This window comes from Bradyrhizobium sp. UBA2491 (genome assembly GCF_002341725.1).
Classification (GTDB): Bacteria; Pseudomonadota; Alphaproteobacteria; order Rhizobiales; family Xanthobacteraceae; genus Bradyrhizobium.
The window spans coordinates 56,378-114,048 of sequence record NZ_DDOP01000001.1 but is presented as its reverse complement, the minus strand read 5'-3'; the positions used below and the strand labels follow the sequence as shown (position 1 = coordinate 114,048).

Here is a 57,671-nt window from a genome sequence, read left to right as displayed (position 1 = left end):
CGTGCCGGTGTTCGACGCAGTCAACATGGGCGACGCCGGTTCGGTCTACGATGTCTTCTCCCATCTTGGCTATCTTGCCGGAGTGACGAGGAACGTCGCGCTCGGTACCGCCGCGGTGGTGCTGCCGATCCGCCATCCGCTGATGACGGCGAAGGCGGCTGCCTCGGTGGACGTGCTCTCGGACGGCCGACTGATCCTCGGCGTCGCCTCGGGAGACCGGCCGGTGGAATATCCGTTGCTCGGTCTCGACTATGAGACGCGCGGCGAAGCCTTTCGTGACGCGGTGACCTATCTGCGAGCGGCGTGGCAGCCGGGCGGCCTGCCGGTGAACGACAAGCGCGTGCCGAGCCTCGACCTGCTGCCGCGCCCGGCGCAGCCGGCCATTCCGATCGTGGTGGCCGGGCAGGCAGGCCAGGATGACCGCTGGCTTGCCGCCAATATGGACGGGCGCTTCGTCTATCCCGGCGCTGTCGAGCGGATCGCGACCCAAGTCCAACACTGGTGTGAAGCGACCTCCGGCCGTGGCGCCTTCATCAGCGCCTTCCATCTCGACCTGCTGGATGATGCCGATGCGCCGGCCGAGCCGATCCGGTTCGGCGCACGGGTCGGGCGAAACGGCCTGATCGCGCATCTCAATGCCCTCGCTGGCGTCGGCGTCGATCACCTCGCGATCAACCTGCGGCGGTCGGGGCGCCCGCCGGGCGAGATCATCGAAGAACTGGCGTCGGACGTCTTGCCGGCGCTCGCGACCAACCCCGAGACCACCTCCGAGGCGCACGCCGCCTGAACATCAAGGATTGAAACCATGGACATCGTAAGGGCGCATGAGGCGTCGATCCCGGCACTCGGCTTCGGCCTGTTCCGCATGTCGGATGCAGAGATCGAGGCCGTGGTACCGGCGGCGCTGGAGGCGGGCTTCCGTCATTTCGACACCGCGCAGATCTACCAGAATGAAGCGGCGCTCGGTCGCGCGCTCGCCGCGGCCGGCGTACGCCGCGAGGAGCTCTTCCTCACCACCAAGGTTTGGGTCGACAACTACAGCGAAGGCAGGTTCGCCGCGTCGGTCGACGAGAGCCTCGACCGCCTGAAGGTCGACCAGGTCGATCTGCTTCTGCTGCACTGGCCAGCGGACAAGGTATCGATCGCCGACCAGGTGGCGATGCTGAATGCAGTTCAGGCTGCGGGCAGGACGCGTTTCATCGGCGTCAGCAATCAGAACATTGCGCAGATGAAGCAAGCGATCGCGCTCAGCAGGGCGCCGATCGTCACCAATCAAATCGAGGTCCACCCGTATCTCGACCAGGCCGCCGTAGCGGCTGCCGCGAGGGCGGCAGGCGTCGCCATCGCAGCCTATTTCGGGATGGCCGATGGCGCGGTCCCGCGCGATCCGGTTCTTCAGAAGATCGGCGCACAGTACGGCAAGAGTGCCGCACAGGTGGCGCTGCGCTGGCTGATCCAGCAGGGCTACATCGCGCTGTCGAAGACCGCCAGGCCGGAGCGCGTCGCCGAGAACTTCGCGATCTTCGATTTTGCGCTGAGCGACCATGACATGGCCGCGATCGCCAAGCTCGCTCGCCCTGACGGACGCCTGGTGAGCCCGCCCGGCCTTGCGCCGGCCTGGGATTGAGGAGGATCGTGCAATGAACGGGTCTATCTCGCAAACTTCCCCAGTGGCCGACGCGAAGCGGTTCAACTGGCCGCTGCTTGCCCTTGCCATCGGCGCCTTCGGCATCGGCACCACCGAATTCACGCCGATGGGGCTGCTTCCGGTGATCGCGGAGGGGGTGCACGTCTCCATCCCGTCCGCGGGCCTCCTCATCAGCGCCTACGCCATCGGCGTCATGGTCGGTGCGCCCGTCATGACGCTCGCCTTCAGCCGGTTCGGAAAGCGCAGCGCGCTGATGATGCTGATGGCGATCTTCACCGTCGGCAACCTGCTCTCGGCGGTGGCGCCTGGCTACACGACGCTGCTGTTGGCGCGTCTCGTCACCAGCCTCAATCACGGCGCATTCTTCGGCCTCGGCTCCATCGTCGCGGCCAGCGTGGTGCTCAGGGAGAAGCAGGCGAGCGCTGTCGCGACCATGTTCATGGGGCTTACCATCGCCAATATCGGCGGCGTTCCCGCCGCCACATGGATCGGTCAGCAGATCGGCTGGCGCATGGCGTTCGCCGGAACCGCGGTTCTCGGCGTCATCGCGATCGCGTCGCTGTGGCTGGCTTTGCCGAGAGGCGAAGCAGGCAAGCTTCCCGACGTGCGTCGCGAGCTCCGCGTCCTGATGCATCCCACCGTCCTGCTGGCTCTGGCCACGACGGTGATGGGGGCGGGCGCCATGTTCACGCTCTACACCTACGTCGCTCCGGTGCTTGCGGAGCTGACAGGCGCCTCCGGCACGTTCGTGACCCTTGGTCTGGTGCTGATTGGTGTCGGCTTCACGATTGGTAACGGTCTCGGCGGTCGGCTTGCCGACTGGTCCCTCGATGGCGCAACGAAGATCTTCCTGGCCGCGCTCGCCGTCATCATGGTGGCACTGCCGCTGGTGCTGACAAGCCATGTCGGTGCCGCTATCGGCTTGCTGGTCTGGGGGGCAGCGACCTTCGCCATCGTCCCGCCGATCCAGATGCGGGTGATGCAGGCCGCGGCGGAAGCGCCCGGGCTGGCGTCGTCGATCAATGTCGGCGCGTTCAATCTTGGCAATGCGCTGGGTGCGGCGGTAGGCGGCGCCGTCATCAGCCTCGGTCTTGGTTACGCGGCGGTCCCCGTGGCTGGCGGCGTCCTTGCCGCGGCCGGGTTGCTGCTCGCCTTGCTCGGTCAGAAGCGCGTCGCCTTGCAGTCATGTGAAGCCTGAAACTCAAGTCAAGCGCACATCAGCTACACAACGTTCCCCATGAGTGAAATTTAGGAGACAAACGCATGGACCTGCAACTGAATGGCAAGATCGCACTCGTGACCGGCTCGACCGCCGGGATCGGCCTTGCGATCGCCAAACGGCTGGTTGCGGAGGGAGCTACGGTCGTGATCTGCGGCCGCAACCAGCAAAAACTCGACGCTGCAATCGGCGAGACCGGGGCGCGCGGTGTGCTTGCCGATCCGGCGACCGCAGACGGGGCGGCGGCGCTGGTCGCGGCGGTGCCGGACGTTGACATATTGATCAACAATCTCGGCATCTATGAATCGAAGCCCTTCGAAGAGATCTCCGACGAGGACTGGCGGCGCTTCTTCGAGGTCAACGTGCTCTCCGGCGCCCGTCTCGCCCGCAGCTATTTCCCCGGCATGATCGCCCGCGACTGGGGGCGTGTCATTTTCGTCGCCAGCGAAAGTGGTCTGCTCGTGCCGCCCGACATGGTTCATTACGGCATGACCAAGACGGCGCAGCTTGCGATTGCGCGCGGCCTTGCCGCCAACACCAGGGGGACGCGGGTGACAGTCAACTCGGTGCTGCCGGGAACCACCCGTTCCGAAGGTATCGTCGATTTCCTGAGGAGCGTTGCGGACGATCCGAACGCGCCCGAGGCAGAGCTTGAGCGCGGCTTCTTTGCCCGGGAGCGGCCGACCTCGCTGATCCAACGCATGATCGAGCCGGTGGAGGTCGCATCGCTTGTCGCCTATGTCGCAAGCCCGCTGTCCGCCGCCACCAATGGCGCAGCCCTGCGCGTCGACGGCGGCATCACGCCGACGATCGTGTAACGGGGGGGGGCGCAATACAGTAGTATGGCCCGGATCCGGCCCCACGAAAGGGGCCGAGATCGCTCTGTTCAGTATGCGCCCAGAATAACGGAGACTGTCCATGTCCAATCATGCGACTGCCGATCGATGCGGCGACGTGCGTGCGGAGGCCCCGCCGCGCACGCGCTACATCAAGACCAGGACCGGCTTCCTGATGGTGCTGCGCCATCGCGATGACGTGCTGGCGCGGCTCGCCGAGCTCGCTGAGACCGAGCAGCTGGCGTCGGCGAGCTTCGTCGGCATGGGTTTCGTGCATCGCGCGACCTTCGGCTTCTACGATTTCGCCAGGAAGGCGTACGATCCGAAGACCTTCTACGACACCGAACTCGCCAGCATGACCGGCACGATAGCCTGGCAGAACGGCAAGCCCTCGATCCATGCCCATGGCGTTGTCTGCGACGCCAGCTTTGCCGCCGCCGGTGGCCATGTGCTTGAACTCGAGGTTGGCACCGGATCGTTGGAGATCACGGTGACCGTGCATGATCAGCGGCTCGGGCGCGAGATTGATCCGGACATCCAGGCCAACATTCTGGGCCTCTGACCATAGGCAAGGATGGCCGAGCCGGATGCGGCTCGGCCATCGAAAGGTCACCTGATCGCAACCGGGTTGACGTTGACTTGGGTCGTTCCCTTGTAGAGCGGTTGCCCCAGGACGAAGAGGAATTCATACGCGTTGTCGCGGACCAGGGCTCGCGTATCGATCAGCTCCAGATTGTAGATGCCGTTCTTCGCCAGCATGAACTGATTGATCGGAAACTCCTGACCGTCCTTGGCCGGATAGATCTCGGATGCCCAGGTGTCGCCGCCGAAGGCCACGATTTGCTGTTCGGCAAGCCATTTGGCCGCTTCCATGCCGATCCCGGGCTCGACTTCGAGGAACGTCTTGTTGTCCTTGCCGATCAGCTCGAGCCATCCGGTATTGAAGAGCACCACGTCACCCTTGCGCAGCGTGATGCCTTCCTTCTGCAACACCGCCTTGATGTCGGCGACGGTGAACTCGGTGCCGGCCGGAACGATCGGTTGACCGTAATATCCGACCATGTCGAGCACGACACCTCGCGTCACCATGGGCGGCACCTTCTCAAGTCCCAGTTTGGTGACGCCCTCGACGGTGACGAAATCAGCGGCTTTGTTGCCGTTGTAGTAGGTGTAGTCGATGCCGATGTGGCCGATACCATTGAGCTGCGTGCCGACTCCCGTCCATCCGTTGACCAACTCGTCGTTGAACGTGAATTTGTTCGGTCCCTTGGTCGTGCCGCCGGCTTCGCCGGGCTGAACATTGTAGAGATGAAAGCTGCGGTGACGAAACGCCGGGAGGTTCTTGTCGATCGGAACGCCCAACGGGTAGGTCTTTCCGGTCTTGACCAGCCTGATGGCTTCAAGCGTCACGTCTGACGTCAGGAGGTTTGCGGCACCGATCTCGTCGGACGCTCCGTACTTTGAGGGATACCAGTCCGCACTTTTTTCCTGTGCCGCGGCTGATGCGGCCAGCGCGATGCCGGCGATCGATCCCATGATTGTCAGGCGCTTCATCGAAGAGTTCTCCTTCCAGGTCTCAGCGGCCGCACCCAGCGAACGCCTGCCATCGGTGTAACCGCACGGACCGGCGCGCATCAGACCCGCCGTCTTCTCAGCATTTGGGAAGCTGCTTCACAAATGAATCGGATCGAGGCCGGCGTATCGGCCCAGCGCGCAGGAAGGTGGTGGAAGCAGCCGGACCAGCCGCCGTAGGCGACGCCGCCCAATGCGGCGCCGGAGACGACGATCCCGGCCGGGGTACTGCTTTGCATGGGGTTGTTTTCGATATTTGGGTTGGGGCAGGTGGGCAGGCGATCAAAAGCATCGGGTTGCATTGCATCGATGTTGCGGGTAAGCAGCTGAGATGACATGGAAATTTTCCGTTGCGCCGATGATGGACTGGACCGACCGGCATTGCCGCGTGTTCCATCGCCTGATGTCGCGCAGGGCGCGGCTCTATACGGAGATGCTGACCACCGGTGCCGTGATCCATGGCGACCGGGCGCGGCTGCTCGGCTTCGATGCCAGCGAGCATCCGGTGGCGCTGCAACTCGGCGGTTCCAATCCGGGCGATCTCGCGACCGCCGCACAGATCGGCGAGCAGTTCGGTTACGACGAGGTCAACCTCAATGTTGGTTGTCCTTCCGATCGGGTGAAGGATGGCCGCTTCGGCGCCTGCCTGATGGCCGAGCCGGCGCTGGTCGCCGAAGGTGTTGCGGCGATGAAGCGCGCGGTGAGGGTGCCTGTCACGGTGAAGTGTCGGATCGGGATCGACGACCAGGATCCGGAAGTCGCGCTCGACGCGCTGGCCCGTAGCGTGATTGCAGCCGGCGCCGATGCGCTGGTCGTGCACGCGCGCAAGGCCTGGCTCAACGGGCTGTCGCCGAAGGAGAACCGCGACATCCCGCCGCTCGACTATGATCGCGTCTATCGCCTCAAGGCGGCGCTGCCGGATGTGCCCGTCATCATCAATGGCGGCATCACGAGCATTGCCGAGGCCAAGCAGCATCTCGTCCATGTCGATGGCGTGATGCTGGGGCGGGCGGCCTATCAGGAGCCGTGGCGGCTGCTGTCAGTCGATTCCGAGCTGTTCGGTGAAACGCCGCCGCTTGCGACGATGAAGGACGTGTTCGCGGCGATGCTGCCCTATATCGAGCGGCAGCTTGCTGAAGGCACGCGGCTGCATTCGATCACGCGCCATTTCGTCGGCGCCTTCCACGGCGTCCCCGGCGCGCGTGCGTTCCGCAGGCACCTCGCCGAGAACGGCGTGCGGACTGGTGCCGGGATCGACGTGCTGCGCGATGCGATCGCGCTGGTCGACGATCGGGCACACGCGGCGGTGGCGGCCTGACGGCGCGGGCTATTGCTTGCGCTGACGCCGCATGACGTCCTGCGCGACCTTCAGGAAATTGAAGAGGTGCGGCATCCGGTTGTCGCGCCGGTAGTTCAGCGACAGCGCGGTACCCGGATTGTGCCCCTCATAGGCGCGGTAGGCGACGCCGGGGCGTTCCGACTGCGAGACCGATTTCGGCACCAGCGCGATCCCGACGCCGACCGACACCAGGCTGATCGCGGTCTGATAGTCCTGCGCCAGCACCTGGGATTTCGGAATGAAGCCCTCTTCGAGGCAGATGTTGAGAATGTGGTCGGCGAAGCTCGGGCGCGGCTTGCGCGGGTAGAGCACGAAAGTCTCGGCCTTCAGCGCCGCAAGCCGCGGCACCTGCTGCTCGAGCAGGGGCGAGGTATCGGACAGCGCGAGGATCAATGGTTCTTGCAGCAGCGGCTCCGACTTCAGTTCCTCGTCGTCGAGCGAGGGACGCGCAACGGCGATATCGATCTCGCGCTGGATCACCGCGCGTTTCTGCTCGGCATTGTTCATCGCCGAGAGCGCGAGCTCGACATCCGGATAGGCCGAGCGGAACGCCTTGATCACGTTGGGCAGCACGCCATAGGTCGCCGATCCGACAAAGGCGACGCGCAGATGGCCCGAAAAGCCTTCTCCGATCCGCTTGATCTCGCGATGGGTCCGGTCGAGCCGCTCCAGCACGTCGCGCGCACGCTCCAGCAGCACGTTGCCGGCCTGGGTCAGCCGGATCTGGCTGCGGCTGCGGTCGATCAGCATGACGCCGAGATCGCTCTCCAGCTGCGCGATCTGCCGGCTGAGCGGCGGCTGGGCGATCGCGAGCCGCGATGCGGCACGGCCGAAGTGCAATTCCTCGGCGACTGCGACGAAATAGACCAGTCGCCTGAGATCCATGACGTCGTCGCGATCGGTCACGGGCTAACCGGACGTTGGTTCGCGCGCTTCCGAAGAAGCCGCCGGGAAGGCTGGCCGGGATTGGTGCCGCGTGCTCATCAGCGCAGGATCGAGACGATGGTTTCGGCGCGAAGACTGGGCGTGGGGTTGTGGTTTGTCAATTGTCCGCCGGCATGATGCCATTTGCCTAATCCTTCCGGGCGAAGGCGCGGATCTTGTCCTCGTCGACCTGGACGCCGAGACCGGGACCGTCAGGAACGCAGATCTCGAACTCGTCGAATTTGATCGGGTTGACGACGAGGTCCTCCACGAGGATGCGCGGCCCGAAATGCTCGGTGCCCCATTCGAGCTTGGGCAGGGTGGCGAATGCGGCGAGATGCGCGGCCGCGCCGATGCTGCTCTCCAGCAGGCAACCGCCATAAAGCTCGAGGCCGTGAGCGTTCGCGACCGCGGCGGCGCGCTTCATCTCGAACAGGCCACCGCTCTTCACGAGCTTCAGCGAATAGACGCTGCCGCAGCCCATCGCAGCGGCGCGAGCGATGTCCTCCTTGGTGAAGGCCGCTTCGTCGACCAGCAACGGGATCGAGCTGCGCGCCGCAACCCGCGCCATGGCTTCCAGTTGCAGTGCCGAGACCGGTTGCTCCACCAGCGCAACATCCAGCTCTTCGAGCGCCGGCATGAAGCGGATGCATTCGGCCTCGGTCCAGCCCTGGTTGACGTCAACGATCAGGCGCACCTCGTCGCCGAGACCAGTACGCAGCGCCTCGAGCCGCTTCAGATCGGCCTGTGGCCGGTTGAAGCCGAACTTGATCTTGAACTGGCGATGCTCGCGGCGCCGCAGCTTCTCTTTGGCTTCCTCCAGTTCCTGGCCGCTGTCGCCCGAAGCCAGCGCCCAGATCACCTCCATGCGCTCGCGCACCGCGCCGCCGAGCAGTGCGCTGGCCGAAAGGCCGAGCGTCTTGCCGGCGGCATCGAGCAGCGCGGATTCGATCGCGGCTTTGGCGGCGAAATTGCGGGTGGCGGCCTTGCTCATGCGCAAGCCGTTGGCTTCGAAGGCGAGGGCAGGCTGGCCCAGCAGCGCCGGTGCCAGATAGTTGGTGACCGCGGCCTGGATCGATTCCACGCTCTCCTCGGCCCAGCGCGGGCCGCCGAGCGTCGAGGCCTCGCCGATGCCCGCCACGCCATTGTCGAGCAGCACGCGCACCAGCACGTAGCCCTGATGCGTGACTTCCGTGTTCGACAGCTTGTGCCGCCGGCGGGTCGGCGCCTCCACGATGGTGGCGCGGATACTGCGGATCGCAGTGTCCCCAGCGGGCGCCCGCACGTGCTCCACGGGCTCGGCGATTTCAATCACGGCACGGCTCATAGGTCCTCGCAGGTCGGATCAAAATGAACCCTGCCAGGCGGTTCAAAGCCTGGCAGGGGCGTAAGGCGTATCACTCGGCCGCGACGAGCCGCTCGACGGCCGCCTTCTTGAGCTTGAAGTCGAAGTTGAGCACGAGATCGGTATCGGCGCCGGCCGGGGCCTTGTTAAACTTGCCGATCAGGCTCTGCTTCACGGCGAACACCGAGTCGTTGTCGAGATATTTGGTCTCGGAATCGTAGATCTGCGAGATCAGCGACTGATAGCCGTCCTTGGACAGCATGAAGTGGATGTGGCCCGGACGCCAGGGATGATGGCCCATGTACTTCAGAAGCTCGCCGCCGGCGCCATCATAAGGGATCGGGTAGGGTTCGGGGCGAAGCGCCACGAAGGCATATTCGCCGTTGGTATCGGTCGTGAAGCGTCCGCGCAGATTATAGGCCGGCTGCTCCGGGTCTTGCAGGTCGTAGAGCCCATTCGGCGCGTCTTCCCAGACGTCGATGGTGACGCCATCGATCGGCCGTCCCGCGGTGTCGACGATGCGCCCCGAGACCCTGACGGTCTGCGCGTTGTCGAACGTCTTCTTGATGATCGAGGCACCTTTCGGCAGCACCGGCGGGTTCTCGCGGTAGAACGGCCCGAGCACGGTGGATTCGCTCTCGCCGTCGGTGATCCGGTGGTCGAGCATGTCGACCAGCACCTCGACGCCGAGAATGTCTGATATCAGGATGAACTCGTTGCGCTTCTCGTCCGAGATGTCGCCGGCGCGGCGCAGGAATTCGCAGGCTGCGAACCATTCGGGGAAGGTCAGGTCGACCTCCTTGCAGAAGGCGTGCATGTGCCGGATCAGGCTGGTCATGATCTGGCGATTGCGATCCGGGATGTCCGGCGAGAGTGCCGCGATCACGTGGTCGGTGATGGTGTCCTTGTTGACGTTCAGCATGGTCGTTTCCTCCTTTTCTTGCAGTTTGATCAAAATTGCATTCCCGTTTTCGGGAATTTCCGCTGGTCGTTTCACCAGACGAATTCGTACGCGGCATTCTCCAACATCGCGGGGGCGGGGTGCGGGTCGGCAAGGCTGCCGAAGCGGCCGCGGAAGAACAGCAGCGGCCGCGTGCTCGGTTGCAGCGACATCTCGCGGACATGGCCGAGGAAGATGGTGTGATCCCCGGCGATGATCTCGTCGGCGAGATCGGTCACGAAATACGCTGCCGCGTTGGCGATGACCGGCAGGTCGTTGTGCCGCTCGAACACGTCGCGGAGGTCGAGCTTCGGCTTGCCGGCGAAATGCCAGGCGAGATCCTCCATGCCCTCGGCAAGCACGCTGACCGCGAAGCGGCCGCTGCTCTGGATGTTGCGAAGCATCCTCGCGCTCTTGGCGATCGAGATCGCGACCAGCGGCGGTTCGAGCGAAACCGACATGAAGGCGTTCGCCGTCATGCCGTGATCGCGCCCCTCGCAATGCGTGGTGATGATGGTGACGCCGGTGCCGAACTGGCCGCAGGCATTGCGCAGCTCGCGCTGGTCGATGGCGGTCATTGGTTTGCGACCTCGAATTGGGTCAATCGGGATCGGTTGGCGGGTGGCGCGGTCACGATATCCTTCCAGTTTTCCAGCGCCGCGGCGGCGGCCGCAAGGCCGGATCGTCGCAGGCTCCGGATCCGGCTGCTCGAGACGATCTCGCCGTTGCCGCAGCGCACCGGCGGCAGGATGCTGGTGTTGAAATGTTGGCGCAGCAGCAGCGCGGTGCCACCCTTGCACGACCCGAAGCGGAAATCCTCGCCGACGATCACTTCGCACGGTTGCAGGAGCTGCAACTCGGCGAGGAAATCGGCCGCGCTGCGCCGGAGGTAGAGCTGGTTGAACTCGGCGACGACGATGTGATCGGGCCCGAATGTTGCGATGCGCTCGAGTTTCTCGCCAAGCGATGTCAGCGGCTCGGCCTGGCCGAAATACACCTTTGGCGGCGGATCGAAGGTATAGACCACGGCGGGAACGCCGCGGCGCTGCGCTGCCGCAATGGTCTGCCTGAGCAGTTCCTGATGGCCGCGGTGGACACCGTCAAACGCGCCGATGGTGACGACGCTGGCGTCGAGGGCCAATTCCCCATCGCGACGGAAAGAGACAGTGCTGCTGTCAAAACCCTTGCCCATGGTTCGCTCCCTTCCGTGCCGCGCTGTGTGCGTCGGCTGCGGCGTTGCGTCGGCCGGACGATCATCGCCGTCTGGTCCGCGCATCCAAGTCATAGCCCGGCCCGGTGCGGTTCGCGCGGTATGGTGTGATACCTTTCACCGGCTCCGGGTGAGCGCGTAGCGTTTCCTCCGATGTCACGCCGACCAAGAGCGTGACGAATTGGTCTCGGACCGGCGTGGCTGCATCCAGCCGTCCGACGACGCCAGCGAGGAGGAACGTCCATGACCACTGCAACTGCCCTGCGGGCCGACGCGCCTGCGTCGTCCACCAGCGTCTATACCGGCGCCGAATTCCTGGACAGCATCCAGGACGGCCGCGAGATCTACATCTACGGCGAGCGCGTCAAGAACGTCACCGAGCATCCCGCGTTCCGCAACTCGGCGCGGATGGTGGCGCGCTGGTACGATCGCTTCCACGAGAAGAAGGATCAGATCGGTGTTCTCACCGACACCGGCTCGGGACAGATCACCCATCCGTTCTTCCTCGGCTCGAAAACCGCCGACGACCTTGTGCGGGGCCGCGATGCGATCGCCGAATTGCAGAAGGTCGCGTATGGCTGGATGGGCCGTTCGCCGGACTACAAGGCCGCGTTCCTCGGCACCTTGGGCGCGAATTCGGGCTTCTATGGCGAATACGCCGGCAACGCAAGGAAGTGGTATGCCCGGACCCAGGAGCGGCTCGACTTCTGGAATCACGCCATCGTCAATCCGCCGATCGACCGTGATCGCGCCATCGAGGAGGTGCGCGACGTCTTCATGCATGTCGAGAAGGAGACCGACGCGGGCCTGATCGTTTCGGGCGCGAAGGTGGTCGCGACCGGCTCGGCGCTGACGCACTACAATTTCATCGCCCATTACGGCATCCCGATCAAAGACAAGTCGTTCGCGCTGATCTTCACGGCGCCGATGGACGCCAAGGGCATCAAGCTGATCGCCCGCTCGTCCTACGAATTCACGGCGGCCGCGACCGGCTCGCCGTTCGACTATCCGCTGTCGAGCCGCTTCGACGAGAACGACTCCATCCTCGTGTTCGACAAGGTGCTGGTGCCGTGGGAGAACGTCTTCATCTATGGCGACGTCGACAAGATCAACCAGTTCTTCCCGGCATCGGGCTTCATTCCGCGCTTCACGCTGCATGGTGTGACGCGGCTTGCCGTCAAGCTCGACTTCATCGCCGGCCTGTTCTCGATGGCGGTGGAGGCGACCGGCTCGAAGGATTTCCGCGGCGTGCAGACGGCGGTCGGCGAGGTGATCGCCTGGCGCAATCTGTTCCACGGCATTGCCGATGCGATGGTGAAGTCGCCGATCGACTGGCAAGGCACCGAGGGCTACAATCTGCCCAACCTGAACTATGGGCTCGCTTATCGCGTGTTCGCGCCGATGGCCTATCCGCGGATCAAGGAATTGATCGAGCGCCACGTCGCGAGCGGCCTGATCTATCTGCCGTCGAGCTCGGCCGATCTGGAGAGCGAGGCGATCCGGCCCTATCTCGACCGCTTCGTTCGCGGCTCCAACGGCTATGCGGCGATCGACCGGATCAAGCTGCTCAAGCTGCTGTGGGACGCGGTCGGCTCCGAGTTCGGCGGCCGGCACGAGCTCTATGAGCGCAACTATGCCGGCAATTACGAGAACCTGCGCGTCGAGACGCTGATGGCCGCGACCGCGACCGGCGACCTCGGCGCCATGCAGGACTTCGTGCGCAATTGCATGAGCGACTATGACGTCTCCGGCTGGACGGCGAAGGACCTCGTCAATCCCGACGACATCAACCTCGTCAGCCGGGGTCTGGTGCAGGGCTGACGACAAGGCTGACGATCTGGTAGATACAATCACCGGGGCCGCCGCGATCGCACGGCGGCCCCTCAAGCCGTTCGCGCCGCCGCTTCATCCCCCCGCAGGAAGAGTTCATCGCCATGTTGTTTCACGTCGAAATGGATGTCCGGATCCCGCACGACATCCCGGCCGAGAAGGTCGATGCGCTGAAGCAGGCCGAACGGGTTCGCGCCATGGAGTTGCAGCGTGCGGGCACCTGGCGTCATCTGTGGCGGGTCGCCGGACGCTACGCCAATGTCAGCATCTTCGATGTGTCGGGCGCGCAGGAATTGCACGACATCCTGTCCAGCCTGCCGCTGTTTCCGTTCATGGAGATCCAGGTCACGCCGCTGTGCCGGCATCCGTCGTCGATCCACGACGACGACCGGTAACTGTTGGCCGGTGGCATAGCACCGCAGCATCCAATCAAAAAATATTATCGCCCTAACGCGGAAGCCGACCTAAAATGCGCGTCGGTTTCGGGGTCAAAAGCGGAAGTCTGATGACCCGGCGGAGTTGACCCATTGCGACCATCGCCGTGGGATCTCTCCGCTCATTGTTGGACGCGTCACTTGCCTGCAGGCACGACCAGTTCTTCAATGCGCGGCAGCACTAGTGCGAGATAGCCTTCATTATTTTTCTTCAACTCTATCAACAGCCGTTCAGTCTCCGCGTAGTCGCCGGTACCATCGTCGCGTATGGCTGCTCTTTCGAGCTCATTCCACGTCTGAACCCCACGTTGTCGTATTTCCAAGAACCGGTCTTGAACGGGAGCATCGAACAGTATCGGCGGATCGTCTTCCGGCCTAACGCCATGTGAGACGGCTTCCTGAACGATGGTATTGAGGGCCTCCACCAATCGTGACCCGATTCCGATTTTGCGACCTATCTCATCTTCGTCGCGCCTACTCTGCAGTTTCTGTTTTTGGATTTGTGATAATCGGCCGCTGAATGCGTCGACGATCTCCAGCCGCGTGCGAATAGCGAGACGCGCGCCGATGGATAAGCGCTGGAGCAATCCGGGCGAATCGGTGAGCGGAGTACCAAATGCTTGCGCAAAGACCACGCGCAATCTGCATACCGAGCCGGTCGCGCATCTGGTGAAACTCACGACCACAGGACGCAGGGTCTTTCCGTTCTCGTGACGGAAATATGCCTCCTCCTGGAAATTGGCTTTTCCGTCGACGGCGCTCTGCAGCGATTCAAAGAACTTCGTGATCCAGAACTCAATCTTATCCGGCTGCTCCGTCGTGTCGCAAGCGATGCGGCGTAGGAATGGTAGTAGCTCCAGATTCGGCGGATGGTTGAAGTTAAGGCCTTTTGCCGATATTTCGTCGATCTCAACCAAAGCGTTGGTGAAGTCGATCTTGCCCTTCCAATCGCTCGGCGCCTTTGGCTTGATCCAGATATATGGCTTAAGAAAACTCTCCTCAGTCGGCATGCCGCTTACGAGTTCTTCGATCGCCTTGACAGCCTCATCCAAGTCCTGCGAGCTCGGGTCGCGCGTTCGAATGCTGCGGAAGAAGTCGCCATCGAGCCACCGCCGAATATTGTCCTGTGTTGCGGCTATGCTCTGAAGGTGTGCAAGCGGACTGGGTGGCTTGACGTCTTTGGGATGCAGGCAGCCAACTGGACGAGGCTGACGTCCTTTGCGTGAGAACCGGCCCGCTTCATAGAAGCACCACGACCAATCTTGTTCAGGGCTTGTGTACAGCAGGACGAGGCGCTTCGCCTTGTCCAGTCTGTTATCGATTTCCTTCCTCCAGTCGCCACCCAAGTCAATATCCTCGGACCGGAAAACGGTAGCGCCCGGCGCACCCTTCTGCAATGCAGCGTCGAGCTGTTCCGCTTCGTTGGCAAACCGCTGCTTATGGCTCAAAAATACTTTGTAGTTGCGAGATGATCTTTTGCTCATGGTTTTGGGCCCAATCGCGCAAATTCCAAGACTATGCGGGCTAACCCATGAAGTTGCAACCTTTGATTGGGTTGCGTCCGATGGATCTCGCTGCTGCCGGATCAGTGGCCTCGTCCCAAGCTGTGCCTCTCGAAGTTCGCTTTCGAGCGCAGCCGTTCTCAGAATTTTGGCAGATATGGTCCAGATGTGCGCTTCGGGTTAAAAGCCGTAGATGACGGCGAAGCGTGCCGACTTCTACTCAGCCGTGAGCGGTGAACGTTCTAGGAGTGCCCCTAGTCGATCGCCGTGCGCGTGCGCCGATGGCGGCTCGGGGAGGCGATGCTGCCGGTGACGTCGGGATATCCGGTCAGCGAGAGCGTGTCGGAGCGGACGCCCCAGCTTTCGAGCCGGTCGAGGAAGCTCATGCCGAGCAGGTTGGTCTTCATCTGGCCGCGTTGCACGACGAGCGCCGGCACCGATTTCTCGACCAGCTTGCCGACCGCGAGACGATCGAGCGTCAGCCGCGCCGCCTTGGTGTGGCCGCCGGCCGTCTCCAGGTCGACATTGTAATCGAGCATTTCGGTCGGCAGCCCGATCGCCTTGGCGGTTTCCCAGGTCAGCACGACGGAAGTCGCGCCGGTGTCGATCACCATTGGCGCGCTGACGCCGTTGATCTTGGCGCGGAACGCGAACTCCCCGCCCTGGCCGCGCGCGATCTGAACCGCGGGCGCCGAACTCGGGCTCGCCGTGGTAGCGGCGATGGTGCGGCCGAAAATCTGGGTTAGGTTTTCCCTGGCACGGGCGATCTGATCGGGATCGCCATAGGCGACGACGGCGCCGGCGGTCGCCATCAGCAGCACGATGACGAGGAGAATGCGGGTCATCGAGCACCTCCAGCCGCCGCCGTGCTCAGGCGCGCTTCGGACGCGGCTCCATGGCCTCGAGGCCGGCCTCGGCCATGCGCGCCGGCAATGTCGACATCACGGCGAGCCGCTCTGCGCGGTCCATCTTGTGCCAGCGCGCGATCTCCGGAAGCGTGCGACCGCAGCCGAAGCAGAGCTTCGTCCGAGGGTCCATCATGCAGACTGCGATACACGGCGTTTCTGAGCTCATTCTTCAAGTGTTGGACCGTTTCAGCCGTCGATGCAAGCCGACCGATACGGGATGCTGCATCACGCCCGGGCTTTTTGTCGCGAGCGTGGTCTTCGCGCCAACATCTTGCGCGTATGGACAGCGAGAACCGCGTCACGTTGGTCCGCGACATGCTCTACAATCCGGTGCCGGCACTCATGATCGACTTGCGGCGCACGCGTTTGCGGTCGGCGCCCATCGATGGTTCGACGGGCTCCGGCTGCGTCGGCGGCGCTTCTTCCGCCATCGGCGCCAGCGCGCTCATGACCCGTTCCGGGGGCAGGGTCACGATCACCTCGGTGCCGATGCGCAGCTTCGATTTCAGCGTGAAGGTGCCGCCATGCATGTCGATCAGGCTTTTCGCGATCGGCAGGCCGAGGCCCGCACCCTGTTCCGCCGACTTGATCGAGTTGGAGCCCTGGCCGAACGAGGCCAGCACCACCGGGATCTCGTCCTCGGCGATGCCGCTTCCGGTATCCTTGACGCTGAGATATTGCCCGCCCGACGCAGTCCAGCCGACCTTCAGCCAGATCTCGCCGCCTTGCGGGGTGAACTTGATCGAGTTCGAGAGCAGATTGAGCACGACCTGGCGGATGGCGCGCTCATCGCCCCAGATCCGGGGCATGCCATGCTCGAACACTTCGTGGATGGTGATGCCGCGGCTCGTCGCGCGCAGCTTCAGGAGATGGTGGCAATCGGCGACGACATGCACCAGCGCCACGGCCTCTTCGTTCAGCTCGTAGCGGCCGGCCTCGATGCGCGACAAATCGAGGATCTCGTTGATGAGATTGAGCAGGTGCACGCCGGAATTATGGATGTCGGCGGAATATTCCTTGTACACGGGCACGGTATGCGCGCCGAATATCTCGCTCTTCATCACCTCGGAGAAGCCGAGGATGGCGTTGAGCGGCGTGCGCAGTTCGTGGCTCATCTGGGCGAGGAAGCGCGACTTGGCGACGTTGGCGGACTCGGCGCGATGCCGCGCCTCGTCGGAGATCGCCTTGGCCTGTTCCAGTTCGCCGATCAGCGCGTCCTTTTCGGCGCGGGCTTCCAGCGTCGCCAGCGTGGTCGAATGCAGGCGATGTGCCAGCAGCGCGAAATAGCCCTCGGCGGCAAGCGCGAGCAGCGCCATCACGTAATTGTCGAATGCGCCGTTGAGCACGAGGTCGAGCGCGATTCCGACCGTCACCGGGACGGTCGCCGCGAGCGCCGCGATCGGCAGGCTCGCAGCCAGCATGCTGGAGACCGCGATCACCAGCAGCATCAGGAACATCATCAGCGTATTGGAAGAGAGATCGCGCCCGGCGGGCTGGATCAGGATCGCAGTCCAGCACAGGCCGTAGAGCAGGTCGAGCAGCACGAAACGCGTGCGCCATTTGCGGGTCACCGCGACCGAGGTCGGTTCGGCGAGGAAGCGCGCACAACTGCGCACGATGGCGACGTGGACGGCGAGGATGCCGACCGTCCAGGCGCCGGCCACGATCGGCTTCATCCAGAGGCCAAACAGCACGCCGGTCGCGACCACGAGCAGCATCACGACGTAGGAGGCCGAGATCCGGGTCTGGGCGTATTGGCGGAGCAGTTCGGCGTCGAACGCCGGGCGGGTTCCACTGGTTGACGTTAACCGATCCCGCGCCTCGCGCACCCGCTGTGCAGCAGCACGCCGGCTGTTCACCGGCGCTGCCACCTGAGGTCCTGCCGGAAGCTGTACAACTTCAGGCTTTTCTGCGGGATTACTCATAAACAAACACAAATCCTGCCAGCGAACCGCGCGGGCCTTTTGCATTGTCTATCTGTGACGCCAAATCATTAAGCGATGACTTAAAGAGCTAAAGAAACTCGTTAACGGTGAGTTAAATTAACTTTTGCGCGCGGCGCGGAATCGCGGGCCGGCGTCTCACCATCTCACCAGCAGCAACGCCGCCGCGGCGGCCAGGATGGCGAGCGGAACCGCGCCCAGCGGCCAGCCGCGCGCATAGACGGTTCGTTCGAGCTCGGGCTTTCCGACCAGCGCGCAGCCGACCGCGACCCGCACTGGCGACAGCATGGTCAAGGCCGCGGCTGCGGTGTTCTGGATGGCGCCGAGCCAGGGCAGGCTGAGTGCGGCGTCGCGCGCGAGTGCGATCTGGGCAGGCATCAAGAGGCCGTTGGACGCGTTGCTGCTGCCGGTCAGAAATCCGAACACCCCGGCGAACAGAGGTGTTGCAAGGACGGCGAAGGGGCCAAGCGCCGACCTCAAGCCCTTCGCGAGGCCGTCGGCCAGACCGGATGTGGCCATCACCTGCGCCATCGCCAGGAAGCAGCCGATGGTCAGGATCGGCTTGCGGCCGCGCGTCCATGCCCGTCCGAGTGCCTCCGCTGCCGGCCGTCGCATCGCGACCGTGGTGGCGAGGCCGACCACAAGCAGCCAAGAGCCCGGATGCAGCAAGGGAAACCAGGTTGGGCCGTCGGCGAACGGCTTGACCGCGAGCGCTGCGCGAAGCCATTCGTTGACAGGGGTGATCGCACGTGTCGCCATCAGCACGGCGATCAGAGCGACGTAGGGCAGCCCGATGCGAAGCGCCGACCGCCACTGGTCGCGATCCGGCCTCCCGCTCAACAGGAAGCGTGCGACGATCAGCGGTCCCAGCGCTGCCAGTGCTGCGACCTCAGGGCCGAACAGGGCGTTGGCTGCGACCAGCAGCCCGCCGGCTGCGATCGTGCACAGCGCCTCGCCGGCAAAATCGAGCGGCGTCCCCGGGATCTTGGCGATCGCGGCGATGCGCCAGAACAGACCGAGCCAGGCGATCAGAAGCGGCACGGTGAGGAGGGCGCTATGCACGCCGAGGTCGGTCGGTGCAATCCCGGAGAGCTGCGAGCCGACGATGGTGCCGTTGGCCATCGCGCCCCACGACACCATCATCTGGCTGAACAGCCCGAACAGGATGGCGTGGAGAGGTGCCAAGCCGATGCCATTGAGCATCGGCGCAATCGTGACCTGACCGACACCGAAACCGGTCGCACCCTCGGCGAAGGGCCCGATCAGGAAGCAGGTGGTGTAGAGCTGCCTGCGGCGCCGCTCCGGAGCAACCGGCGTCGCGCGATCGGCTGTGCCATGCTCCGAGACCACCTCGCGGAAGAATAAACCTCCAAGAATGACCGCGCCGACGAGCAGCGCCAGCCATCCACCACGGCCGATCGCGCCAACCGCATCGCCGCTACCAAAAGGCTGCGGTGACGCCACCAGGGCGACAATCAGCGAAGTGATGAAGCCGACCAACCCCACCACGGTGGAGGATGCGCGTCCGGTCGCGATCAGCGCCGCGACGACGACGAACGGGAGCGACCATACCAGGTACTGCAAGGTCGTCTCGCTTTCCTCTCGGGCACGCGGCGTCGACGGCGGGCTTCAGTCCGCCGTTGTATGTAGTCGACGGCAGCCTTCGAGCGAGTGGAAGCAGACAGGCAGTACCGCATGGCAGATGACCCGCAGGCGCGGGTCACCTGGCTGCTTGTGAGGACTCAGCGCTGCAAGCGCGCCAGCAGGCTCGACGTGTCCCAGCGCTTGCCGCCCATCTTCTCGACCTCGGCATAGAACTGGTCGACCAGCGCGGTGGCGGGCAGGGTGGCGCCGTTACGGCGGGCCTCCGCCAGCGCGATCGAGAGGTCCTTGCGCATCCACTCGACCGCGAAGCCGAAATCGTACTTGCCCTCGTTCATGGTCTTGTAACGGTTTTCCATCTGCCACGACTGCGCCGCGCCCTTCGAGATGGTCTCGATCACGGCGGCGACGTCGAGGCCGGACTTCTTGGCGAAGTGGATGCCCTCCGACAGGCCCTGAACCAGGCCGGCGATGCAGATCTGATTGACCATCTTGGTCAGTTGGCCGGCGCCGGCGGGGCCGAGCAGCTTGCACATCCGGGCATAGGCGCCGGTGATGATCGGCTCGGCGCCGGCGTAGGCATCCTGAGCGCCGCCGCACATCACGGTCAGCACGCCGTTCTCGGCGCCGGCCTGGCCGCCGGACACCGGTGCGTCGACGAATTTGAAGCCGGCCTTGGTGGCGGCGGCATCGAGCTCGCGGGCGACCTCGGCCGAGGCAGTGGTGTGGTCGACGAAGGTCGCGCCTTTCTTCATACCGGCGAAGGCGCCGTCCGGACCGATCGTGACCGAGCGCAGGTCGTTGTCATTGCCGACGCAGCACATCACGAAGTCCTGGCCTTCAGCGGCGGCCTTCGGGGTCGCGGCCGTCTTGCCGCCGAACTTGTCGGCCCATTCCTTCGCCTTCGCCGCGGTCCGGTTGTACACGGTGACCTCATGACCGCCCTTTTTCACGAGGTGTCCCGCCATCGGGAAACCCATTACGCCGAGACCGAGAAAAGCGACTTTAGCCATGTCTGATACCTTGTGATTTGCCGTGGCGATCGCCCCTTGGGACCGCCGGAAAACGTCGCGGCAGGCTGGGCATTCCGTCCATGGAAGGAGCCGCACCATACCCCCTGTGCAGCGGAGGGCAACGGCTTCGTTGGATCGCAGAACCCGGTTTTGTGCTACCATCACCCCACCAAAGAACTTCACAAAAAAGGGAGTGTCTCGCATGGGCATGAGCGTCGGTGTGCTCGATCATTTCAATATCCGGACCCGGAATCTCGCCGCCACGGTGCGGTTCTATGAAGACGTTCTGGGCCTGGAAAAGGGCGCGCGGCCGAACTTCGCGTTCCCCGGAGCCTGGATGTACAGCGAGGGCAAGGCGGTGGTGCATCTGGTCGATATTTCGACGACCGACGAGGCGCAAAAGCCGGATTCGGGCGTCGTCCACCACGTCGCTTTTGCCAGCCAGGGCTTCGACGGCATGCGCAAGCGGCTACAGTCCAAGGGCATGGAATTCGACTCGCGCCAGGTTCCCGGCGGCGATCTCTGGCAGATCTTCGTCAACGACCCCAACGGGGTCATGATCGAGCTGAACTACGAGGCCGCCAAGGAGGGCGGCTCGGCGGCGCCGTCCGAGCGGCGGGACGACGTCGGAGCGAGGTAGCCTTTTGCGCTGCAACGCTCTATGGGTCGTCCCTCAAACTTCCCGGGAGATACGCGGTGAGCGTGACGCAGCAACAGGTTCTCGATTGCCTTGCCAGGGTGATGTCGCCGCGCGGCACGGCCTTGACCAACGCCAATGTGCTGTCGGCGATCACGGTCGCTGACGGCAAGGTGTTCTGCTCGATCAACGTCGATGCCGCGGAGGCCCGCGCGTGGGAAAGCGTGCGTGCGCAGGCCGAGAATGCCGTGCGCGCCATCCCGGGCGTCAGCGTCGCGATGATCGCGCTGACGGCGGAGCGCAAGGCCGGCGGGGCGCCGCCTGCACCACGGCCGGCCGGCGGCGTTCAGCCCGCCGCGGCGCACCGGCATCCGCATCCGCCCGGCGCCCAATCGCCGATGGCCCGGCAGGCCGAGATTCCGGGCATCTCTGCGGTCATCGCCGTCGCCTCGGGCAAGGGCGGGGTCGGCAAATCGACCACGGCGCTCAACCTCGCACTCGGCCTGCGCGACCTCGGCCTGCGCGTCGGGCTGCTCGACGCCGACATCTACGGCCCGTCGGTGCCGCGGCTGACCGGCATCCGCGAGAAGCCGCAGCTCAACGACGACAAGAAGATGATCCCGCTGGTGCGCTTCGGCCTCGGGATCATGTCGATCGGCTTCCTGGTCGAGGAGGACACCGCGATGATCTGGCGCGGGCCGATGGTGATGTCGGCGATCACCCAGATGCTGCGCGACGTCGCCTGGGGCACGCTCGACGTGCTGGTCGTCGACATGCCGCCCGGCACCGGCGATGCCCAGCTCACGCTGGCGCAGAACGTCCCGCTCAAGGGCGCCGTCATCATCTCGACGCCGCAGGACCTCTCGCTGATCGACGCGCGGCGCGGACTTGCGATGTTCAAGAAGGTCAACGTGCCGGTGCTCGGCATCGTCGAGAACATGAGCTATTTCCAGTGCCCGCACTGCGGCACGCGCTCGGACATCTTCGGCCATGGCGGCGCCCGCCACGAGGCCGAGAAGCTCGGGGTGCCGTTCCTCGGCGAAGTCCCCCTGCACATCGCGATCCGCTCCGCGTCTGACTCCGGCAATCCGGTGGTCGAGAGCGAGCCGGACGGCCCGCACGCGCAGATCTACCGCGCGATCGGTGCCAAGGTGCGCGAGCAGCTGCAAGGCGTCATCGCCGCGGCCTGAGCTGGTGCCGTCGTCATCGCCCGCCATGCTGCTCTGACAGGCCCGAAGTCCGGCCGTTTCTGCACAGGACCGTCGCCCTGGGCGATTGCTGAATCGATTTCGCCCTGTATGTTTGGGGGTACCGGCCGAATCGTACCACCTCCGTCCATTTGCCGACGGCCGCGGGTGCAGCCGAAATTGCGGGAAGAGCCGTGAAGCGACCGTCAACAGCCATGACAGCGTCACGCATGGCAAAGAAGGAAGGCCGCAAACATCTGACGCGCGAGCAGCGCGCAGAGGCTTCGCGGATGGCATTCAACGTCGCGAAGAAATCCGACTCGATCGGCGAAGCTGCCGAGGCGGTCGCAAAGACGTTCGGTGTCAGCAAGACGACCGCGCAAAGCTGGATCAGGCGCGGGCGGCATTTGGCCGACCAGGCCAAGAAGGCGCGGGAGACGACCAAGCGCTGATCGCTCCCGCCGTCCGGCAAGCGTGCCGGCGGCCCGCACGCGGCGATTTACCGCGTGACCGGCGGCAAGGTCCGCGAGCAGCGGCAAGTCATCCGTGCCGCGGCCAAGCCCTCTATTTTCCGGCAGATTCCGGCGTCATCAGACTTTCGTTTAATTGGCGCGGTCATGCCATTGTCGCGTTTCCGTGACGCCACCTTCCGTGGTAAAGGGCCGACCGAGAGCGCCTCGGCGGGCCTTCGCAAGCGTGCAGCTTGCAAGCGCCCGCCGGAGAACTGCTTACGGTCACTGGGAAACGCCCCTCAAGGAGAAGCCTTACGATGAAGCGTCGTGATTTTTTGAAAGTTTCTGCGGCCGGTGCTGCTGCGACGGCGGTTGCTGCGCCGGCGATCGCGCAGTCCTCGCCTGAGATCAAGTGGCGCCTGACCTCGAGCTTCCCGAAGTCGCTTGACACCATCTATGGCGGTGCCGACCAGCTGGCGAAGTATGTCGCCGAGATGACCGACAACAAGTTCCAGATCCAGGTGTTCGCGGCGGGCGAAATCGTCCCCGGCCTACAGGCGCTGGACGCGACCTCCAACGGCACGGTCGAGATGTGCCACACCGTGTCCTACTACTATGTCGGCAAGGATCCGACGTTTGCGATCTACGCGTCGGTGCCGTTCGGTCTCAACGCGCGCATGCAGAACTCCTGGTGGTACCAGGGCGGCGGTGAGGCGCTCGGCAACGAGTTCTTCAAGAAGTTCGGCGTGATCGGCTTCCCCTGCGGCAACACCGGCACCCAGATGGGCGGCTGGTTCCGCAAGGAGATCAAGACGGTCGCCGACATGTCCGGCCTCAAGATGCGCATCGGCGGCATCGCCGGCCAGGTGTTGCAGAAGGTCGGTGTGGTGCCGCAGCAGCTCGCCGGCGGCGACATCTATCCGGCGCTCGAGAAGGGCACCATCGACGCCGCCGAATGGGTCGGTCCGTATGACGACGAGAAGCTCGGCTTCCAGAAGGTTGCGAAGTACTACTACTATCCGGGTTTCTGGGAGGGCGGTCCGACCGTGCACTCCTTCATCAACCTGGAGAAGTGGAACGCGCTGCCGAAGAACTATCAGGCGATCCTCGCCAACGGCATGGCCAATGCCAACAGCTGGATGGCTGCGCGCTACGACATGCAGAACCCCTCGGCGCTGAAGCGGCTGGTGGCCGGCGGCACCCAGCTGCGTCCGTTCACCAACGAGGTGCTCGAAGCGTGTCTCAAGGCGACCAACGAGCTCTGGAGCGAGATCTCGGCCAAGAATGCCGACTTCAAGAAGTCGATCGACGCCATGCAGGCCTACCGCTCCGATCAGTATCTGTGGTGGCAGGTTGCCGAATACACCTTCGACAGCTTCATGATCCGCTCGCGTACCCGCGGCTGAACATGATGCTTGCGAGCGCGATCGACGCGCATTGGCGCGGAGAAAACGCCTCGAAATAGGCATTGGGGTTACGGCCATCGAGCCGAAACCCGCTCAAAGCTTCGACTTAAGTAGCCCGGCCCTCGCAAGACGGCCGGGCTTTTTGCGTCTGGCGTTCACCGGGGGGATGCTCCATGCTCCCGCCCAAGCCTCGGCACGAAGGCGGCGCGATCTCTCGACGATCGCGGCGGCAAGAAAAGCAAGCGCGACGATCGGCAATCCAGTCAGCGCTTCGATGACATGAGGAAAACACAACCAGGGCAGGATTCAAAATGAAGCGCAGAGATTTCATCAAGGTCACGGGTTTAGGCGTCGCCGGTGCCGCGACCATCGCAGCGCCGGCGATCGCGCAGTCGATGCCCGAACTGAAATGGCGCATGACGACGAGCTGGCCGAAATCGCTCGACACCATTCACGGTGGCGCCGAGATCATGGCGAAGGCCGTCGGCGAGGCCACCGACGGCAAATTCCAGATCCAGACCTTCGCCGCGGGCGAAATCGTCCCCGGTCTGCAAGTGCTCGACGCCGTGCAGAACGGCACCGTCGAGATGGGGCATACCGCGTCCTACTATTATTTCGGCAAGGACCCCACCTTCACCCTGGGAACGTCGGTGCCGTTCGGACCGAACTCGCGCCTCAACCAGGCCTGGTTCATCCAGGGCGGCGGCAAGGACCTGCTCAACGAATTCTACAAGGGCTACAACTTCACCTCATTGCTCGCCGGCAACACCACCTGCCAGATGGGTGGTTGGTTTCGCAAGGAGATCAACACCGTCGATGATCTCAAGGGATTGAAATTCCGCATCGGCGGTTTTCCCGGGCGCGTGATGCAGAAGCTCGGCTGCGTGCCGCAGCAACTCGCCGGCGGCGACATCTACCCGGCGCTCGAAAAGGGCACGATCGATGCGGCGGAATGGGTCGGGCCCTATGACGACGAGAAGCTCGGCCTGTATAAGGTCGCGCCGCATTACTACTATCCCGGCTGGTGGGAAGGCGGCACGATGCTGCTGGCGATCGTCAATCTCGACAAGTGGAATGCGCTGCCCAAGTACTATCAGAACGTTCTCGAGCAGGCTGGTCATCTCGCCAACAACTGGATGATGGCGAAGTACGATACGGTGAACCCGACGGGGTTGAAGAAACTGCTCGCCGGCGGCGCCAAGCTTCACGCCTTCTCGCAGCCGATCATGGAGGCAAGCTACAAGGCGGCGAAGGAGCTGCACGCGGAGGTCTCGGCCAGCAATCCCAACTTCAAGAAGATTCTGGATTCGCTGATGGCCTATTCCAACTCGGGCTACCAGTGGTTCCAGGTCGCCGAGATCGGCTACGACAACTTCATGGCGCGCCACTTGCAGGGCTGATCCTGACCGTCCAGGGCGCGATGAGGTCGGGCCGAACCCTCATCGCGGTCTGGTGCACAGGGCAATACGGTTCGTCGCGTTCGATCAGGTCTTCGACGCGACGCTGGTCTCGAACACGCAGCCGCGCCAATCGCTGGTCGGGCAGTTGGTCGGCCAGCCGCCGCCGAGCGCCAGGAACAGCGCCGCGGTGTCGGACAGCCGCGTCGCCACCGCCTGCACGCGGGTGATCGCGGCGTTCAGATAGACCTGCTGCGCGTTCAGCACATTGACCTGGTTGACCTGTCCGAGCACGAGCTGCTTCTGCACGATGTCGAGGCTGGCCTTGGCGGCGTTCTCCGCCTTGATCGCGGCTTGCACGGCGCGGGCGTCGGCCTGCAGGCTGCGCAGCGCGTCGGCGACGTTCTGGAACGCGGTAATGACGGCCTGGCGGTACTGCGCGTTGGCCTGGTCGAGCGCGGCCTCGGCGGCCTTCTGCTTGTGATACAGCGTGAAGCCGTCGAACAAGGTCTGCGTCGCGCTGCCGGCGACCGTGTAGAACAGCGTTCCCGGCGTGAACAGCTGGGCGGTCTGGAACGCGATCGAGCCGGGATTGGCACTGATGGTGAAGCTCGGCAGGCGCGCGGCGATCGCGACGCCGACCAGCGCGCTTGCCGAATGCATGTTGGCCTCCGCGGCCCGCACATCCGGGCGCTGCGCCACTAGCGTGCTCGGCAGGCTCACCGGAAGGTTGGCGGGCAGCTTGAAGCGGTCGAGATCGAATTTTTGCAGGATCTCGTCGGCGGAGAATTGCCCGGCCAGCGCGGTGAGCAGATCGCGCTGCACCGCAAGCTGCTTCTGCAACGGCGGCAGGGTCTGCTCGGACTGGGCGAGGGCCGCTTCCTGGGCCAGCACGTCGACCTGTGCCGCCTGGCCCGCATTGAACTGGCTCTTCAGGATGCCGAGAATGTCGCGCTCGATCTTGATGATGCGCTCGGTGGCTGCGATCTGGCCGCGCAGCGATGCCTCCTGGATCGCCGCCGTGACCACGTTGGCGGTGAGCGCCAGATACGCGGCCTCGAGCTGGAACTTGGCCTGTTCGGTGAGCGCATCGAGGCTCTCGACGTTGCGGATGTTCTCCCCCCACACGTCGGGCACGAAACTGATGTTGAGCTGCGCGGTGTACAGCGAGTAGCGCTCCTGCGCCGTGTTGCCGGGGCCGGACTGGGCGTTCGACACCAACTGGTCGGAGGGCGTGAAGTTCGCGCCGACCTGCGGGAAGAACAGGCCGCGCTGCGCCAGGGCGTTGTAATTTGCCATCCGGATCGATGCCTCGGCCGCCTGCAACGACGGATTATGCTCCACCGTCAGGCGGATCAGCTCGTTGAGCGGCGTCGAGCGGAAGGCGGCCCACCACATGGTCGGGATGTCGGCCCCGTTGACGAAGCGCTGCCTCGTCACGCGGGGACCGGCTGCGTCGGAACCGGGCGACTGCAATTTCTCCGGCGTGTAGCCGGCGACGTCGGGCGCGGGCGGCGAGGAGAAATTCGGACCGACCGCGCAGCTCGCGAGCATGAGTGCGCCGAAGGCCACCGCCAGCGCGCGGATCGGCGCGGCGGCTGTATGATGAGGCAATTTTGCGCTGAGGGCGTACATGACCGGGCGCCTCTAATGCGCTGCTTCGGGCGGCGCCGCGGCAGGCGTCTCGTCGGGTGAGGCGACACGCTCGCGCGACAGGAAGATCTGGCGCAATGCCGGTGCGACGATCAGTAGCAGCAGCGGCCCGATGAACATGCCGCCGACCACGACCGTCGCAAGCGGCCGTTGCACCTGACTACCGATACCATGCGACAGCGCGGCCGGGAACAGGCCCACACCCGCGGACAGCGCCGTCATCAGCATCGGCCGCATGCGCTGCTCGGCGCCGTTGAACACCGCTTCCGCAATGCTCATTCCCGAGGCCCGCAATTCGCGGAAGTAGGTGATGTTGAGGATGCCGTCCATGACCGCGACGCCGAACAGCGAGATGAAGCCGATCGCGGCCGAGATCGAGAAGTCGAGCCCAGCCAGATACAGCGCGATCAGGCCGCCGCCGACCGCGAACGGGATGCCGGCCAGCGCCAGCAGGCTGTCGCGCAGCGAATTGAACAGGCTGTAGAGCAACACGAAGATCAGGAGCAACGTCACCGGCACCACGATCAGCAGCCGCGCCTTGGCGGCTTCCAGATTGTCGAACTCGCCCGACCAGATCATCCGGTATCCGGTCGGCAGCGGCACCGCGTCGGCGACGCGCCGCTGCGCCTCTGCCACCGTGCTGCCGAGATCGCGGCCGCGCACGCTGAACTTGATCGGGATGTAGCGCTGGCTGCGCTCGCGGTAGATGAACGATGCGCCGGTATCGAGCGAGATGTCGGCGAGTTCGCTCAACGGGATGTAGGCGTTGGATCCCGATGGCGTCTGGTAGGCGACCTTGATCTCGCGCACCGAATCGATGCTCTCGCGGAATTTCGGGTCGAGCCGAACCACCACGCCGAACTGCCGGTCGCCCTCCAGCACCGTGGTGGCGTTGGTACCGCCGAGCGCGGCCTGCACCACGGTCGTCACGTCGCCGGTGTTGAGGCCGTAGCGCGCGGTCTTCTCCCGGTTGACCCTGATGTTGAGGTTCGGCTGCCCGACCAGATGGAAGATGCCGAGGTCGGCAACGCCGCGAATCTTGGCCATCTCCTGCGAGACCTTGCCCGCGAGCTGCTCGAGCACGGCGAGGTTCGGGCCGATGATCTTGACCGAGTTGGCGCCCTTGACGCCCGACAGCGCCTCTTCGACGTTGTCCTGGATATACTGTGAGAAGTTGAAGGTGACGCCGGGCAGTTCCTGGTCGAACTCCCGCTGCAATTCCTCGGTGAGCTTTTCCTTGGTCAGGCCGGGCGGCCATTGGTCGAACGGCTTGATCGGCGCGAACAGCTCGACGTTCGAGAATGGTGAAGCGTCGCTGCCGTTATCGGGACGGCCGTGCTGCGACACCACGGTGATGATCTCGGGATGACGCAGCAGGATCTCGCGCATCTTGCGGGTCGGGTTGGTGCCGGCATCGAGCGACATGGTCGGCGGCATCGAGGCGCGGATCCAGAAATTGCCTTCCTCGAGCGCCGGCAGGAACTCGCTGCCGAGGCGGCTTGCGGCGAGCACGCTGAGGCCGAGGAAGATGAGGCCGGCCGCGACCGCGACCTTCAAGTGCGACAGCGACCAGCGCAGCACCGGCGTATAGGCCTTGCGCAGCGAGCGCACGATGACGGTCTCGGTCTCCTCGATCTGCTTCGGCAGCAGCAGGGAGGCCAGCACCGGCGTCACCGTGAACGTCGCCAGCAGCGCGCCGGCCAGCGCATAGCCGTAGGTGCGCGCCATCGGCCCGAAGATCTGGCCTTCGACGCCCTGCATCGTGAACAGCGGCACGAAGGCGGTGACCGTGATGGCGGCGGTGAAGAACACCGCCTTGTCGACCTGCAATGCGCTGACGAAGATCATGCGCAACCGCTCGGTCCAGCCCGGCGCGGGCTGGCCGTTCTGTGCGGTGGTCGGATCGCTCCCCCAATAGCCCTGCGCAAGGTGTTGCAGCACGCGCAGCCGGTTTTCGGGCGCGGATTGGAAGTTGCGGAATATGTTCTCCATCATGATGACGGCGGAATCGACGATGATGCCGAAATCGACCGCACCGAGCGACAGCAGGTTGGCGTCCTCGCCTTGCAGCACCAGGATGATGATGGCGAAGAACAGCGCGAACGGGATGTTGGCGCTGACGATCAGCGCGCTGCGCAGATCGCCGAGGAACACCCACTGGATCACGAACACCAGGAGGCAGCCGAACACCAGATTGTGCAGCACGGTGTGGGTGGTGACGTTGACCAGCGAGGTGCGGTCGTAATAGGGCACGACCTTGACACCCGGGGGCAGGGTGCCATCGCTGTTCATCTTGGCGACTTCCTCCTCGACCCTGGGGACGATGTCGTTGGTGTGCTGCGTGCGTCCCATGACGACAATCGCCGCGGCGACGTCGTCGTCCTTGTCCTTTCCGGCGATGCCGAGCCGCGGCACATAGCCGACCGAGACGTTGGCGACGTCCTTGATCTGGATCGGCAGCCCGTTCGACTGGGTCAGCACGATATTCTCGATGTCACGGACCCTGTAGCCCTTGGTGACATCGTCTTCCCCGCCGGAATTGATCAGGCCGATGCCGCGGATGTTGACCGATTGCTGGCCGATCGCGATCTCGCGGCCGCCGACATTGACGTTGGAATTGCCGAGCGCGCTGATCAGTTGCGGCACGGTGATGTTGTAGGCCTCGAGCTTCTCGAGGTCGGCGTCGACGTTGAACTGCTTGGTGGTGCCGCCCCAGGAGTTGATCTGCACCACGCCCGGAAGCGTCATCAGCCGGCGGGCGACGACGTAGTCCTGCAATGTCCTGAGATTGGTCAGGCCGAAATTCGGCGGACCGACGAGCTGGTAGCGGTAGATCTCGCCAACCAGGCTGGACTGCTGGATCTGCGGTACCTGGTTGCCGGGAAGCTGGACGTTCTGGGTGATGCTGTTGGTGGCCTGGGTGAGCGCGAAATAATAGTCCACGCCGTATTTGAAGGTCACCCGCACGAACGACAGGCCGTAGAACGAAGTCGAGCGGATGTTGACGACGCCCGGCGTCGGATAGAGGCCGACCTCCATCGGGATCGTGTAGTACTTCTCCATCTCCTCGGCCGAGAGGCCGGCGGCCTGCGCGGTGATCTCGAGGATCACCGGCGCCGGATTGGGATAGGCCTCGATGTTCAGCTTGTAGAATGCGGCAATGCCGGCGGCGCAGAATACCGCGAGGCCAAGCACGATGACGGCGCTTCGTGTCAGACCGAACTGGAGGATGCTCTTGATCACTGGACTACTGCACTAGGTCTGGAACGGAGGAACGCGCGGCTCATCTCGCAGCTCACCGCTATCCGGTGGCTGCGTTGGCAAACTTGTTGCTGAGGAAGATCGCGCCGGTGGAGGCGACCTTTTCGTCGGCGGCAACGCCATCGAGGATCTGACGCCAGCCGTTCTGTTCCATTCCGATCTTCACCGATCGCCGGTTGAACCGCCGGCCATCGCTGGTGACCCACACTGTCATCGTTCCGTCACCTTCGCGCACGACCGCGTCGATCGGCACGCTGACCGACGTCTTCGGCGGTTCGGTTTCGATCGTGAAACTGGCGAGCATGCCGGCGCGCAGCTTGTGCTGGGGATCGTCGATCACCGAACGCACCAGCTGGCGGTGCGAATTCGGATCGATGTTGAGGCCGAGCGTGGTCACGCGGCCGCGAAACACCTCGTTGGGATAGGCCGGCACCCGCACCTCGACCGGCTGGCCGATCCGGTAGGCGGGCGCGTCGGTTTCGATCACGTTGGCCACCATCCACATCGTCGAGATGTCGGCGAGCGAATAGGGCGCCGGCGCGTTGCCGGGCTGCACATAGAGGCCGGGTGCGGCATTGCGCGCGATGATCCGGCCGGAGATCGTGCTCGGCACGACCAGGATGGAATCGACCTTGCGGTCGGCGACGATGCGATCGATCTCTGCATCGGTCTTGCCGAACAGCCGAACCGCGTCGCGCCCCGCCTTGAAATTACCTTCGGCGGTCTGCTGGTCCGATGTGGCCTGGTCAACGTCCTTCTGCGCGCCGCCACCGGTCTTGAGCAATTGCTTGACCCGCGCGAGCGTCCTGGTTTGCAGCTCGAGCACACCGGCCGAGGCGAGCAGTCCGGATTCGGCCTGAAGCAGATCAGGGCTGTCGATGGTGAACAGCGTATCGCCTTTCTTCACTTCGTCACCGACGTTGAAGAATGTATCGACGATTCGTCCGGGATTCGGCGTGAATGCCTGCACCAGCATGTTCTGATTGAAATCGATCGAGCCGACCGCGTTCTTCAGCGTCTTGAAGGAACGCTGTTCCGCGGGAATAACCTTGAGGCTCTCGGCCTGCTTGTCGGTCAGGACGACATACTGCTCGTCGACGTTGACATCGGACGCGGTGTTGGTCGGCGCTGCCTTGACGCTCTCGACCCCGTTGGTGCGCACCAGCAGCCACGCGCCCGCCAGCAACCCAGCCACCACGGGCAGCGCTACAAATCCCGCATACTTCATCCGAAATGACATCGCCCGCCTGATTCGCCGAGGTTGGAGAGGCCGCACAAGAACCCGAAACCTAACCGCATCGCGGACAGGGATATTGGTCTTGGCGAGGCCCGGAACCTGTTATCAGGACCAGCTTACGCCAGCCTTACACTGCTTTGCACAACGACGGCGGTCGCAACCGAATTTACGTTGCAGCATAGGCGCTTTCATCTATTTCTTGTAGGCGCGAACCGAGCCGTCCATAGAAAAAACATAGCCTGTTTTGCGTGGCCGGGGCGGTCTGCCGAAATGCGCGTCGTTTGCACGTTGCCACTGCCCGCGGAGCGGTCCGTCCCGGAATTTCCGGAATAGCTGGCCTATCGCAATCGGGTGTGCGAACAGGCACGCTTAGGTACGGGCACGCTTGGGTGAAGACAGGATTGCTGCGATGCGCCTTCTGATCGTCGAGGACAATGTCGAGCTCTCGCGACTGCTCGCCAGCGGGCTGATGGCAGCGGGTTATGAATCCGATCTCGTCAACAGCGTGGCCGAGGCGCGCGATGCGCTGCGCAGCGTCAGTTATGCTGCCATGATCCTCGATCTCGGCCTGCCCGACGGCGATGGTCTGGCGGTGCTGTCGGAGCTTCGCCGCAGGAGCGACCCGTTGCCGGTCCTGGTGCTGACCGCGCGCAACGGTCTTCAGGATCGGGTCAACGGCCTGCGCAGCGGCGCGGATGATTATCTGGCCAAGCCATTCGCGCTGGAAGAACTGGTGGCGCGGCTCGAAGCCATCCTGCGCCGGCCCGGCCAGCTGCTCGGCTCGTCGCTGAAGCTCGCCAATCTCGTCTACGACACCGAGAGCAAGCAGGTGTTCGTCGACGGCGTTCCGCACGTCTTCTCGGCGCGCGAGACCTCGGTGCTGGAGATCCTGCTGCGGCGGCAAGGGCGGGTGGTGCCGAAGAAGAACGTCGAGGACCACATCTTCGGCCTGTCGGGCGAGGTCGCCTCGAATGCCGTGGAAGTCTACGTGTCGCGGCTGCGCAAGCTGCTCGCCGAACACCAGGCCAAGATCATCATCCATACCATTCGCGGCGTCGGCTATCTGATGGCGGAGGAGAAATAGGCGTGTTCCGCTTCGCGTCGCTGACCTCGCGGATCGTGTTCCTGCACATCGTGGCGGTCGCGGTCGCTGCGATCTTCCTGCCGCTGTTGCTGCTGTGGCTGCTGAATTCGGAGATCAACCAGCTGCATCGCGAGGCGATGCGCGATCAGGCCGCCGACCTCGGGCAGAACCTCTCTGTCGACGCCGCCGGCAAGGTCGTGCTCAACCTGCCGGACAGCCTGCGGGGGCTCTATTCCGACGCCTATGGCCGTTACCGCTATGACATCTACGATGCCGACGGCCAGTTGCTGTTCTCGTCGCATCGCGGCGCGCCGAGGCTGCCCGCCGCGGCCGACCGGATTTCCGGGGCCAGCGCCACCAAGCTGCTCGGCGGCCAGACACTGCGCATCCAGGTTGCCGAGGATCTGTCGCATCGCGACGTGATCATCGATGACATCGTCTCCAACTTCTTCCGGCGGGTTGGCTGGATCACCATCCCGATCCTCTTGATCCTGCTCGCCACCGACATCCTGATTTTCCGTCGCGCCGTGACGCCGTTATTGCGGGCCTCGGAGGAAGCCAGGAGCATCGGACCCGCCAGGACCGACATCCGTCTCCCCACCGAAGGGATTCCGAGCGAGATCCTGCCGCTGGTGACCGCCGTCAATCAGGCCTTCGACCGCCTGGAGGAGGGGTTTCACGTGCAGCGGCAGTTCACGGCCGATGCCGCGCATCAGCTTCGCACCCCGCTCGCGATCCTCAGGACCCGGATCGAGACGCTGGATGAAGCGAAGGGGACCAAGGAGCTGCATGCCGACATCGAGAGCATGAGCCGCATCGTCAGCCAGCTCCTGGAGATCGCCGAGCTCGATACGCTGGTGCTGGACCCCGGCGAGACCGCGGACCTGCGCGCGGTCTGCGCCGAGGTGGTCGGCTCGATCGCGCCCTATGCGCTGGCACAACGCAAGGACATCGCGCTGCGCGGCACCGATGGCCCGGTGCGGGTCAGGGGCAATGCCGAAATGCTACAGCGCGCGATCTTCAATCTGGCGGAGAACGCCATCAAGTACACCGCCGACGCGACCTCTGTCGATGTCGAGGTGCGCGAGGACGGCTCGGTGCAGGTGCGGGATTGCGGGCCGGGGATTGCGCCCGCCGAGCAAGGCCTGATCTTCCAGCGCTTCTGGCGCGGCGACCGCCAGCGCCAGCGCACGGATGGCGCCGGGCTCGGGCTGTCGATCGTCCGCGGCGTCGTCGAAGATCACGATGCGACGGTCAAGGTGGAGAACCTGCCGTCTGGCGGCGCCCAGTTCACGCTGGGCTTCCGCCTCGCGTAAGGCGGAGCCGGCTGCGGCCTGATCTCCGGCCTATTTCACCTTGCCATCGGACAGGTCCATGATCATGCGCGTGGTGAGGTACAGGCGTGGCACGATGCTGTTGAGCTGGACGTATTCAGCATCGTTGGAGTGCGCGCCGAAGCCGGACAGGCCCATGCCTTCCACCACGGCCCCTTTGCTTTTGAGGCCGGCGAACGCGGCGTCGGTGCCGCCGCCGGTAGCTCTCTCTGCCACGTTCATCGACAGGCCCAGTTCCTGGTAGATCGCCTTGCCATGGCCGGCCACGCGGCGCGAGGCGTCGGTGGCCTCGAGCGGCGGGCGGCGCACCTCGAACTTCAGGTCGACCTTGGAATCCGGCAACAGCCGGCTCTTGATTTTGTCTTGCAGCGCGGTCTGGAGCTCATCGAAATCGGAAACCTTGAGCGCGCGCGCGTCGGCCTGCGCCGAGGCGTCGGCGGGGATCACGTTGCGGTTGCTGCCGGCCTTGGACACCGTCCAGTTCAGCTTCAGGCCCTGCTCGGGCTTGGACAGGTCCTTCATCTGCAACACCTGGTAGGACAGCTCGTAGAGTGCATTCACGCCGCCTTCCGGCCGCGCGCCCGCATGCGACGACTTGCCATGCACGGTGAGATAGGCCGAGCCGATGCCGCTGGTGGCGAGGCGCAGCGTGCCGTTGGCATCGCTGCCCTCGAACGAAAACACGGCATCCTGCTCGGCCGCGAGGCGGGTAATGGTGCTGCGCCAGCCGGGCGAGGAGATTTCCTCATCGCCGTTGATCAGCACCGTCAGCGTGCCGTAGTTCCTGAAATTGAGCTTCTGCAGCAGGGCCACCGCATGGATGATGGTGGCAACGCCCTGCTTGTCGTCGGCAATGCCGAGGCCATAGGCCTTGTCGCCGTCGATGCGGAACGGTTGGTCCTTCAGCATGCCCTTGAGATACACCGTGTCCATGTGGGCGATCAGCATGATCTTCGCCTTGCCGGTGCCGGTGAAGACGGCCTGCACGGCGGGGCCGACCTTCTCGGGCGTGTCGTCCAGCCGGTAGACATCGGTGGAGTGCAGGATCTCCACCGTGCCGCCGATCTTCTTCAGTTCGCCAGCGACGTGCTCGGCAATCTGGTTGAGGCCCTCGATGTCCTTGCTGCCGGACTCGATCTGCACGAGGTCGCGCAGGGTGTCGAGCAGCGGCTGCTGCTCCTGCTGGGCCAGCGCGCGCAGATCGGCCTCCGGTGCGGCACGCGCGACGCCAGCGGCGAGGGCGAAGCCGAGCGAGAGCATCAGCGGGCGAACGAACGAGTGGGGGAATCGGGAGTAGGGCATAGACGGAGGTCTGTGAGTTGGGGACGATCCCTGTGTCTTCACAGGCCTCTCCATCGCCGTCAACCGTCACGGCATGCCGCGCTCATGCGAGGCATGCCGTGCGCCGATTATTGTTTCGGCTGGCCGAAATCGAGCGGTGGCAGGTCGATCTGCGGCACCTCGATCTTGACCTTGTTGAGGTCGACATCGATCGGCTTGTCGAGCAGCCCGGTGACGACGACCGGGAATGCGATCACCAGCGCCACCATGATCGCCTGCAACCCGATCCAGGGCATGGCGCCCCAGTAGATGTCGGAGCTCTTCACTTCCTTCGGCGCCACGCCGCGCAGATAGAACAGCGCGAAGCCGAACGGCGGATGCAGGAACGAGGTCTGCATGTTGACGCACAGCATCACGCCGAACCAGATCAGCGCGGCCTCGGGGCCCACCACCGGCGCCAGCACCTTCTGGGCGATCGGCGCGATCATCGGCAGGATGATGAACGCGATCTCGAAGAAGTCGAGGAAGAACGCCAGGAAGAAGATGAAGATGTTGATGAAGATCAGGAAGCCCCAGACGCCGCCGGGCAGCGAGGTCAGATGGTGCTCAAGCCAGGTGCCGCCGGACACGCCGAGGAACACCACCGAAAAGCAGGTCGAACCGATCAGGATGAAGGTGACCATGCAGGTGATGCGCATGGTGGTCTCATAGCCCTGCTTGATCAGGTCGCGCAGGTCCGGGATCTTCACCGCTTCGATGCAGATCCAGACCACGGCGATATAGGTGATCGCGAACGCCAGCTTGAAGATCAGGTTCTCGGTGTAGAGCATCGCGACGATGGTGCCGATGCCGCCGGCGATCACGCCAGCGATCAGCACCTTCCTGCCGGTCGCGCTGAAATCCTTGTGGTGGATGGCGGCGAGCACGATGGCGCCGACCGCGCCCATGGCGCCGGCCTCGGTCGGGGTCGCAAGGCCCATCATCATAGTGCCGAGCACGACGAAGATCAGCACCGCCGACGGGATGATGCCGAGCAGGCACTTCTTCCACAGCGCCCAGCCGGACAGCGTGCGCGCTTCGAGCGGCACCGCCGGTACGTGGCTCGGCTTGAAGATGCCGAGCAGGAAGGTGTAGCCGGCGAACAGCAGGATCTGGAACACCGACGGGCCCCAGGCGCCGAGATACATGTCGCCGACCGATTTGCCGAGCTGGTCGGCGAGCACGATGAGGACGAGAGAGGGGGGAACCAGTTGCGTGATGGTGCCGGACGCGGCCAGCACGCCGGTGATATAGCGGATGTTGTAGCCGTAACGGATCATCACCGGCATCGAGATCAGCGCCATCGCGATCACCTGCGCCGCCACGGTGCCGGTGATGGCGCCGAGGATGAAGCCGACGATGATCACCGAATAGCCGAGGCCGCCGCGAATCGGGCCGAACAGCTGGCCCATCGAGTCCAGCATGTCCTCGGCGAGCCCGCATCTCTCCAATATCGCGCCCATGAAGGTGAAGAACGGGATTGCGAGCAACAGCTCGTTGGACAGCACGCTGCCGAAGATGCGGCCCGGGATCGCCTGCAGGAAGTTGAGGTCGAAGAAGCCGAGATAGATCGACAGGAACCCGAACGACAGGCCGACCGCGGCGAGCGTGAATGCCACCGGATAGCCGATCAGCATCGCAACGATCAGGCCGCCGAACATCAGGGGCGGCATCATCTCCAGCGTGATCATTGCGTCGGCCTCTCATACTTCGCGTCGATGGTCACATAGCCCTGCAGCGCGGCGATCCGCTTGATCACCTCTGAGACGCCTTGCAACGCAAGCATCACGAAGCCGGACGGGACAACGAATTTGATCGGCCAGCGCAGCAGGCCGCCGGCATTGCCGCTCATCTCGCCGACCGCGTAGGCCTGGTAGAAGAACGGCCAGGACAGATAGGCGAGCAGCAGGCAGGACGGGATCAGGAAGAACAGCGTGCCGATCAGGTCGAGCCAGAGCTGGCCGCGTTCGGACAGCATCAGGTAGAGGATCTCGACGCGCACGTGCTCGTTGCGCTTGAAGGTGTAGGAGGCGCCGAACATCACGAGGATCGCGAACATGTACCACTGCGCCTCGAGCCAGCCGTTCGAGGAGTAGCTGAACGCGTAGCGGATCATGGCATTGCCGGCGCTGACCAGGCAGGCGATCAGCACGAGCAGGTTGCAGATGGTGCCGATCTTCTCGTTAAGTCGATCGATGGCCTGACTTAGAGCCAACAATGGGCGCATCACGATCTCCGCGGTCGCGCGGTCTGCGCGCCGAATATCTCTTCAAGCATCATCTGGCCGCCGCGCGCATGCACACGGAGCCACGGCTCATCTTCAGGAGCAGTTGCAAAACGATCTTCCTCCCCCGAAATCCGCTTCCGCCGTTGTTGGCTGCTCTTGGCTGCCGGATCGTCGGCGACAGCCGAGGGGGCAGCGGCCTATCCGGCCTGGCTAGCGTGAAAGCCGGGGCACCAAACCAGCGCGGTGGTGCGCCGTCAATCGGAAAATGGGCAAATTGACACCGCGCCAAACCGTTGTCCCGCCTCGGTAATCGGGGGACAGGGAAGGCATCGGAGGCGGGGTGGGGGCCGGCTCGCGTGAAGACGCGTCAAGACAAAAATCCAGCTAAAGCATGATCCGGAAAAGTGCGCGGCGGTTTTCCGAGAAGATCAAGCGAGCATGAGAAAGGCCGCAAGCTGCGGCCTTTTTGTATCGCATTGGCGATGAATCAAGCGAAGCTTGCCTTTGAGGATCGAACCTTGCGCCAGCTCATGAAGCCGAGACCCGCAAATCCGATGATCATCATTGCCCAGGTCGACGGCTCCGGAACGGCGCTGACCTGGTAGTTTCCGATTGCATAATCGAAACCAAATCCATCTCCCGGCGACTGCGACGTTAGACTCCAGTACAACTGTAGACTGAGGTTGCCGCTGTATGGTCCGAAATCCAGCGTGTCGTGGCTGAAGAAGGTCTCGGCGCTGGCCAAATCGTTCCATGCGTAGTTGTGGCCGGTGCCGTTGATCACGATATCCAACGTCATCGACGAGAAACCGTCACCGAGAACACCGTGATCGAGGAAGGTGAGGAGAACATTGCCATTCTGTGCAATATTCGAGAACTGGGCGGTGGTGGTGTAGGTCAAAGACTCACCGGAGCCACCATAGCCGATCGACATCCCGCCGATCGCGAGGGCTCCGCCCGTTGACGGCGACAGAATGGCGGTCGACAAGCTCTGACCCGCCAGGATCGATGGAACTGAAGCGATACCGGACGTGCCGATCGATACTTGGGTTACCGCGCTGGCCGGGCCGCCGACCGGCGAGTTGGCCGACGTGTAAGCCGATCCGAGCGAGCTTTGGGTTTGACTGCTCGCCTTGGCATACCCATTCGAGGCGCCCGCAATTCGCGCCGTTGCGGCCGCGGCGCCTCCTTGGATACCAAAACCGGTGCCACCGACCGCACTGGCGGTGCCAACGACATAGGCTGAGTTTGTCGTGGTCACATTGGTGAGTGCGTTCGCTGAACCGGCAGCGCCATAATTGCCACTATCAGAAAAGCCACTGGCTCCGCCTTTCGCGGAAGCAGAGGCGTTGATCGAGGAAGCCGCCGTATCGTTGATGGACAGCGTGGAGGAGCCGTTGCCGCCAGCACCGGCGGTGCCAACAGCCGGATAGCCGTTGCTGTAGGACGTGCCGCCGTTGCCGCCATTGGCGGACTGGTTAAGGTAAAGACTTCCGGTCGTCGACCCCGAGACGATGTTGTTGGCGTTTGCCGCCGCGCCATTGCCGCCGCTGGCGCCATAGTAGCCGGTGCCGCCTGCACCGCCGATGATGGTGCCGTTGACCTGGACGGCGCCACCGTTCGAACTGCCACTTGCGGTCGCGCTCGCACCGCCACCGGCTCCCCCGGTCCCACCGGCATAAGAGGCCGTGCCGCCGCTTCCACCGACTGCACTCGCGGTGACATTCGTGGAAGAGGAGTCTCCGGTTGCTGCGGAACTCGTTGCCGTCGCCGAGCCGCCCTGACCGCCTGGTCCCCCGGCGCCGCCCGCGCCCGGTGAAGTTGAAGCACCGCCAGATCCGCCTTTTGCAAAAGATGTCGCAGACGAGGACCCCGTAGCCACGGAAGTGGTCGTAGTGGCTGTCGCACCGCCTCCTGCACCGCCGGCTCCGGCATTGCCGCCGACCGCCCCGGATCCTCCGGCCCCTCCGGACCCGCCGTATGCTGCCGCGTTATTGCTGCTGTCGCCGGCGCCAGCCGCGGTGGCGTTAGCTGATCCGCCCACGCTGCCTTGTCCGCCTGGATCACCTGGGTTGACGCCATTTGCGCCGGCACTACCGGCAGCGCCGGATTCGGTATCGCTCGCGCCAAACGCGAGTTCCGGACAGGACAAAGCCACAAGAGCAATGGGCAGAGCCGCAGTGAGAAGCAAACGGCGAAGGGCTGATTTGATAATCATGGCCACCCCATTTTTTTTCGCTTCTATAACAATTTTTAGGTGAGTCAATAGAAAATACAATTTGAATTAGAATTAATCTCTAACTCAGATCGTTGGATTACTCGTCAAGGTCATCATGGCCGGGCGCGATGACGATTCAACCACGGCGATTGATGCCGACGATAATACCCGCGCAAACGGCCGCACATCGGGCAAGCCCTCGCAGTTTATACTTTTATTGGAGAGGGAACTCGGTGTGCCCGTCTTGCCGACACGAGGCGCGTCGTCGTCATCACGAATGTGGGGCGAGATGCGGCGGACGTGGAATGGGCAACTGACGCGTGCGCGTGACGCGGACGGCGATATGGTGTGATCCTGACGCCCTAGCCGCCGGTCACGCTCATATGGCGGCTGACGCTCGGGCGGTTGTGGCGGCGATCGATGATGAAGTCGTGGCCCTTCGGCTTCAATCCGATCGCGCGGTCGATCGCTGCGGAGAGCAGGTCGTTGTCCGCGGAGGCGCGCAGCGGCCGGCGCAGGTCGGAGGCATCCTCGTGGCCGAGGCAGGTGTGCAGCGTGCCGGTGCAGGTGATCCGCACCCGGTTACAGGCCTCGCAGAAATTGTGGGTCATCGGCGTGATGAAGCCGAGCTTGCCGCCGGTCTCGGCGACCCTGACGTAGCGGGCAGGGCCGCCGGTATCGTCGGCGAGGTCGGTCAGCGTGTAATGCTTCTCGAGCCGCGCGCGCATCAGCGACAGCGGAACATACTGATCGATCCGGCCTTCGCCGATATCGCCCATCGGCATCACCTCGATCAGCGTCAGCCCCATGCCCTTGCTGTGCGCCCATTGCATCAGCGCGGGGATCTCGTCCTCGTTCATGTTCTTCAACGCCACCGCGTTGATCTTGACCGCGAGCCCGGCCGAGCGTGCCGCCTCGATGCCGGACAACACCTTGTCGATGTCGCCCCAGCGGGTGATGGCGCGGAACTTGGCGGCATCCAGCGTGTCGAGCGAAACGTTCACCCGGCGCACGCCGCAATCGGCCAGCTCCTGCGCGAAGCGGGCGAGCTGCGAGCCGTTGGTGGTCAGGGTCAATTCGTCGAGTGCGCCGCTCGAGAGGTGGCGCGACAGCGAGCGCACCAGGCCCATCACATTGCGGCGGACCAGCGGCTCGCCGCCGGTGAGGCGGATCTTGCGCACGCCCTTGGCGACGAATGCCGAGCAGAGCCGGTCGAGCTCTTCCAGCGTCAGCAGATCGGCCTTGGGCAGGAACGTCATGTCTTCCGACATGCAGTAGAAGCAGCGCAGGTCGCAGCGGTCGGTGACGGAGACGCGCAGATAGCGGATCGTCCGGCCGAACGGATCGGTCATCGGACGAAACAGCGTGTCAGAATGCGCTTGCGTGGATCCGTTCATTCCGTTCGGGCCTTGCGATCCGTTCCCTGCCTGGTGAGCCGTGTCCGGCTCTTGAACGCAATCTATGCATGTTGGCACGCCGTCACAATGCGTTCCAAAGGATGATCCGCAACCTGCAAAGCGATAGATGAGGCATATCGCGCGATGCGTGATCGCAATCGCCGATGTGTTTCTTCCAAAACCAAAAACCCGGTTGTGGGCCGGGCTCTTGTGCAGTGCAATCGCGCGTACCTTGTTCGCGCGCGCCGGACCAGACGGCGCTAGCGGCTGGGTGCGGGTGCCGCGGCCGGCGGCGGAGCTGCCGGAGCAGGGAACGCCGAGTCAGGCGCTGCGGCGGCGGGCGCCGCTGCGGCCGGCTTCGGCTTCCTGTGCTTCGGGCGCATCTTGTGCGCGCGCGGCGGCGGGCCGGCGGGCTGCAACTGGGCGAACACCGGGCTCGGATCGAGCGTGGTGGTGGCCGGGCTGGTGAAGTCGCCCGGCGTGCGGGTCACCGTCACCGGTACATTTGCCGGCTGGAACTTCGGCATGTTGAAGGTGACGGAGAAATTGGTCTCCGGCGCCGGGATCGTCACGGAGCAGGGCGTCTTGCAGCCCGGTCCGATCGAGGTCACGGCATCCGCACCCTGCGGCGCAGAATCCAGCTGCACCTGCATCGGCGGCGGTGCCGACTTGAACGAATCCAATGAGAAGGAGGAGCAGCCAGCCAGACTCAAACCGGCGGCCGCCAACACGATGATATGACGCATGATCCACACTCTACTGCGGCTATCAGCCACAATCCCCGCGGTAACCATAGGAGCGTCGGAACAGACGTGCAACAGCGCCTGGCCCGCTCGTTAAACGATGGTTAATGGCGGAATCGCATGGCAAAATATTGCCAAGTATTATCAATGTATTGCGGAATATTTATCGGGCGATGAGGCTGGCGACGGCATCCGGCAGATCGCGCATGTGGCTGATCAGCCGGTCGGGTTTCAGCTCGCTCATCGGTACGTTGGTATAGCCGAAATCGACCCCGATCACCGGGACCTGGGCGCGCCGGGCGACCCCGACATCGGGGCCGGCATCGCCGACCATGATCGCACCGGGCAGCTGGCCGCCGGCGCGAGCCACCGTCTCGCGCAGGATCGCCGGGTCGGGCTTGGCGACGCCGAACGTGTCCTGGCCGCAGATCGCGGCGAAACGCGGGGTCAGGCCAAGCCGATCGAGCAGCAGCTTGGACAGCCATTCCAACTTGTTGGTGCAGACCGCGAAGCGATGGCCCTTGGCCGCGAGCAGGTCGAGCGCGGCTTCGAGCCCCTCGAACGGGCGCGAGCCGTCGGCGATGTGCTTGGCGTAATAGTCGACGAAATCCACGGTCAGGCGGTCGAGATCGGCGACGGTGACCTCGCGTCCATCTACTTCGAGCCCGCGCTCAAGCAGCTTGCGCGCGCCGGCGCCGATCATGTTGCGCGCCGCCGACAGCGGCACCGGCCGCAGACCCTCGCGGTCGAGCACGTAATTGAGCGCGCTGATCAGGTCGGGCGCGGTGTCGACCAGCGTGCCGTCGAGATCGAACACGATGATGGGGGGAGCGGAAGCGGACATGATGCTTTTCGCTATCGGGCCGTGCGCCGCGATGCAAGAGTAGATGTCAACGTGTCATGAATTGGGGAGGCATTGGTGCGGGAACTTGCCGGAAAGGGCGCTTTTGTCACCGGCGCGGCCAGCGGAATCGGACTGGCGATGGCGACCGCATTCGCCCGCGAAGGCATGAAGGTGATGCTTGCCGACATCGAGAACGGCGCGCTCGACAAGGCCGTCGCTGGGTTGCGCGCCACCGGGGCGAACGCCCATGGCATCGTCTGCGATGTCGCCGACCCCGCCAGCGTCGACGGCGCGGCGCAGGCCTCCTTCCTCGCTTTGGGCAACATCCACATCGTCTGCAACAATGCCGGTGTCGCGGCCGGCGGCGGCCTTGAGCGGATCTCGGTCGACGACTGGCGTTGGGTGGTCGACGTCAACCTGATGGGCGTGGTTCACGGGATCAGGAGCTTCCTGCCGCATATCCGCAAGCACGGCGAGGGCGGTCACTTCGTCAACACGGCATCGATGGCCGGGATGAATGCCGGGCTCGGTCTCAGCCCCTATTCGGCGACCAAATTCGCCGTCGTCAGCATCTCCGAGGGGCTGTGGGCGCAACTCAAGCCGCTCGGCATCGGCGTCAGCGTGCTCTGTCCGAGCTATGTCCGGACCCGGATCGGCGACAGCGGCCGCAACCGGCCCGAGCATTACGGCCCGACCCGGCGCCACGATCCCGCGAGCATCGAGGCCGCCATCGTTGCCGAGATCGGCCGCCGCATCGAGGCCGGCCTCGATCCGGCGACGGTCGCCGCACAGGTGCTGGCCGCGATCCGCGAGCAGCGGCTCTATGTTTTCACCCATCCTGGGATGCGAGCCGAGGTCGAGGAGCGTTTTTCGGCGATTTTGGCCGCAATGGACGCGGTTTCCGACTAAGGATGGCCTGTTGTTGGCGCTATTCCTGCCCGTGAATCGAGGCTAGATATGCGCCCGCCGGGCCGCCCGATGGCGTGCCCGCAACGACAAGGGGCTAACGGCACGTGGATATGGATGCACTGAAACGCCAGGCGGCGGCGCGTGCGCTCGAAGAGGTGCGCGACGGCATGAAGCTCGGGCTCGGCACCGGGTCGACCGCCAAGCATTTCGTCGAACTGCTCGGCGACAAGGTCCGCTCGGGCCTGAAGGTGATCGGCGTGCCGACTTCGGAGGCGACACGGGCGGATGCGATCCGCTGCGGCGTGCCGCTGACCACGCTCGACGAGGTCGACCATCTCGACCTTACCGTCGACGGTGCCGACGAGATCGACCCCGCGCTCAATTTGATCAAGGGCGGCGGCGGCGCGCTGCTGCGCGAGAAGATCGTGGCGGCCGCCAGTGCTCGCATGATCGTGATTGCCGATGACAGCAAATGGGTCGACGTGCTCGGACGCTTTCCGCTGCCGGTCGAGGTGATTCCGTTCGGGCTGCGCGCGACCCAGGCCGCGATGGCGCGGGCGTTCGCCGAAGCCGGCGTGTCCGGCGAAATGGTCATCCGGAAGGGCAAGGACGGTCACGTTTTTGTCACCGATGGCGGCCACTGGATCGTCGATGCCCATCTCGGCCGGATCGGCGACCCGCCGCGTCTTGCCGATCTGCTCAGCGCCATACCGGGCGTGGTCGAGCACGGCCTGTTCATCGGGCTTGGGAGCGTCGCCATTCTGGCCGGCGCGCAGGGAATTCGGGTTGTTGAACGGCGATGACGCCGCAAGCAAGGAGACTTGGAATGAAGCGTTTCTCGGGACTTTTGTCGGCGGTGGCCCTGTCGGCCGGACTGGCGGTCGCGGCCGCGCCGGCAATGGCGCAGCAGCAGCCCGCGCCGCCCAGCGTCAAGCAGTCGTCGCCGGCGGCGGTCGCGGCCGCCAAAGAGATCCTGGCGATGAAGAATGTCGGCGTCATGTATGCCGGCGCCGTTCCCGGCATCATCGAGAAGACCAAGACCGGTCTGCTCCAGCAATATCTCAACTACCAGAAGGATCTCGACGAGGTCGCGGTGATCATCGCCAAGAACTTCGCCGGCCGCGAGAAGGAGATCGGCGACGGCATGGCGCAGATCTACGCTTCCGAATTCACCGAGAAGGAGCTGGTTGATCTGGTGGCGTTCTACAAGACGCCGCTCGGCCAGAAGCTTTTGACCTCCGAGCCCAAGGCCATCAACGAGTCGCTGCAATATATGCAGCAATGGGCCCAGCAGTTCGGCGTGCTCGTCAACGCCCAGTTCAAGGCCGAGATGAAGAAGCGCGGCAAGGATATCTGAGAACGATACCTATATGCCTGTGACCTCGCCCCGCTCGCGGGGCGAGGGTGAGGAGAGAGGTGCCATGACTGGGTACAAAAATGGCCGAGTTTGACGTCGACCTGTTTGTCATCGGTGGCGGTTCGGGCGGGGTTCGCGCCGCGCGCATCGCCGCCAATTATGGCGCCAGGGTCATGGTCGCCGAAGAGTACCGGATGGGCGGCACCTGCGTGATCCGCGGCTGCGTGCCGAAGAAGCTGTTCGTGATCGGCAGCCACGTCCACCAGGAAATCGAGGACGCCGCCGGGTTCGGCTGGAGCATCGGCCAGGTCTCGTTCGACTGGGCCACGCTGGTCGCCAACAAGGACAAGGAGATCGCCCGGCTCGAGGGCGCCTACACCACCAATGTCGAAAAGTCGGGCGCACGGATCGTCAAGACCCGCGCGGTGCTGGAGGACGCCCACACGATCAAGCTCGCCACCGGCGAGAAGGTCACCGCAAAATACATCCTGATCGCGACCGGCGGCGCGCCCAATCACGGGCCGGCGATCCCCGGCATCGAGCATGTGATCTCCTCCAACGAGGCGTTTCACCTGAAAGAGCTGCCGAAGCGGATCGTGATCCAGGGCGGTGGCTACATCGCGCTGGAATTCGCCGGCATCTTCGCAGGCTTCGGCTCCGACGTCACGGTGGTCTATCGTGGCGACAACATCCTGCGCGGCTTCGACGAAGACGTGCGTAAGCATGTCCGCAGCGAGATGGAGAAGCGGGGCATCACCATCATCACCGGCTGCACGGTGACCAAGGTCGACAGGCACGGCCGTGACTACACTACCCATCTGTCGAGCGGTTCGAGCATCGCCTCCGACCAGGTGATGTTCGCGATCGGCCGCCATCCCAACGTCGCCAATCTCGGATTGGAAGCCGCGGGCGTCGCCATCAATCCCGCCAATGGCGGCATCCAGGTCGACGGCTGGTCGAAGACCTCGGTCGACAACATCTACGCGGTCGGCGACGTCACCCACCGCGCCAACCTGACCCCGGTTGCGATCCGCGAGGGCCATGCCTTCGCCGACACCATGTTCGGCAAGCGCCCGGTGCAGGTCGACCACGCCACGATCCCGACCGCGGTGTTCTCGCAGCCCGAGGTGGGCACGGTTGGTCTCACGGAAGAAGAGGCGCGCGCGCAGTTCAGCCACGTCGACATCTACAAGACCGATTTCCGCCCGATCAAGGCGACCATGTCCGGCCGTGACACCCGCGTGCTGATGAAACTGGTGGTCGACGGCGCGAGCGACCGCGTGCTCGGCTGCCACATCGTCGGCGATGCCGCCGCCGAGATCATCCAGGCGGTCGCGATCGCGGTGAAGATGAAGGCGACGAAAGCTGATTTCGACGCCACCATCGCGCTGCACCCAACCGCGTCGGAAGAACTGGTGACGATGCGCACCCCGACCGCACGCCACGTCCGCCAGGCCGCGGAGTAGGGCGTCGCATATCGCGACGACACGGTTCGTCGCGATGAAACATTCAGACATGTCCGGCTAGCGCGCGGTCGGTGACCGGCGTTGTGGTGGTTCTGCATCCGCTAACCCGGGCCGCCGTGCGGGACAATCGTTCCGATACAAGGAACCCAACGCTCTCGTTCTGATTGTTACCCGGTACCGGTTTCATCAGAAGGGGATGCTGCCATGTCTGACCTTGGTTTGATGACGCGCAAGTCGGTTGCCTCCATCATCGCCGAGGCGGGCGAGCAGGCGCTGGGCAAGACGCTCGGCGCGCTGAGCATCACGGCGCTCGGGATCGGCTGCATCATCGGCGCCGGCATCTTCGTGCTCACCGGCACCGCTGCGGCGCACTACGCCGGCCCCGCGATCATGCTCTCCTTCGTCGTCGGCGGCATCGCCTGTGCGTTCGTCGGCCTGTGCTACGCGGAGCTCGCGGCACTGCTGCCGGTCTCCGGCAGCACTTACACCTATACTTATGCGACCTTGGGCGAGATCTTCGCATGGATCATCGGCTGGGACCTGATCCTCGAATACGCGATGGGCGCCTCCACCGTCGCGGTCGGCTGGTCGGGCTACATCGTCTCGCTGCTGCATAATTTCGGCATCAACATCCCGCCGCAATATGCCGCGGCGCCCTGGACCGAGGCCAAGCTGCCGGACGGCACGACCGTGCAAGGCATCGTCAATCTGCCGGCGGCGCTGATCGTCCTGTTGCTCACCGCCATGCTGATCGGTGGCACCAGGGAATCGGCGCGGCTCAACAACGTCATGGTCGGCATCAAGCTCACCGTCGTGCTGGCTTTCATCCTGTTCGGCGTTGGATACGTTACGCCAGCGAACTGGCATCCCTTCATTCCCGACAACACCGGCACGTTCGGCCAGTTCGGCTGGACCGGCGTGATGCGCGGCGCCTCGGTGGTGTTCTTCGCCTTCATCGGCTTCGATGCGGTCTCGACCGCGGCGCAGGAAGCCAAGCATCCGCAGACCGACATGCCGATCGGCATCCTCGGCTCGCTGCTGATCTGCACCATCCTTTATGTCGCGGTCGCGGGCGTGCTCACCGGCCTCGTGCCCTATACCGAGCTCGGCGTCGCCGACCCGATCGCCAAGGGCGTCGACGTCATCGGCCAGACCTGGTTCTCGGTGCTGATCAAGATCGGCGCGCTGTCCGGCCTCACCACGGTCATCCTGGTGCTGCTGTATGGCCAGAGCCGCATCTTCTTCCAGATCGCCAAGGACGGCCTGCTGCCCAGGATGTTCTCCGACGTGCATCCCTCGCTCGGGACGCCATACAAGAGCCAGCTCCTGATCGGGATCGTGGTGGCGATCGTCGCGGCGCTGACCCCGATCGACATCCTGGGTGAAATGGTCTCGATCGGCACGCTGTTCGCGTTCGTGCTGGTCTGCGGCGCGGTGATCTATCTGCGCCGGAGCGATGCCCAGGTCACGCGTCCGTTCCGCACGCCTGCGGTGCCGGTGGTGCCGCTGCTCGGCATGGGCTTCTCGATCCTGCTGATGGTATTCCTGCCTTGGGAGACTTGGCTGCGTCTCATCGTCTGGCTGGTGATCGGCCTCGGCCTCTACTTCGCCTACGGCCGCCGCCACTCGGTGCTGCTCAATGGTGAGGCACCGCGCGGCTCGACCGGCTGAGATATTGCGACCGGAAACGGTGAGTTGCCGCGCGACAATCTTGCCGTGGCGCGGCGTTGGGTGCAGCATTGCGGGAACATCGCAGCGGGGGCGTGCCCGCATTCATTTTGGAACATAGCGCCGGCCCGGAAGTTCCTTTTGCAAACCATTTTGTAAATCCAAGGATTGAGGGAGCCGCCCATGACAGGTCCCACCGAGCAAGAAATTCGCACCCGCGCCTATGAGCTGTGGAAGGATGCCGGCGAACCGCCGGGCCAGATGGATCAACTCTGGTACCAGGCCGAAAAGGAATTGCTGGCGCGCAAGGCCGCCAACGGGAACGGCAATGGCAGCGGCAACGGTAAGAGCGAAGCTGAAGCGCACGGCGAATTGAGCCGCCACAAGCCGACGACGTATCAGTAGAAGAGGTCGCGGGTATGGTGGATTGGGGCCGGGGCCAGCGTAATCCACCATCCAGCAAGCAGCGGCGCCAAAGGCGAACCTGCCCTGCAATGCGGCAACTGGAGCCGCTTCTGTTCGATCACAACACTTTCATCTTTGCGGCCGTCACAGTCACCTCGACCAGCCAGCCCGGTTCGACGAGTCCGACGATCTGCGAGCGGGTTCGCGTCGGCAAATGAGGCTGCTGCGTCGATCCAAAATACTCCCAATACACGTCCGAGAAGGCTTTGTAGTCGGGCCTGTTGCCGTTTTTCGGATCGGCGACAAACAGGCCTTGCATAACGACGATGTCCGCCATCGAGAAGCCACGGCTCAGCAAGATCTTCGATATCTGGTCAAAGATGCTGCGGGTTTGTGCGCGCGTATCGCCGAAGTGCTCGATGGTGTCGGAGGGAGCGCCGGGGTTCAATGGTAATGCCCCGACGCCGCTCAGGACGATGGTCGCGGCATTGGGCGGAATCTCGATCGATTCCGAGAATTCTCGGGCCCAAGATTCCGTAAGCGACGCCGGCGTGCCGTGCCGGAGGATGGTATTCGTCATTGAGATTTCCCCATTGTAGACGGAGCACGGATTCAGCCCCGCCATGTGGTGAGCATCACAAACGTGCTGGCGATGCCGCGCAGCTGCACGGAAGTTCGTGTCATTTTTGAATGTCATCCCCCCGGTGATTGCCCACTGCCTCGACGGCCTTCGCTGCGGAACCGAAGACCATGAGACTGAGTGTCGCCAACAGCCACACGCCGATGCCGCCATAGAGCATCACCCAATCGAAGCCTTGGACGAGCGCCGTGCGGATGACATCGACCGATAGATCAATCTTGAATGTTGTCGCGATCGTCTGATCAATATCCGCGAGGTTTCCGGAAGCGATGGCTCCTGCCAGCGCGTCCAGTTGCCGTGCATCAACAGATGGCGGCAAAGTATTTCTCAGATAAGAGGCGATTCCCTTGAGCAAGATCAGCCCCATCACGGCGATGTGGATGGCAAAGGTGATCAGTCGAGCGCTCATATCAATGCCGGACGCCATGCCTCCCTTATCGGGAGTAATTGAGCCCGTGATCGTGCTCGTCACCGGTGTGTTGGTGATGCCAAGTCCAACACCCGCCACCAAACAACCTGGGAGTATCGTCAGCCAGGTGGCGCTGCCTTGTTTCATCAGAAAGAAGCCCAGGCCGATGGTGAAGAGCCCCAGCGGAATGATCAGGCGCGGGTGATATCGATACGAAAGGCGTTCAGCCAATGGGGGCACGATCAATGTTGGCAGTGTATAGGCCAGCATGCAGATTCCGACAGTTTCGTCACCGTAGCCCAAGGCGCTATGGAAATACATCGGCAGGTAAATGTTGAATGGCCAGAAGCTAACGTTCATTGCGATGGAGCCAACGAGCGCTCCGGATAGAGGGCGTATGCTCAACACCGAAAAATCGAACATGGGATATGTGAGTTTACTCTCAACAAACATAAACCCGGTGAAGCTGATGGCAGCTATCAGCAAGACGCTGAGCGCCATAATGCTGGTAAAGCCGAGATGCTGCCCCCGCGTAATGAAGTAGGTCAGGCTAAGAACGGCAAGGGAAAGTGTGAGGATGCCGGGGAGGTCGAGCCTCGCCGCTCCATCGTTGTGAGACTCTTCCACGCCTCCAGAAGCCAACAATACCGTCAGTATGCTGAGCGGTACATGGACTAAGAAGATCCAGCGCCAGTTCGCCAGAGCGATGAGCGCGCTACCAACGAGCGGACCCAGGCCGAGACCAACTCCGAAGACCAGACCCCAAATGGCGAAGGCCCGGCCGCGCTCTCGCCCTGCCTGGAACTGATGGGAAAGGATGGCGATCTGACAAATCATCATCGCGCCGCCACCCAAACCTTGGAGAAAGCGGCTGATCAAGAGAAGGGACGCGCTTTGCGCTAGGCCGCACGATAGCGATGCTGTCCCGAAGAAAGCGAGACTGAGAAGAAATACGCGCTTTCGTCCGTAGCGGTCGGCCAGTGCTCCGGTGGCCATCAGTACGGTCGTGCAGGCGATCGTGTATGCGTTCATGACCCACTGCATGGTCTCGAAATCGCCCTGCAGGGCCGTCTCGATCGTGGGAAGCGCCACAGGCACGCTGGAAATTTCCAGGTGGAACATTACGCCTGCCAGGCAGACGGCGATCAACACGGCGGTTTGCCGATAGGGTGTCGGGACGAACATCGCACGCTCACTGCAGATGGGATTTCGGAAGCTTGGACACTCGGTGGGGAATCCAACGGTCACGATCCACCTAGACGCTCGCTCATTCCGGATAAATGGGCTATGATTTCGGTCTGAGTGGACTATACGGTCCGCAATCAGTGGCTATCGATGATGAACAATTTGAATTGGGTGCAGTCGTTCGTGCACGTCGCGGAAACGCGAAGCTTTGTCGCGGCGGCCAGGCACCTCGGAGTATCAGCCTCGGCGGTCGGCAAAAATGTCGCTCGATTGGAGGCGCATTTGCGCATCCGGTTGTTTCATCGCAGCACTCGCAGCGTGACACTCACTGCGGAGGGCGCTTCCCTTCTGGAGCGATGCCGCCGCATCCTCGAAGAGCTGGAAGCGGCCGAGACGGAATTGCTGCAGAGCTCCGAGGCGCCTCGCGGCAAGCTACGCATCAGCTTGCCGCTCACCAGTATGGTGACCCCCAAGCTTCTTTCCGATTTTCATCGGCGTTACCCGGAAATCGAGCTGGCGTTGGATTACTCGGATCGGCTCGTCGATGTTATTGAGGAAGGATTCGATGTGGTTTTGCGGACGGGGCAACCCCGCGATTCTCGCCTGGCCGTCCGCTTATTGGGGGCCTGCCGCCGTTTCGTGGTCGGAGCACCGAGTTACTTCGACCAATACGGCGTACCAAAGCAGCCTCGGGACCTCGGACATCACACCCTGCTGCTCTATCGCTATCCAAGCAGTGGGAAAATCCAGCCATGGCCATTTTCCGATGGAACACCTATGGCCGGATTGAAGTCAAAGACTCCAATCGTTTCCAACATGAGCCCATCTCTTCTTGAAATGGCGTGCGATGGGATTGGTATCGCGTGTCTATTGGACTACGAGGTGCGGGACAAACTTGAAGAAGGGTTGTTGCAGTCTATCCCAGATATGCTTTCGGTCTCGACCGTTACCTACCAAATGCTTTGGCCACCGAGTCGGCGGCTCTCGCCCAAGGTGAGGGCCTTCGTGGATTTTGTAGCCGACACGGCCTTTCGATAGTGCCTCCGGGTGCCTGATCTCGCCGGGACGACACGCGTCTATCCCTCCTTCTCCAGCCATTCCGCGGCGCCGCGCCACAGCGTGTCGCGGTGGTCGTTGCGGAAGAAGCCGAAATGGCCGACCGTCTTGGCGCCGACATCGGTGGGACTGATGGCGATGATCTCGGGCGTGATCGAGGTGAAGGCCGAGCACAGCAATTCGACCGCGGGCCGCGTCGCCCAGGTGTCGTCGGTCATGCTGATCGCACGCAGCCTGCCCTTGAACTTCGGAAAATTCTCGCGCGCGGCAAGTGCTGGATCGTCGAGCAGATAGCGCTCGCGCATCACCCAGCCGCGCCACTGCTCGAACACGCCCCCCGGCAGGTCCATGCCGAGCCCGGACCAGCCCGGCACATAGCCGAGCGTGCGCGCCAGCGGCAGGCCGATGCCGTTCATGAAGGCGACCACGCGATAGCGTTCGGGCGAGGCCATCAGCTTCCAATGTGCGGCCTGCGCCGCGACCAGCAGCGCACGCGGGATCTCGGTATTGTTGGGCAACAGGCCGAGCGCCTGGCCGCCGAAGGAGTGGCCGACATAGGCGAAGGACAGGTCGCGGTAGCGCTCGCGCATCCAGCGCACCGCGGCGGTGGCGTCGAGCGCGGCCCAGTCCGCCATCGTGGCCTTGAAGCCGGCCAGCGACTTCGGCCTGTTGCGGCCGGTCGCCGCCATCGGCCTGCTGTCGCCGGTGCCGCGGTAGTCATAGGTCAGCACCGCCGAGCCGCGGCGGGCGAGGTAGCCGGCAAAGCCGCGATAGACCTTGCGGGGCACTGCGGTCGCCGAGTTGATCAGGACGGCGTGGCGCTTCTTGCCGCGCGGCAGGAACAGCGTCGCGGCGAGCGGATAGCCGTCCGCGGCCGGCATGACGATGTCGTCGCTAAAAACGTCGTCCAGCGCGGCGGAGGCCACGGCGATTTCCCCGGCATTCATGGTATGGTCCAGCAAATGCGAATTCGCATTCTCCTGCAAGAGCTTGACGCGATTGCAGGAATCCTTCTAGCCGGAGGCCGGGGGCCTGTGTATAAGCCGGGCTTTCGCTATGCCCGCGATTAAGTCGCGGTTTTTGCTCAGGAGTTGACCTCATGTCCGAGCGGTGGACACCCGATAGCTGGCGCGCCAAGAAGGTGCTTCAGGTGCCCGATTATCCCGATGCCAAGGCATTGGCCGATGTCGAGGCGCAGCTGGCGACCTTTCCGCCGCTAGTGTTCGCGGGCGAGGCGCGCAACCTGAAAAGGGCGCTCGGCCGGGTCGCGGCCGGCGAGGCCTTCCTGTTGCAGGGCGGCGACTGTGCCGAGAGCTTCGCCGAGCACGGCGCCAACAATATCCGCGACTTCTTCCGCGTGCTGCTGCAAATGGCCGTGGTCATGACCTATGCCGGCGCGCTGCCGGTGGTGAAGGTCGGCCGCATCGCCGGGCAATTCGCCAAACCGCGTTCGTCGCCGACCGAGAAGCAGGGCGACGTCGAGCTGCCGAGCTATCGCGGCGACATCGTCAACGACATCGCCTTCACGGCGGAAGCGCGTATCCCCGATCCGCAGCGCCAGCTGATGGCCTATCGGCAATCCGCGGCGACGCTGAACCTGCTGCGCGCCTTCGCCACCGGCGGCTTCGCCAATCTCGGCAGCGTGCATCAGTGGATGCTCGGCTTCCTGAAGGATTCGCCGCAGTCCCGCCGCTACAAGGAACTGGCCGACCGCATCTCGGACGCGCTGAACTTCATGCGCGCCTGCGGCCTCGATCTGGAGAGCCATCCGGAGCTACGCGCCACCGATTTCTACACCAGCCACGAGGCGCTGCTGCTCGGCTACGAGCAGGCGATGACGCGGGTCGATTCCACCACCGGCGACTGGTACGCGACATCAGGCCACATGATCTGGATCGGCGACCGCACCCGCCAGCTCGATCACGGCCATGTCGAGTATTTCCGCGGCATCAAGAACCCGATCGGCCTGAAATGCGGCCCGTCGCTGAAGCCGGACGAGCTCTTGAAGCTGATCGACATCCTCAATCCCGACAATGAGCCGGGACGGCTGACCCTGATCAACCGGTTCGGCGCCGACAAGGTCGGCGACCATCTGCCCGGTCTGATCCGCGCCGTGCAGCGCGAGGGCCGCGTCGTGGTGTGGTCGTGCGATCCGATGCACGGCAACACCATCACCTCGACCTCGGGCTACAAGACGCGGCCGTTCGACCGCGTGCTGGCGGAGGTGAAGTCGTTCTTCGCGATCCATGCCGCCGAGGGCACCCATGCCGGCGGCGTGCATCTGGAGATGACCGGGCAGGATGTCACCGAATGCATCGGCGGCGCGCGCGCCATCACCGACGAGGATCTCAACGACCGCTACCACACGGTCTGCGATCCGCGTCTCAATGCCGAACAGTCGATCGACATGGCCTTCCTGATCGCCGAGCTCCTGAAGCAGGAGCGCGCCGGCAAGGTCAAACCGATGCCGGCCGCCGCGGGCTTGTGATTTGGGGCAGGTGAGGGCGGTGACTTGAGGGCAGTGACTTGCTGAGGTTCTGGCGAGCCACCATCAACTCGCGCAACGGGCTGGCATTCGCCATCCGCTCGGAGCAGGCTATCCGCGAGGAGGTGGTGGCGCTGGTGCTGTCGGTGCCGCTGGCCTGGCTGGTCGGCGCCACCGTGATGCGCCGGGTCGAATTGGTTGCGACCGTGGTACTGGTGCTTGTGATCGAGCTGCTCAACACTGCGATCGAGAAGCTCGCCGACCGCCTGACCCTCGATCACGATCCGCAGATCGGGCGGGTCAAGGACATGGGATCGGCCGCCGTCGGCGTCGCGCTGATCATGGCCGGGCTGTTCTGGCTGTTCGCCCTCGCTGAACGCATGGGCGCGTTCTAATCCAAGCAGATTGAAGTTTGCTCTTGTGCGGGACAACATAACGGTATGAGCGAACAACAGATCAAGATCACCCTGGCGCAACTCAACCCGACGGTCGGTGACGTCGCCGGCAACGCCGCGAAGGCGCGCCTCGCGCGCGACAAGGCGAAAGCCGACGGCGCCGATCTCGTCGTGCTCTCGGAGCTGTTCATCGCCGGCTATCCGCCGGAGGACCTGGTGCTCAAGCCGGCGTTCCAGTCGGCCTGCCGCGCCGCGATCGAGGAACTGGCGCGTGAGACCGCCGATGGCGGGCCGGCCATGCTGATCGGCACGCCCTGGGTCGATGACGGCAAGCTTTACAATGCCTGCGCGCTGCTCGACGGCGGCCGCATCGCCGCGTTGCGCTTCAAGGCCAATCTGCCGAATTACGGCGTGTTCGACGAGAAGCGGCTGTTCGCCCGCGGCCCGGCGCCGGGCCCGGTGACGGTGCGCGGCGTGCGCATCGGCGTGCCGATCTGCGAGGACATCTGGCTCGAAGAGTCAGAGGAATACGAGAACGTCGTCGAATGTCTCGCCGAGACCGGCGCCGAAATCCTGGTGGTGCCGAACGGCTCGCCCTATGCCCGCGACAAGGCCGATCTCCGGCTGTCCATCGTGGTGGCGCGGGTCACCGAGAGCGGGCTGCCGCTGATCTATTTGAACGAGATTGGCGGCCAGGACGAGCTGATCTTCGACGGCGCGTCGTTCGCGCTGAATGCCGATCTCTCGGTCGCGGCACAGTTGCCGGCGTTCGAGGAGAACGTGACCACGCTGGTCTGGCGCAAGACCGCGGATGGCTGGCGCTGCTCCGGCCCGATCATGACGCAGCTCGAGGGCGACAAGGCCGACTATGCGGCCTGCGTGCTCGGCCTGCGCGACTATGTCCGCAAGAACGGCTTTCCGGGGGTGCTGCTCGGCGTTTCCGGCGGCATCGATTCGGCGCTGTGCGCGGCGATCGCGGTCGATGCGCTCGGCGCCGACAAGGTGCGCGGCGTGATGCTGCCGTTCCGCTACACCGCACAGGTGTCGCTCGACGATGCGGCCAAGCTCGCGAAAGAGCTCGGCATCCGTTACGAAATCCTGCCGATCGCGGACGCCGTCAACGGCTTCGAGAAGATCCTGGCGCCGGTGTTCGAAGGGCTGGAACGCGACATCACCGAGGAGAATTTGCAGGCGCGTGCCCGCGGCACGCTGTTGATGGCGATCTCCAACAAGACCGGCGCCATGGTGGTGACCACCGGCAACAAGTCGGAAATGTCGGTTGGCTACGCCACGCTGTACGGCGACATGAATGGCGGCTTCAACCCGATCAAGGACATCTACAAGACCGAGGTGTTCCGCCTGTCGAGCCTGCGCAATGCCTGGAAACCGGACGGCGCGCTCGGGCCGTCGGGCGAGGTGATCCCGGTCAACATCATCATCCGGCCGCCGACCGCCGAATTGCGCGAGAACCAGACCGACCAGGATTCGCTGCCGCCCTACGACGTGCTGGATGCGATCCTGGAGCGGCTGGTGGAGCGCGAGGAGCCGCTGGCCTCGATCATCGCCGCCGGCTTCGACCGCGACGTGGTGACCCGGGTCGACCGCCTGCTCAACATCGCCGAATACAAGCGGCGGCAGGCCGCGCCGGGTGTCAAGGTGACGCGGAAGAATTTCGGCCGCGACCGCCGCTATCCGATCACCAACCGCTTCCGCGATTTCGGCAAGGCCTTGCCGGAGCCGGACGACAAGCTCGTGACGCGCGGCTCGCGCGCGTCGGCCGAAGCGTTCGAAGGGTAGGGCACCCCGGCCGACGCGTCGGCGTCTGCGCGGCGATGCTCAAACCAGACGGAGCAGGCTTTACTGCTTCTTCTGCTGGATGAAGGTCGGGCCGACCGAGCGGATCTGGCCGTCGCTCGACGCCGCAGCCGGCGCGCCGGCATCGGCAGCCGCGGGCTGCTGCGCCGTTGCGGGCGCCCCCTTCTTGCCGGCGGCCTTGCTCTGGGCGCGCTGTTGCATCTTCCGCGCGCTCTCCTCGGTGACGATGATGTCGCCCTGCTGCGCAGCGGTTGCGGGGTCGTCGACCGCCTTCAGCGCCTCCGCCCAGCTCTGGCCGGCCGGCTTGCACGAGCAGGACGGATTGAACTCGGTGCGGTACTTGAACGCGTTCGGCAGCGACGAGTAGGACTGGCCGCTGATCGAGACCGCCTGGTTGATGTCCTCGCCGGGATTGCGATAGGCGAACAGGCTGGCCTCGGCGGCCGGGCACTGCGCCTTGCAGACCTGCTCGTCGGCGGCAAAGCGTGCCTGCGAGGTCGCGAACGAGATCGGGAAGTAGGCGCCATCGCAGGTGCGGACGCAGACGGTGCGGAAGGTGCCCGACGGCCCGCCATATTGTGCATCCGGCGGGGGCAGCGGATTGTTCGGATTGCCGCCACCGCCGCCGCCGAACAGGTTCTCGAGGAAGTTGCCGGGGCCGCGCGCGGCGGCGGCGTATTGCGGGCCGCAATTGTTCTGCGCGAGCGCGGTCAGGACCGAGCGGCGCTGGTTCTCGCGGTCGGCTCCGCCGAGCCCGCCGGTGCGCAGCCGCTCGAGACTGGCGGTCATCTGGTCGAGATTGGCGCGCATCTGCTGGATCTGGTTGTTGACCGGTCCGCACTGCGCCGAGTTGTTATTAAAGAGCGAGAAAAACCCGGAGCTGTCGCAGCCCATGCGGCGGGCCTGCGCCGTCACGCGATCGAGCTCCCCCTGCTGGCGGGTTGCCGCATCCTGATAGCGGCGGATCTGCTCGTCCTTGGCCGGATCACCACCGCCGCCGCCACGGTCGATCGCCGCCAGCTGGCCCTCCAGCCGGCTGCACATCGGATTGGCCTGCGGGGCGCCTTGCGGGACCGGGCCGGGCGGTCCCGGGGGCACCTGCGCAAGCGCGCCAGTGGCGGGCAGCGCGATGCCGGCCAGCACGGCACACGTCAAAAGCCAACGGGAGAAGCGGAAATTGGAGGTATCGGGCATATCCAGCCATTCAAACGACGCCGCG

At 64.1% G+C, this 57,671-nt stretch carries 52 protein-coding genes (1 of these 52 cut by a window edge); 25 read left to right on the top strand and 27 right to left on the bottom strand.

Translation table 11 applies throughout. From position 1 onward, the window contains the following. From B2W55_RS00520 to B2W55_RS00500, 5 genes are all read left to right on the top strand, one after another. Positions 1-787: the 3' portion of a TIGR03571 family LLM class oxidoreductase gene (locus B2W55_RS00520; RefSeq protein WP_024582328.1), read on the top strand. Its footprint begins 209 nt before the window's first position; the window shows 787 of its 996 coding nt (coding positions 210-996); its start codon lies off the left edge, out of view; its stop codon occupies positions 785-787. Positions 788-805: 18 nt separating this feature from the next. Continuing rightward, positions 806-1,627 carry an aldo/keto reductase gene (locus tag B2W55_RS00515; protein WP_024582327.1) on the top strand — a complete coding sequence of 274 codons (822 nt, stop codon included), beginning with the start codon at positions 806-808 and terminating at the stop codon, positions 1,625-1,627. Between the two features lie 13 nt (positions 1,628-1,640). After that, positions 1,641-2,846, top strand: a complete 1,206-nt coding sequence (locus tag B2W55_RS00510) for an MFS transporter (protein ID WP_024582326.1) — start codon at positions 1,641-1,643, stop codon at positions 2,844-2,846. A gap of 65 nt (positions 2,847-2,911) precedes the next feature. Continuing rightward, positions 2,912-3,685 (top strand): SDR family NAD(P)-dependent oxidoreductase, encoded by a 774-nt coding sequence (locus B2W55_RS00505; protein WP_024582325.1) that lies wholly within the window; start codon positions 2,912-2,914, stop codon positions 3,683-3,685. A gap of 100 nt (positions 3,686-3,785) precedes the next feature. Then, positions 3,786-4,265: a PPC domain-containing DNA-binding protein gene (locus B2W55_RS00500; RefSeq protein ID WP_024582324.1), complete on the top strand. Its 480-nt coding sequence runs from the start codon at positions 3,786-3,788 to the stop codon at positions 4,263-4,265. A 47-nt stretch (positions 4,266-4,312) separates the two neighbouring features. Here B2W55_RS00500 and B2W55_RS00495 read toward each other — a convergent pair whose 3' ends face one another. Both B2W55_RS00495 and B2W55_RS00490 read right to left on the bottom strand, forming a co-directional pair. After that, positions 4,313-5,257 (bottom strand): cyclase family protein, encoded by a 945-nt coding sequence (locus B2W55_RS00495; RefSeq protein WP_024582323.1) that lies wholly within the window; start codon positions 5,255-5,257, stop codon positions 4,313-4,315. Positions 5,258-5,337: 80 nt separating this feature from the next. Next, positions 5,338-5,613: a hypothetical protein gene (locus B2W55_RS00490; RefSeq protein WP_145987193.1), complete on the bottom strand. Its 276-nt coding sequence runs from the start codon at positions 5,611-5,613 to the stop codon at positions 5,338-5,340. Between B2W55_RS00490 and dusA the strand changes: the two genes are divergently transcribed. Beyond that, entirely contained in the window at positions 5,607-6,593 is a 987-nt protein-coding gene (gene dusA / locus B2W55_RS00485; RefSeq protein ID WP_080891147.1) for a tRNA dihydrouridine(20/20a) synthase DusA, read from the top strand. The two genes, B2W55_RS00490 and dusA, sit on opposite strands and share 7 nt — an antisense overlap. Positions 6,594-6,602: 9 nt before the next feature. Here dusA and B2W55_RS00480 read toward each other — a convergent pair whose 3' ends face one another. From B2W55_RS00480 to B2W55_RS00460, 5 genes are all read right to left on the bottom strand, one after another. Next, positions 6,603-7,520 carry a LysR family transcriptional regulator gene (locus B2W55_RS00480; protein ID WP_311538672.1) on the bottom strand — a complete coding sequence of 306 codons (918 nt, stop codon included), beginning with the start codon at positions 7,518-7,520 and terminating at the stop codon, positions 6,603-6,605. Between the two features lie 166 nt (positions 7,521-7,686). Continuing rightward, positions 7,687-8,853, bottom strand: a complete 1,167-nt coding sequence (locus B2W55_RS00475; RefSeq protein ID WP_244442238.1) for a muconate/chloromuconate family cycloisomerase — start codon at positions 8,851-8,853, stop codon at positions 7,687-7,689. 82 nt (positions 8,854-8,935) lie between these two features. Beyond that, positions 8,936-9,805, bottom strand: a complete 870-nt coding sequence (locus B2W55_RS00470; protein WP_024582319.1) for an intradiol ring-cleavage dioxygenase — start codon at positions 9,803-9,805, stop codon at positions 8,936-8,938. A gap of 71 nt (positions 9,806-9,876) precedes the next feature. Next, on the bottom strand, positions 9,877-10,401 hold the full coding sequence (locus tag B2W55_RS00465) for a flavin reductase family protein (RefSeq protein WP_024582318.1): 525 nt from the start codon (positions 10,399-10,401) through the stop codon (positions 9,877-9,879). Further along, complete coding sequence (locus B2W55_RS00460) at positions 10,398-11,015, bottom strand: riboflavin kinase (RefSeq protein WP_043855745.1); 618 nt, start codon at positions 11,013-11,015, stop codon at positions 10,398-10,400. Before B2W55_RS00460 ends, B2W55_RS00465 begins: the two co-directional genes overlap by 4 nt. Before the next feature lie 261 nt (positions 11,016-11,276). Between B2W55_RS00460 and B2W55_RS00455 the strand changes: the two genes are divergently transcribed. Both B2W55_RS00455 and catC read left to right on the top strand, forming a co-directional pair. After that, on the top strand, positions 11,277-12,854 hold the full coding sequence (locus B2W55_RS00455) for a 4-hydroxyphenylacetate 3-hydroxylase N-terminal domain-containing protein (protein WP_024582316.1): 1,578 nt from the start codon (positions 11,277-11,279) through the stop codon (positions 12,852-12,854). A gap of 113 nt (positions 12,855-12,967) precedes the next feature. Next, positions 12,968-13,258: a muconolactone Delta-isomerase gene (catC, locus tag B2W55_RS00450; RefSeq protein ID WP_024582315.1), complete on the top strand. Its 291-nt coding sequence runs from the start codon at positions 12,968-12,970 to the stop codon at positions 13,256-13,258. Positions 13,259-13,434: 176 nt separating this feature from the next. On the opposite strand, the gene B2W55_RS00445 is transcribed toward catC, so the two are convergent. The 6 genes from B2W55_RS00445 to B2W55_RS00420 all read right to left on the bottom strand — a co-directional run bounded on the left by B2W55_RS00445 (position 13,435) and on the right by B2W55_RS00420 (position 20,295). Continuing rightward, positions 13,435-14,781 carry a toll/interleukin-1 receptor domain-containing protein gene (locus B2W55_RS00445; RefSeq protein WP_080891146.1) on the bottom strand — a complete coding sequence of 449 codons (1,347 nt, stop codon included), beginning with the start codon at positions 14,779-14,781 and terminating at the stop codon, positions 13,435-13,437. A 272-nt stretch (positions 14,782-15,053) separates the two neighbouring features. Then, complete coding sequence (locus tag B2W55_RS00440; RefSeq protein ID WP_024582313.1) at positions 15,054-15,644, bottom strand: TIGR02281 family clan AA aspartic protease; 591 nt, start codon at positions 15,642-15,644, stop codon at positions 15,054-15,056. A gap of 25 nt (positions 15,645-15,669) precedes the next feature. After that, positions 15,670-15,873, bottom strand: coding sequence for a DUF1289 domain-containing protein (locus B2W55_RS00435; RefSeq protein ID WP_024582312.1), 204 nt, complete (start codon positions 15,871-15,873; stop codon positions 15,670-15,672). Between the two features lie 154 nt (positions 15,874-16,027). After that, the gene (locus B2W55_RS00430; RefSeq protein ID WP_024582311.1) at positions 16,028-17,632 is read right to left on the bottom strand and encodes a sensor histidine kinase; all 1,605 of its coding nucleotides are present in this window, start codon (positions 17,630-17,632) and stop codon (positions 16,028-16,030) included. 156 nt (positions 17,633-17,788) lie between these two features. After that, entirely contained in the window at positions 17,789-19,234 is a 1,446-nt protein-coding gene (locus tag B2W55_RS00425; protein ID WP_024582310.1) for an L-lactate permease, read from the bottom strand. Positions 19,235-19,392: 158 nt separating this feature from the next. Continuing rightward, complete coding sequence (locus tag B2W55_RS00420) at positions 19,393-20,295, bottom strand: NAD(P)-dependent oxidoreductase (RefSeq protein ID WP_080891168.1); 903 nt, start codon at positions 20,293-20,295, stop codon at positions 19,393-19,395. Between the two features lie 172 nt (positions 20,296-20,467). Between B2W55_RS00420 and B2W55_RS00415 the strand changes: the two genes are divergently transcribed. From B2W55_RS00415 to B2W55_RS00395, 5 genes are all read left to right on the top strand, one after another. After that, complete coding sequence (locus tag B2W55_RS00415; protein ID WP_024582308.1) at positions 20,468-20,905, top strand: VOC family protein; 438 nt, start codon at positions 20,468-20,470, stop codon at positions 20,903-20,905. 56 nt (positions 20,906-20,961) lie between these two features. After that, positions 20,962-22,092 (top strand): Mrp/NBP35 family ATP-binding protein, encoded by a 1,131-nt coding sequence (locus B2W55_RS00410; RefSeq protein WP_024582307.1) that lies wholly within the window; start codon positions 20,962-20,964, stop codon positions 22,090-22,092. Positions 22,093-22,319: 227 nt separating this feature from the next. Next, on the top strand, positions 22,320-22,541 hold the full coding sequence (locus tag B2W55_RS00405; RefSeq protein WP_244442237.1) for a hypothetical protein: 222 nt from the start codon (positions 22,320-22,322) through the stop codon (positions 22,539-22,541). A 317-nt stretch (positions 22,542-22,858) separates the two neighbouring features. Continuing rightward, the gene (locus tag B2W55_RS00400; RefSeq protein ID WP_024582305.1) at positions 22,859-23,947 is read left to right on the top strand and encodes a TRAP transporter substrate-binding protein; all 1,089 of its coding nucleotides are present in this window, start codon (positions 22,859-22,861) and stop codon (positions 23,945-23,947) included. Between the two features lie 311 nt (positions 23,948-24,258). Next, entirely contained in the window at positions 24,259-25,347 is a 1,089-nt protein-coding gene (locus B2W55_RS00395; RefSeq protein ID WP_024582304.1) for a TRAP transporter substrate-binding protein, read from the top strand. An 84-nt stretch (positions 25,348-25,431) separates the two neighbouring features. On the opposite strand, the gene B2W55_RS00390 is transcribed toward B2W55_RS00395, so the two are convergent. From B2W55_RS00390 to B2W55_RS00380, 3 genes are read right to left on the bottom strand one after another with little or no spacing between them, the layout of a single operon-like run. Continuing rightward, on the bottom strand, positions 25,432-26,979 hold the full coding sequence (locus B2W55_RS00390) for an efflux transporter outer membrane subunit (protein ID WP_024582303.1): 1,548 nt from the start codon (positions 26,977-26,979) through the stop codon (positions 25,432-25,434). Between the two features lie 12 nt (positions 26,980-26,991). Beyond that, on the bottom strand, positions 26,992-30,240 hold the full coding sequence (locus B2W55_RS00385; RefSeq protein WP_024582302.1) for an efflux RND transporter permease subunit: 3,249 nt from the start codon (positions 30,238-30,240) through the stop codon (positions 26,992-26,994). A 58-nt stretch (positions 30,241-30,298) separates the two neighbouring features. Continuing rightward, positions 30,299-31,486 carry an efflux RND transporter periplasmic adaptor subunit gene (locus B2W55_RS00380; protein ID WP_024582301.1) on the bottom strand — a complete coding sequence of 396 codons (1,188 nt, stop codon included), beginning with the start codon at positions 31,484-31,486 and terminating at the stop codon, positions 30,299-30,301. Between the two features lie 418 nt (positions 31,487-31,904). On the opposite strand from B2W55_RS00380, the gene B2W55_RS00375 reads away from it, so the two are divergent. Both B2W55_RS00375 and B2W55_RS00370 read left to right on the top strand, forming a co-directional pair. Next, on the top strand, positions 31,905-32,579 hold the full coding sequence (locus tag B2W55_RS00375) for a response regulator transcription factor (protein WP_024582300.1): 675 nt from the start codon (positions 31,905-31,907) through the stop codon (positions 32,577-32,579). A gap of 2 nt (positions 32,580-32,581) precedes the next feature. Further along, positions 32,582-33,895, top strand: coding sequence for a sensor histidine kinase (locus tag B2W55_RS00370; protein WP_029879375.1), 1,314 nt, complete (start codon positions 32,582-32,584; stop codon positions 33,893-33,895). Positions 33,896-33,925: 30 nt separating this feature from the next. Here B2W55_RS00370 and B2W55_RS00365 read toward each other — a convergent pair whose 3' ends face one another. The 7 genes from B2W55_RS00365 to B2W55_RS00335 form a co-directional block, all read right to left on the bottom strand. After that, positions 33,926-35,215: a M20/M25/M40 family metallo-hydrolase gene (locus B2W55_RS00365; protein WP_035636138.1), complete on the bottom strand. Its 1,290-nt coding sequence runs from the start codon at positions 35,213-35,215 to the stop codon at positions 33,926-33,928. 107 nt (positions 35,216-35,322) lie between these two features. Then, positions 35,323-36,924 carry a TRAP transporter large permease gene (locus tag B2W55_RS00360; protein ID WP_024582298.1) on the bottom strand — a complete coding sequence of 534 codons (1,602 nt, stop codon included), beginning with the start codon at positions 36,922-36,924 and terminating at the stop codon, positions 35,323-35,325. Continuing rightward, entirely contained in the window at positions 36,921-37,460 is a 540-nt protein-coding gene (locus B2W55_RS00355; RefSeq protein ID WP_024582297.1) for a TRAP transporter small permease subunit, read from the bottom strand. Before B2W55_RS00355 ends, B2W55_RS00360 begins: the two co-directional genes overlap by 4 nt. A gap of 487 nt (positions 37,461-37,947) precedes the next feature. Further along, positions 37,948-39,738, bottom strand: a complete 1,791-nt coding sequence (locus B2W55_RS00350; RefSeq protein WP_291532163.1) for a PEP-CTERM sorting domain-containing protein — start codon at positions 39,736-39,738, stop codon at positions 37,948-37,950. 302 nt (positions 39,739-40,040) lie between these two features. Continuing rightward, positions 40,041-41,075 carry a GTP 3',8-cyclase MoaA gene (gene moaA / locus B2W55_RS00345; protein ID WP_024582294.1) on the bottom strand — a complete coding sequence of 345 codons (1,035 nt, stop codon included), beginning with the start codon at positions 41,073-41,075 and terminating at the stop codon, positions 40,041-40,043. A gap of 260 nt (positions 41,076-41,335) precedes the next feature. Continuing rightward, positions 41,336-41,821, bottom strand: coding sequence for a hypothetical protein (locus B2W55_RS00340; protein ID WP_024582293.1), 486 nt, complete (start codon positions 41,819-41,821; stop codon positions 41,336-41,338). Positions 41,822-41,981: 160 nt separating this feature from the next. Continuing rightward, positions 41,982-42,662 carry an HAD-IA family hydrolase gene (locus B2W55_RS00335; protein ID WP_024582292.1) on the bottom strand — a complete coding sequence of 227 codons (681 nt, stop codon included), beginning with the start codon at positions 42,660-42,662 and terminating at the stop codon, positions 41,982-41,984. Positions 42,663-42,737: 75 nt separating this feature from the next. On the opposite strand from B2W55_RS00335, the gene B2W55_RS00330 reads away from it, so the two are divergent. From B2W55_RS00330 to B2W55_RS00305, 6 genes are all read left to right on the top strand, one after another. Then, positions 42,738-43,571, top strand: coding sequence for an SDR family NAD(P)-dependent oxidoreductase (locus tag B2W55_RS00330; RefSeq protein ID WP_024582291.1), 834 nt, complete (start codon positions 42,738-42,740; stop codon positions 43,569-43,571). 110 nt (positions 43,572-43,681) lie between these two features. After that, on the top strand, positions 43,682-44,374 hold the full coding sequence (gene rpiA, locus B2W55_RS00325; protein WP_029879368.1) for a ribose-5-phosphate isomerase RpiA: 693 nt from the start codon (positions 43,682-43,684) through the stop codon (positions 44,372-44,374). Positions 44,375-44,397: 23 nt separating this feature from the next. After that, positions 44,398-44,928: a DUF2059 domain-containing protein gene (locus B2W55_RS00320; protein WP_024582289.1), complete on the top strand. Its 531-nt coding sequence runs from the start codon at positions 44,398-44,400 to the stop codon at positions 44,926-44,928. 80 nt (positions 44,929-45,008) lie between these two features. Then, positions 45,009-46,394, top strand: coding sequence for a glutathione-disulfide reductase (gor, locus tag B2W55_RS00315; protein ID WP_024582288.1), 1,386 nt, complete (start codon positions 45,009-45,011; stop codon positions 46,392-46,394). Between the two features lie 204 nt (positions 46,395-46,598). Continuing rightward, positions 46,599-48,065, top strand: coding sequence for an amino acid permease (locus B2W55_RS00310; protein WP_024582287.1), 1,467 nt, complete (start codon positions 46,599-46,601; stop codon positions 48,063-48,065). 180 nt (positions 48,066-48,245) lie between these two features. Beyond that, the gene (locus B2W55_RS00305; RefSeq protein ID WP_035636135.1) at positions 48,246-48,467 is read left to right on the top strand and encodes a DUF2934 domain-containing protein; all 222 of its coding nucleotides are present in this window, start codon (positions 48,246-48,248) and stop codon (positions 48,465-48,467) included. 118 nt (positions 48,468-48,585) lie between these two features. On the opposite strand, the gene B2W55_RS00300 is transcribed toward B2W55_RS00305, so the two are convergent. Further along, positions 48,586-49,047 carry a RidA family protein gene (locus B2W55_RS00300; RefSeq protein ID WP_029879366.1) on the bottom strand — a complete coding sequence of 154 codons (462 nt, stop codon included), beginning with the start codon at positions 49,045-49,047 and terminating at the stop codon, positions 48,586-48,588. A gap of 100 nt (positions 49,048-49,147) precedes the next feature. Continuing rightward, positions 49,148-50,701: an MFS transporter gene (locus B2W55_RS00295; protein ID WP_024582285.1), complete on the bottom strand. Its 1,554-nt coding sequence runs from the start codon at positions 50,699-50,701 to the stop codon at positions 49,148-49,150. A gap of 117 nt (positions 50,702-50,818) precedes the next feature. On the opposite strand from B2W55_RS00295, the gene B2W55_RS00290 reads away from it, so the two are divergent. Then, complete coding sequence (locus tag B2W55_RS00290) at positions 50,819-51,739, top strand: LysR family transcriptional regulator (RefSeq protein ID WP_244442236.1); 921 nt, start codon at positions 50,819-50,821, stop codon at positions 51,737-51,739. Between the two features lie 38 nt (positions 51,740-51,777). On the opposite strand, the gene B2W55_RS00285 is transcribed toward B2W55_RS00290, so the two are convergent. Beyond that, on the bottom strand, positions 51,778-52,704 hold the full coding sequence (locus B2W55_RS00285; protein WP_029879361.1) for an alpha/beta fold hydrolase: 927 nt from the start codon (positions 52,702-52,704) through the stop codon (positions 51,778-51,780). 152 nt (positions 52,705-52,856) lie between these two features. Between B2W55_RS00285 and B2W55_RS00280 the strand changes: the two genes are divergently transcribed. Genes B2W55_RS00280 through B2W55_RS00270 form a run of 3 tightly spaced genes read left to right on the top strand, consistent with a single transcriptional unit; the run spans position 52,857 to position 56,434 of the window. Beyond that, on the top strand, positions 52,857-54,245 hold the full coding sequence (locus B2W55_RS00280; RefSeq protein WP_024582282.1) for a class II 3-deoxy-7-phosphoheptulonate synthase: 1,389 nt from the start codon (positions 52,857-52,859) through the stop codon (positions 54,243-54,245). A gap of 38 nt (positions 54,246-54,283) precedes the next feature. Next, on the top strand, positions 54,284-54,637 hold the full coding sequence (locus tag B2W55_RS00275) for a diacylglycerol kinase (RefSeq protein WP_024582281.1): 354 nt from the start codon (positions 54,284-54,286) through the stop codon (positions 54,635-54,637). 45 nt (positions 54,638-54,682) lie between these two features. Continuing rightward, positions 54,683-56,434 (top strand): NAD+ synthase, encoded by a 1,752-nt coding sequence (locus B2W55_RS00270; RefSeq protein ID WP_024582280.1) that lies wholly within the window; start codon positions 54,683-54,685, stop codon positions 56,432-56,434. 60 nt (positions 56,435-56,494) lie between these two features. On the opposite strand, the gene B2W55_RS00265 is transcribed toward B2W55_RS00270, so the two are convergent. Further along, complete coding sequence (locus B2W55_RS00265) at positions 56,495-57,646, bottom strand: DUF2865 domain-containing protein (RefSeq protein ID WP_024582279.1); 1,152 nt, start codon at positions 57,644-57,646, stop codon at positions 56,495-56,497. Positions 57,647-57,671: the final 25 nt, after the last annotated feature.

Coding starts and splice junctions, on each gene's coding strand:
- B2W55_RS00515 (WP_024582327.1), top strand. CDS start 806: ATGGACATCGTAAGGGCGCATGAGGCGTCGATCCCGGCACTCGGCTTC.
- B2W55_RS00510 (WP_024582326.1), top strand. CDS start 1,641: ATGAACGGGTCTATCTCGCAAACTTCCCCAGTGGCCGACGCGAAGCGG.
- B2W55_RS00505 (WP_024582325.1), top strand. CDS start 2,912: ATGGACCTGCAACTGAATGGCAAGATCGCACTCGTGACCGGCTCGACC.
- B2W55_RS00500 (WP_024582324.1), top strand. CDS start 3,786: ATGTCCAATCATGCGACTGCCGATCGATGCGGCGACGTGCGTGCGGAG.
- B2W55_RS00495 (WP_024582323.1), bottom strand. CDS start 5,257: ATGAAGCGCCTGACAATCATGGGATCGATCGCCGGCATCGCGCTGGCC.
- dusA (WP_080891147.1), top strand. CDS start 5,607: ATGACATGGAAATTTTCCGTTGCGCCGATGATGGACTGGACCGACCGG.
- B2W55_RS00490 (WP_145987193.1), bottom strand. CDS start 5,613: ATGTCATCTCAGCTGCTTACCCGCAACATCGATGCAATGCAACCCGAT.
- B2W55_RS00470 (WP_024582319.1), bottom strand. CDS start 9,805: ATGCTGAACGTCAACAAGGACACCATCACCGACCACGTGATCGCGGCA.
- B2W55_RS00465 (WP_024582318.1), bottom strand. CDS start 10,401: ATGACCGCCATCGACCAGCGCGAGCTGCGCAATGCCTGCGGCCAGTTC.
- B2W55_RS00460 (WP_043855745.1), bottom strand. CDS start 11,015: ATGGGCAAGGGTTTTGACAGCAGCACTGTCTCTTTCCGTCGCGATGGG.
- B2W55_RS00455 (WP_024582316.1), top strand. CDS start 11,277: ATGACCACTGCAACTGCCCTGCGGGCCGACGCGCCTGCGTCGTCCACC.
- catC (WP_024582315.1), top strand. CDS start 12,968: ATGTTGTTTCACGTCGAAATGGATGTCCGGATCCCGCACGACATCCCG.
- B2W55_RS00445 (WP_080891146.1), bottom strand. CDS start 14,781: ATGAGCAAAAGATCATCTCGCAACTACAAAGTATTTTTGAGCCATAAG.
- B2W55_RS00440 (WP_024582313.1), bottom strand. CDS start 15,644: ATGACCCGCATTCTCCTCGTCATCGTGCTGCTGATGGCGACCGCCGGC.
- B2W55_RS00435 (WP_024582312.1), bottom strand. CDS start 15,873: ATGAGCTCAGAAACGCCGTGTATCGCAGTCTGCATGATGGACCCTCGG.
- B2W55_RS00430 (WP_024582311.1), bottom strand. CDS start 17,632: ATGAGTAATCCCGCAGAAAAGCCTGAAGTTGTACAGCTTCCGGCAGGA.
- B2W55_RS00415 (WP_024582308.1), top strand. CDS start 20,468: ATGGGCATGAGCGTCGGTGTGCTCGATCATTTCAATATCCGGACCCGG.
- B2W55_RS00405 (WP_244442237.1), top strand. CDS start 22,320: ATGGCAAAGAAGGAAGGCCGCAAACATCTGACGCGCGAGCAGCGCGCA.
- B2W55_RS00400 (WP_024582305.1), top strand. CDS start 22,859: ATGAAGCGTCGTGATTTTTTGAAAGTTTCTGCGGCCGGTGCTGCTGCG.
- B2W55_RS00395 (WP_024582304.1), top strand. CDS start 24,259: ATGAAGCGCAGAGATTTCATCAAGGTCACGGGTTTAGGCGTCGCCGGT.
- B2W55_RS00390 (WP_024582303.1), bottom strand. CDS start 26,979: ATGTACGCCCTCAGCGCAAAATTGCCTCATCATACAGCCGCCGCGCCG.
- B2W55_RS00380 (WP_024582301.1), bottom strand. CDS start 31,486: ATGAAGTATGCGGGATTTGTAGCGCTGCCCGTGGTGGCTGGGTTGCTG.
- B2W55_RS00375 (WP_024582300.1), top strand. CDS start 31,905: ATGCGCCTTCTGATCGTCGAGGACAATGTCGAGCTCTCGCGACTGCTC.
- B2W55_RS00365 (WP_035636138.1), bottom strand. CDS start 35,215: ATGCCCTACTCCCGATTCCCCCACTCGTTCGTTCGCCCGCTGATGCTC.
- B2W55_RS00360 (WP_024582298.1), bottom strand. CDS start 36,924: ATGATCACGCTGGAGATGATGCCGCCCCTGATGTTCGGCGGCCTGATC.
- B2W55_RS00355 (WP_024582297.1), bottom strand. CDS start 37,460: ATGCGCCCATTGTTGGCTCTAAGTCAGGCCATCGATCGACTTAACGAG.
- moaA (WP_024582294.1), bottom strand. CDS start 41,075: ATGAACGGATCCACGCAAGCGCATTCTGACACGCTGTTTCGTCCGATG.
- B2W55_RS00340 (WP_024582293.1), bottom strand. CDS start 41,821: ATGCGTCATATCATCGTGTTGGCGGCCGCCGGTTTGAGTCTGGCTGGC.
- B2W55_RS00335 (WP_024582292.1), bottom strand. CDS start 42,662: ATGTCCGCTTCCGCTCCCCCCATCATCGTGTTCGATCTCGACGGCACG.
- rpiA (WP_029879368.1), top strand. CDS start 43,682: ATGGATGCACTGAAACGCCAGGCGGCGGCGCGTGCGCTCGAAGAGGTG.
- B2W55_RS00320 (WP_024582289.1), top strand. CDS start 44,398: ATGAAGCGTTTCTCGGGACTTTTGTCGGCGGTGGCCCTGTCGGCCGGA.
- gor (WP_024582288.1), top strand. CDS start 45,009: ATGGCCGAGTTTGACGTCGACCTGTTTGTCATCGGTGGCGGTTCGGGC.
- B2W55_RS00310 (WP_024582287.1), top strand. CDS start 46,599: ATGTCTGACCTTGGTTTGATGACGCGCAAGTCGGTTGCCTCCATCATC.
- B2W55_RS00305 (WP_035636135.1), top strand. CDS start 48,246: ATGACAGGTCCCACCGAGCAAGAAATTCGCACCCGCGCCTATGAGCTG.
- B2W55_RS00300 (WP_029879366.1), bottom strand. CDS start 49,047: ATGACGAATACCATCCTCCGGCACGGCACGCCGGCGTCGCTTACGGAA.
- B2W55_RS00295 (WP_024582285.1), bottom strand. CDS start 50,701: ATGTTCGTCCCGACACCCTATCGGCAAACCGCCGTGTTGATCGCCGTC.
- B2W55_RS00285 (WP_029879361.1), bottom strand. CDS start 52,704: ATGAATGCCGGGGAAATCGCCGTGGCCTCCGCCGCGCTGGACGACGTT.
- B2W55_RS00280 (WP_024582282.1), top strand. CDS start 52,857: ATGTCCGAGCGGTGGACACCCGATAGCTGGCGCGCCAAGAAGGTGCTT.
- B2W55_RS00270 (WP_024582280.1), top strand. CDS start 54,683: ATGAGCGAACAACAGATCAAGATCACCCTGGCGCAACTCAACCCGACG.
- B2W55_RS00265 (WP_024582279.1), bottom strand. CDS start 57,646: ATGCCCGATACCTCCAATTTCCGCTTCTCCCGTTGGCTTTTGACGTGT.